General features: G+C 35.3%; 47 protein-coding genes, 5 tRNA genes and 2 pseudogenes (1 of these 54 running past the window's edge). 51 read left to right on the top strand and 3 right to left on the bottom strand.

What is annotated here, in order from left to right; genetic code table 11:
* From HMPREF1135_RS09810 to HMPREF1135_RS14255, 30 genes and pseudogenes are all read left to right on the top strand, one after another.
* Nucleotides 1-1412: the 3' portion of a response regulator gene (locus tag HMPREF1135_RS09810; protein WP_007594752.1), read on the top strand. The gene continues 193 nt to the left of window position 1, outside the view; the window shows 1412 of its 1605 coding nt (coding positions 194-1605); the start codon falls outside the window, past its left edge; it ends in the stop codon at nucleotides 1410-1412.
* A 3-nt stretch (nucleotides 1413-1415) separates the two neighbouring features.
* Nucleotides 1416-3206: a cache domain-containing sensor histidine kinase gene (locus HMPREF1135_RS09805; RefSeq protein ID WP_007594749.1), complete on the top strand. Its 1791-nt coding sequence runs from the start codon at nucleotides 1416-1418 to the stop codon at nucleotides 3204-3206.
* Complete coding sequence (locus tag HMPREF1135_RS09800; RefSeq protein ID WP_007594748.1) at nucleotides 3193-4161, top strand: hypothetical protein; 969 nt, start codon at nucleotides 3193-3195, stop codon at nucleotides 4159-4161. The genes HMPREF1135_RS09805 and HMPREF1135_RS09800 overlap by 14 nt, the downstream gene beginning before the upstream one ends.
* A gap of 15 nt (nucleotides 4162-4176) precedes the next feature.
* Nucleotides 4177-5196, top strand: a complete 1020-nt coding sequence (locus HMPREF1135_RS09795; protein ID WP_007594745.1) for a galactose ABC transporter substrate-binding protein — start codon at nucleotides 4177-4179, stop codon at nucleotides 5194-5196.
* A 167-nt stretch (nucleotides 5197-5363) separates the two neighbouring features.
* Nucleotides 5364-6371 (top strand): hypothetical protein, encoded by a 1008-nt coding sequence (locus tag HMPREF1135_RS09790; protein ID WP_007594743.1) that lies wholly within the window; start codon nucleotides 5364-5366, stop codon nucleotides 6369-6371.
* Nucleotides 6368-6847: a prepilin peptidase gene (locus tag HMPREF1135_RS09785; RefSeq protein WP_007594741.1), complete on the top strand. Its 480-nt coding sequence runs from the start codon at nucleotides 6368-6370 to the stop codon at nucleotides 6845-6847. The genes HMPREF1135_RS09790 and HMPREF1135_RS09785 overlap by 4 nt, the downstream gene beginning before the upstream one ends.
* Nucleotides 6829-8105: pseudogene (locus HMPREF1135_RS09780) on the top strand (CpaF family protein). Before HMPREF1135_RS09785 ends, HMPREF1135_RS09780 begins: the two are co-directional and overlap by 19 nt.
* Before the next feature lie 154 nt (nucleotides 8106-8259).
* Nucleotides 8260-8832, top strand: a complete 573-nt coding sequence (locus HMPREF1135_RS09775; RefSeq protein WP_242824852.1) for a type II secretion system F family protein — start codon at nucleotides 8260-8262, stop codon at nucleotides 8830-8832.
* A gap of 3 nt (nucleotides 8833-8835) precedes the next feature.
* A complete protein-coding gene (locus HMPREF1135_RS09770) occupies nucleotides 8836-10065 on the top strand; it encodes a hypothetical protein (RefSeq protein WP_007594733.1) in 1230 nt (409 codons plus the stop codon).
* Between the two features lie 49 nt (nucleotides 10066-10114).
* The gene (locus HMPREF1135_RS13790) at nucleotides 10115-10291 is read left to right on the top strand and encodes a Flp1 family type IVb pilin (RefSeq protein WP_007594732.1); all 177 of its coding nucleotides are present in this window, start codon (nucleotides 10115-10117) and stop codon (nucleotides 10289-10291) included.
* Nucleotides 10288-12192, top strand: coding sequence for a DUF5702 domain-containing protein (locus tag HMPREF1135_RS09765; RefSeq protein ID WP_007594731.1), 1905 nt, complete (start codon nucleotides 10288-10290; stop codon nucleotides 12190-12192). The genes HMPREF1135_RS13790 and HMPREF1135_RS09765 overlap by 4 nt, the downstream gene beginning before the upstream one ends.
* Nucleotides 12193-12205: 13 nt before the next feature.
* Nucleotides 12206-13075, top strand: a complete 870-nt coding sequence (locus tag HMPREF1135_RS09760; protein WP_007594730.1) for a hypothetical protein — start codon at nucleotides 12206-12208, stop codon at nucleotides 13073-13075.
* On the top strand, nucleotides 13072-13521 hold the full coding sequence (locus HMPREF1135_RS09755; RefSeq protein WP_007594729.1) for a prepilin peptidase: 450 nt from the start codon (nucleotides 13072-13074) through the stop codon (nucleotides 13519-13521). Before HMPREF1135_RS09760 ends, HMPREF1135_RS09755 begins: the two co-directional genes overlap by 4 nt.
* Complete coding sequence (locus HMPREF1135_RS09750; protein ID WP_007594727.1) at nucleotides 13518-13907, top strand: hypothetical protein; 390 nt, start codon at nucleotides 13518-13520, stop codon at nucleotides 13905-13907. The genes HMPREF1135_RS09755 and HMPREF1135_RS09750 overlap by 4 nt, the downstream gene beginning before the upstream one ends.
* Nucleotides 13864-14997, top strand: coding sequence for a DUF6382 domain-containing protein (locus HMPREF1135_RS09745; protein ID WP_007594725.1), 1134 nt, complete (start codon nucleotides 13864-13866; stop codon nucleotides 14995-14997). The genes HMPREF1135_RS09750 and HMPREF1135_RS09745 overlap by 44 nt, the downstream gene beginning before the upstream one ends.
* A 125-nt stretch (nucleotides 14998-15122) precedes the next feature.
* On the top strand, nucleotides 15123-15893 hold the full coding sequence (gene srtB, locus HMPREF1135_RS09740) for a class B sortase (RefSeq protein ID WP_007594723.1): 771 nt from the start codon (nucleotides 15123-15125) through the stop codon (nucleotides 15891-15893).
* 126 nt (nucleotides 15894-16019) lie between these two features.
* Nucleotides 16020-17270: a M20 metallopeptidase family protein gene (locus HMPREF1135_RS09735; RefSeq protein WP_007594721.1), complete on the top strand. Its 1251-nt coding sequence runs from the start codon at nucleotides 16020-16022 to the stop codon at nucleotides 17268-17270.
* A 170-nt stretch (nucleotides 17271-17440) separates the two neighbouring features.
* A complete protein-coding gene (locus HMPREF1135_RS09730) occupies nucleotides 17441-18196 on the top strand; it encodes a cell wall hydrolase (protein ID WP_007594718.1) in 756 nt (251 codons plus the stop codon).
* Between the two features lie 219 nt (nucleotides 18197-18415).
* Nucleotides 18416-18490, top strand: a tRNA-Pro gene (locus tag HMPREF1135_RS09725).
* 25 nt (nucleotides 18491-18515) lie between these two features.
* Nucleotides 18516-18589 (top strand) — tRNA-Arg (locus HMPREF1135_RS09720).
* A gap of 7 nt (nucleotides 18590-18596) precedes the next feature.
* Nucleotides 18597-18667: transfer RNA gene (locus tag HMPREF1135_RS09715), tRNA-Gly, on the top strand.
* A 27-nt stretch (nucleotides 18668-18694) separates the two neighbouring features.
* Nucleotides 18695-18768, top strand: a tRNA-His gene (locus HMPREF1135_RS09710).
* Between the two features lie 6 nt (nucleotides 18769-18774).
* Nucleotides 18775-18846 (top strand) — tRNA-Gln (locus tag HMPREF1135_RS09705).
* A 73-nt stretch (nucleotides 18847-18919) separates the two neighbouring features.
* On the top strand, nucleotides 18920-19048 hold the full coding sequence (locus HMPREF1135_RS14260; RefSeq protein ID WP_007594717.1) for a hypothetical protein: 129 nt from the start codon (nucleotides 18920-18922) through the stop codon (nucleotides 19046-19048).
* Nucleotides 19049-19223: 175 nt separating this feature from the next.
* Complete coding sequence (leuB, locus tag HMPREF1135_RS09700) at nucleotides 19224-20309, top strand: 3-isopropylmalate dehydrogenase (protein WP_007594715.1); 1086 nt, start codon at nucleotides 19224-19226, stop codon at nucleotides 20307-20309.
* A 35-nt stretch (nucleotides 20310-20344) separates the two neighbouring features.
* Nucleotides 20345-22021 carry a dihydroxy-acid dehydratase gene (gene ilvD / locus HMPREF1135_RS09695; protein WP_034243489.1) on the top strand — a complete coding sequence of 559 codons (1677 nt, stop codon included), beginning with the start codon at nucleotides 20345-20347 and terminating at the stop codon, nucleotides 22019-22021.
* Between the two features lie 8 nt (nucleotides 22022-22029).
* Nucleotides 22030-23718: a biosynthetic-type acetolactate synthase large subunit gene (gene ilvB / locus HMPREF1135_RS09690; protein ID WP_007594710.1), complete on the top strand. Its 1689-nt coding sequence runs from the start codon at nucleotides 22030-22032 to the stop codon at nucleotides 23716-23718.
* Between the two features lie 57 nt (nucleotides 23719-23775).
* A complete protein-coding gene (gene serC, locus HMPREF1135_RS09685) occupies nucleotides 23776-24858 on the top strand; it encodes a 3-phosphoserine/phosphohydroxythreonine transaminase (RefSeq protein WP_007594708.1) in 1083 nt (360 codons plus the stop codon).
* 9 nt (nucleotides 24859-24867) lie between these two features.
* Nucleotides 24868-26031: a phosphoglycerate dehydrogenase gene (locus HMPREF1135_RS09680; protein WP_007594707.1), complete on the top strand. Its 1164-nt coding sequence runs from the start codon at nucleotides 24868-24870 to the stop codon at nucleotides 26029-26031.
* Nucleotides 26032-26057: 26 nt separating this feature from the next.
* Nucleotides 26058-26192: a hypothetical protein gene (locus HMPREF1135_RS14255; RefSeq protein ID WP_007594706.1), complete on the top strand. Its 135-nt coding sequence runs from the start codon at nucleotides 26058-26060 to the stop codon at nucleotides 26190-26192.
* Between the two features lie 308 nt (nucleotides 26193-26500).
* Here the strand turns inward: HMPREF1135_RS14255 and HMPREF1135_RS09670 are convergent, their stop codons facing one another.
* Nucleotides 26501-26869, bottom strand: coding sequence for an EXLDI protein (locus HMPREF1135_RS09670; RefSeq protein ID WP_007594701.1), 369 nt, complete (start codon nucleotides 26867-26869; stop codon nucleotides 26501-26503).
* Nucleotides 26870-27288: 419 nt separating this feature from the next.
* Between HMPREF1135_RS09670 and HMPREF1135_RS13935 the strand changes: the two genes are divergently transcribed.
* The 10 genes and pseudogenes from HMPREF1135_RS13935 (at nucleotide 27289) to HMPREF1135_RS09615 (ending at nucleotide 36195) form a co-directional block, all read left to right on the top strand.
* Nucleotides 27289-28404, top strand: a complete 1116-nt coding sequence (locus HMPREF1135_RS13935) for an MFS transporter (RefSeq protein WP_007594700.1) — start codon at nucleotides 27289-27291, stop codon at nucleotides 28402-28404.
* Between the two features lie 131 nt (nucleotides 28405-28535).
* A pseudogene (locus HMPREF1135_RS14550) lies at nucleotides 28536-28844 on the top strand (3-hydroxyacyl-ACP dehydratase FabZ family protein); the annotation flags it as partial.
* Between the two features lie 2 nt (nucleotides 28845-28846).
* Nucleotides 28847-29368, top strand: coding sequence for a PadR family transcriptional regulator (locus tag HMPREF1135_RS09650; protein WP_034211375.1), 522 nt, complete (start codon nucleotides 28847-28849; stop codon nucleotides 29366-29368).
* Nucleotides 29369-29701: 333 nt separating this feature from the next.
* Entirely contained in the window at nucleotides 29702-30937 is a 1236-nt protein-coding gene (locus HMPREF1135_RS09645) for a DUF1015 domain-containing protein (protein ID WP_007594698.1), read from the top strand.
* The gene (locus tag HMPREF1135_RS09640) at nucleotides 30927-31301 is read left to right on the top strand and encodes a M48 metallopeptidase family protein (RefSeq protein WP_007594696.1); all 375 of its coding nucleotides are present in this window, start codon (nucleotides 30927-30929) and stop codon (nucleotides 31299-31301) included. The genes HMPREF1135_RS09645 and HMPREF1135_RS09640 overlap by 11 nt, the downstream gene beginning before the upstream one ends.
* A gap of 13 nt (nucleotides 31302-31314) precedes the next feature.
* Nucleotides 31315-31815: a DUF1700 domain-containing protein gene (locus HMPREF1135_RS09635; protein ID WP_007594694.1), complete on the top strand. Its 501-nt coding sequence runs from the start codon at nucleotides 31315-31317 to the stop codon at nucleotides 31813-31815.
* A 442-nt stretch (nucleotides 31816-32257) separates the two neighbouring features.
* Nucleotides 32258-33031, top strand: coding sequence for a C40 family peptidase (locus tag HMPREF1135_RS09630; RefSeq protein WP_007594693.1), 774 nt, complete (start codon nucleotides 32258-32260; stop codon nucleotides 33029-33031).
* A gap of 172 nt (nucleotides 33032-33203) precedes the next feature.
* Complete coding sequence (locus HMPREF1135_RS09625) at nucleotides 33204-33986, top strand: GNAT family N-acetyltransferase (RefSeq protein WP_007594692.1); 783 nt, start codon at nucleotides 33204-33206, stop codon at nucleotides 33984-33986.
* A gap of 66 nt (nucleotides 33987-34052) precedes the next feature.
* Nucleotides 34053-35159: a phosphoribosyltransferase domain-containing protein gene (locus HMPREF1135_RS09620; protein ID WP_007594690.1), complete on the top strand. Its 1107-nt coding sequence runs from the start codon at nucleotides 34053-34055 to the stop codon at nucleotides 35157-35159.
* Nucleotides 35149-36195: a cysteine protease StiP family protein gene (locus HMPREF1135_RS09615; protein ID WP_007594689.1), complete on the top strand. Its 1047-nt coding sequence runs from the start codon at nucleotides 35149-35151 to the stop codon at nucleotides 36193-36195. Before HMPREF1135_RS09620 ends, HMPREF1135_RS09615 begins: the two co-directional genes overlap by 11 nt.
* Nucleotides 36196-36228: 33 nt before the next feature.
* Here the strand turns inward: HMPREF1135_RS09615 and HMPREF1135_RS09610 are convergent, their stop codons facing one another.
* A complete protein-coding gene (locus HMPREF1135_RS09610; RefSeq protein ID WP_007594688.1) occupies nucleotides 36229-37188 on the bottom strand; it encodes an HpcH/HpaI aldolase/citrate lyase family protein in 960 nt (319 codons plus the stop codon).
* 112 nt (nucleotides 37189-37300) lie between these two features.
* On the opposite strand from HMPREF1135_RS09610, the gene HMPREF1135_RS09605 reads away from it, so the two are divergent.
* From HMPREF1135_RS09605 to HMPREF1135_RS09575, 7 genes are all read left to right on the top strand, one after another.
* Entirely contained in the window at nucleotides 37301-38782 is a 1482-nt protein-coding gene (locus tag HMPREF1135_RS09605; protein ID WP_007594687.1) for a S1C family serine protease, read from the top strand.
* A 31-nt stretch (nucleotides 38783-38813) separates the two neighbouring features.
* Nucleotides 38814-41066: a YceG family protein gene (locus tag HMPREF1135_RS09600; protein ID WP_007594686.1), complete on the top strand. Its 2253-nt coding sequence runs from the start codon at nucleotides 38814-38816 to the stop codon at nucleotides 41064-41066.
* A 54-nt stretch (nucleotides 41067-41120) separates the two neighbouring features.
* Complete coding sequence (locus tag HMPREF1135_RS09595; RefSeq protein WP_007594685.1) at nucleotides 41121-42260, top strand: toxic anion resistance protein; 1140 nt, start codon at nucleotides 41121-41123, stop codon at nucleotides 42258-42260.
* A 14-nt stretch (nucleotides 42261-42274) separates the two neighbouring features.
* Nucleotides 42275-42856: a TerD family protein gene (locus HMPREF1135_RS09590; RefSeq protein WP_007594684.1), complete on the top strand. Its 582-nt coding sequence runs from the start codon at nucleotides 42275-42277 to the stop codon at nucleotides 42854-42856.
* 30 nt (nucleotides 42857-42886) lie between these two features.
* Nucleotides 42887-43504, top strand: coding sequence for a TerD family protein (locus HMPREF1135_RS09585; protein ID WP_007594683.1), 618 nt, complete (start codon nucleotides 42887-42889; stop codon nucleotides 43502-43504).
* A 128-nt stretch (nucleotides 43505-43632) separates the two neighbouring features.
* Complete coding sequence (locus HMPREF1135_RS09580) at nucleotides 43633-46302, top strand: calcium-translocating P-type ATPase, PMCA-type (RefSeq protein WP_007594682.1); 2670 nt, start codon at nucleotides 43633-43635, stop codon at nucleotides 46300-46302.
* A gap of 192 nt (nucleotides 46303-46494) precedes the next feature.
* Nucleotides 46495-47418 carry an Rpn family recombination-promoting nuclease/putative transposase gene (locus HMPREF1135_RS09575; RefSeq protein ID WP_007594680.1) on the top strand — a complete coding sequence of 308 codons (924 nt, stop codon included), beginning with the start codon at nucleotides 46495-46497 and terminating at the stop codon, nucleotides 47416-47418.
* A gap of 450 nt (nucleotides 47419-47868) precedes the next feature.
* Here HMPREF1135_RS09575 and HMPREF1135_RS09570 read toward each other — a convergent pair whose 3' ends face one another.
* Nucleotides 47869-49152 (bottom strand): hypothetical protein, encoded by a 1284-nt coding sequence (locus HMPREF1135_RS09570; protein ID WP_007594678.1) that lies wholly within the window; start codon nucleotides 49150-49152, stop codon nucleotides 47869-47871.
* Nucleotides 49153-49421: 269 nt separating this feature from the next.
* Between HMPREF1135_RS09570 and HMPREF1135_RS09565 the strand changes: the two genes are divergently transcribed.
* The 4 genes from HMPREF1135_RS09565 to HMPREF1135_RS09550 all read left to right on the top strand — a co-directional run bounded on the left by HMPREF1135_RS09565 (nucleotide 49422) and on the right by HMPREF1135_RS09550 (nucleotide 56936).
* On the top strand, nucleotides 49422-53690 hold the full coding sequence (locus tag HMPREF1135_RS09565) for a protein kinase domain-containing protein (protein WP_007594676.1): 4269 nt from the start codon (nucleotides 49422-49424) through the stop codon (nucleotides 53688-53690).
* Between the two features lie 128 nt (nucleotides 53691-53818).
* Nucleotides 53819-54799 (top strand): nuclease-related domain-containing protein, encoded by a 981-nt coding sequence (locus tag HMPREF1135_RS09560; RefSeq protein WP_007594671.1) that lies wholly within the window; start codon nucleotides 53819-53821, stop codon nucleotides 54797-54799.
* Complete coding sequence (locus HMPREF1135_RS09555; RefSeq protein WP_007594669.1) at nucleotides 54787-55263, top strand: 4Fe-4S single cluster domain-containing protein; 477 nt, start codon at nucleotides 54787-54789, stop codon at nucleotides 55261-55263. Before HMPREF1135_RS09560 ends, HMPREF1135_RS09555 begins: the two co-directional genes overlap by 13 nt.
* 20 nt (nucleotides 55264-55283) lie before the next feature.
* Complete coding sequence (locus HMPREF1135_RS09550; protein WP_007594667.1) at nucleotides 55284-56936, top strand: anaerobic ribonucleoside-triphosphate reductase; 1653 nt, start codon at nucleotides 55284-55286, stop codon at nucleotides 56934-56936.
* Nucleotides 56937-57671: the final 735 nt, after the last annotated feature.

Raw genomic sequence — 57671 nt, 5'->3', positions numbered from 1 at the left:
ACGGACTTGAGCTGATAAATGAAATAAATATAAGATATCCTCTTATAAAGTCCATCATTTTTTCGGGATTTGATGATTTTGACTATGCAAAAGAAGCCATTAAGATGGGCGTAATAGAGTATGTGCTTAAGCCTGTTTCTGCCGTTGAGCTTACGGAGATCCTCAGAAAAGTACATAAAAGTATGGATGAGGAACTTGATAAAAAAAGAGATATTGAAAGACTCAGAAGAGGATACCAAGCCAGTATTCCTATACTCAGGGAGCAGTTTTTAAACGGTATTATACATGGAAGTATAAGTGCTTCGGAGATAGATTATGCTATGTCCGAATATGATATAAATTTAAACAATGCAGACAGATATATAGTTGCCGCTGTTCACATAGATGATATGGACAGCAGTATAGTTGATAAAGAACTTATACCTATATCTGTAAAGGTCAACCTCCTTGAAAACCTGAAATATAAATTACAGGCGGAGGTCTTTTCCATGTATTCGGAAACCAGTATAGTTATATTGACAGGACTTCCTGAGAAGATGTCAAAAAACTATATAATGTCCATACTTACAGAGGCGATACGAGATGTAAACAGAGCCATAGGTGTAAACCTTACCATAGGTCTGGGTATCAGTGTAAAGGATATTACAGATCTTCACAGGTCATATACTCTTGCAAAGGAGGCTCTCGGATACAGAGGTATCGTAGGAAGCGGCGAAGTTATTTATATAAAAGATATGGAGCCTGTAAAGTCTGATAAGCTGAAGTTTGAAGATATTGAAGCAAAGGAATATATCAATATATTAAAGTTCGGAAGTGATGAAAGTATAGCCGAATATGTGGAAAAGATAGCATCAAAGCTTAAGGAATCAAAGGTACACTCAAGTCAGTATCAGTCCTATATGATAAATGTTATAAATATTATTATAAGTCTGGTACAGGACTACGGACTTGAGCTTTCAGTACTTACAAAGACGGCTACAGATTATATAGATCTTTTGGATAAGATAAAGGATACAGGCGGTTTCAGAGAGTGGCTGCTTGAGGCAAGCATAAATATCGCTCATAAGATAAGAGAAGATCGAGCCTTCACATCAAAAAAGGTACTTGAAGAGGCTAAGGCCTATATAGAAGAGAACTTTGCGGATATGGAATTGTCGCTTGAAAAACTTTGTAAACATTTACATGTCTCCGTTGCCAGGTTTTCCACAAACTTTAAAAAGGATATGGGGATATCCTATGTAAATTTCCTGACCAATGTCAGATTGCAAAAGGCTGTGGAGCTTTTAAAGACTACAGATGAAAAGACATATATTATAGCGGAAATGGTGGGTTATGCGGATCAGAATTATTTCAGCTATGTGTTTAAGAAAAAGTATGGGGTTTCACCTTCAAAGTACAGACAGCAAGGTTAGTATATGGAAAAAGGGAAATTCAGTTTAAAAAACTTGAGTATAAAAAATTTGAGCATACAAAGCTCTATTTTCATGTACTTTACAGTTACAGCGATTATAGCCATAGCACTTATAAGCCTTATAATATTTCAAAGATTTACAAACAGCTTAAATGCCACCATTATTGAGGAAAACTCAGGCATTGTAGGGCAGCTTGGTGAGTCTGTGGATTCATATCTTAGAAATGCCATGAAGGTATCCGATTCCATTTATTATAATGTTATCAAAAATACGGATATATCAAATGATGATATAAAAAGGGGTATGAACCTTATCTATGTCAACAATGACAATATGATAGATGATATAGCTTTGATATCCGGAAAGGGCGAGCTTATAGAGTCCATGCCTGCATTACGACTTAAAGATAACAGCAATGTTTTGGAAAAGGATTTTTTTAAAAAAAGTATGGCGGAAAGTGAATATATCAACTTTTCCATGCCGCATATCAGAGATCTCTTTGACAGGAATGAAAGCAGCTATTCATGGGTGATTTCTCTTTCAAGAGCGGTGGAGGTGACTGATGAGGGTAAGGCCACACAGGCTCTTCTTCTTATTAACTTAAACTATATGTATTTTGAGGAGATATTTTCAAATGTAAATTTGGGAAACGGAGGCTATGTGTATCTGACCAATGATAGTGGTGATATCATATGGCATCCGAAACAAAATGAGATATATTCGGGACGATTTAAGGAAGACAATAAATATGCCGCCACTTTAAAAGACGGAATAACAGTTGAGAATCTTGGCGGAAAAAATATTACACTCAATGTAAGGACGATAGGATATACAGGTTGGAAGCTTGTGGGAGTGACACCAAGTGCGGCACTTGGAGTAGACGGAATAAAATTCAGATTCTTTGTACTCTTCGTTGCCGATCTTTTCTTATTTTTACTGGCTATGATAAATGCCTTTATTTCCGATAAGATATCAAATCCTATAAAGAGGCTTGACGGCAGTGTAAGAGAGATTGAGAGCGGAAATCTGGATGTGGAGATAGTACCTAGCGGTTCTTATGAGGTGGAACATCTCGGCAAGTCAATTAAAAACATGCTTGGCAGGATAAAGGTATTGATGTCGGATCTTGTGGCTGAGCATAATGCCAAGAGAAAGAGCGAGTTTGATACATTGCAGTCTCAGATAAATCCGCATTTTTTATACAATACTTTGGATATTATCGTTTGGATGATTGAAAACGAGAATTCCGACAAGGCTGTAAATATTGTGACGGCACTTGCAAAGTTTTTCAGGATTTCATTAAGCAAGGGAAAGAATATAATCACTGTAAAAGATGAGGTGGAGCATGTAAGAAACTATCTGATGATACAGAATATGCGTTTCAAAAACAGGTTTGAATACAGCATAGATGTGGATGAGGAAGTGCTTTCTTATTCATCTTTAAAGCTTATGCTTCAGCCCTTGGTGGAAAATGCGATATATCACGGAATGGAGTTTATGGACGGTGACGGTGAGATAGACGTAAAAGTATTTAAAGAGGATGACAGTCTTTATTTTACGATAACGGACAACGGACTTGGAATGAGTGAAGATATGGTTGAAACTTTACTGAGTAAAGACTTTGTTCCAAGTAAAAAAGGATCCGGTATCGGTGTAAAAAATGTAAATGAAAGAATAAAGCTGTATTTTGGAAGTGAATACGGGTTGAAAGTTGAATCGGAACCTGATGAAGGTACAAAGATTACAATTCATTTGCCTGCTGTAGTATATGGAGAGAATGATGAAGACAGATAAAATATATATATGGATAATATGGTTTGTATCAATTATCTTACTCTTTGTAATTTCGCAGACAAATTTGATATTAAAAGAAGAAACACCGAGAGTTTATCAGGTATCTTTGATACTTGACGGTGAGGATGAAAGTAAATACGCCAATCTTAAAAAGGGTGTGGATGATGCCGCAAAGAAATACAATATAGATATAAACCTGATTACATTAAATAATATAAATCAGAAGACGCTTATAGAGTCCGAGGAGGAAAACGGTGCCGACGGTATTATTGTGTTGGCAAAAAATGATTTAAAAATCAATCTTATAAAGTCACCGGTGGTTGTACTAAAGTCAAAGGATACGGATGTATTTGATACGGCTAAGATAGGAAGTGCAAATCCAAGTATAAATATCTCAAAGAGGACTATAAATATTGACTATACAGATATGATTGAAAGGCTTTATACGGCATTTGAAGAAAAGTATGACGGAAGTTCACCGGTTTATGTATTTGTAAATGATTTGAATCTTGCAGGTGTGTCAAAGGAAACAGATTTCTTGAAATCAAAACAATCTTCTAATATAATTCTTGTAGAGGGAGATGAAAAGGAGTTTCGGACGGCAATAGAAGATTTGGTGCACAGTAAGAAAAGCGCTTTTATATTCTCACTTGATAAGAAAAGCACTGAGAATATATGTAAGATACTTGGAGGCAGCAGCGTTTATAAGGAACATATACACGGGTTTTATTGCATAGGAGCAACTACATTCTTTTTAAATAAATTAAGTGAGGGCAGTATAGATGCGATAGCTACTCTAAATGAGTATGACGAGGGATATTCGGCAGTGGAAATGCTTATGGCGGACTTAAAAAAGACGAACTATATGACAAATATCGATATGGAAAATATGCTGGTGGATAAGGAAAGTCTGGAAAATGAGGATATAATAAAACAGCTGTTCCCAATTGACTAGCACTGTGGGAGGAAGATGAAAAAACATGGTTTTATAATAAGCATGGCGATTTTGGTAATTGTTCTTGTCGTCGGCTGTATATCTATGATGAGCAGGGTTGCATCGCCTAAGAAAAATGTCATCAAGATAGGTCTTTGTCTGTATAGATTTGACGATACATTTATTTCAAATGTCAGACAGGAAATTGAAGAGTATGTAAAGGAATATGAAAAAGAACATGATATCAAGATAAATCTTGAGGTGGTGGATGCCAGAGACAATCAAAATACTCAAAATCATCAGGTGGATAGATTTGTATCTCTTGACTATGATGTACTTCTTATAAATGTCGTTGACAGATTTGCCGCTTCAAATATGATTGAAACGGCGGTCGGCGCAAAAATACCGATAGTATTTTTTAACAGAAAACCGGTGGATGATGACTTAAACAGAGCGGACAATATTTATTATGTAGGTGCAGGACCGAAGTCCGCAGGAATCGAGCAGGCCAAGATAATAATAAATGCCTACAATGAAAATCCTCACAGCATAGATATAGACGGTGACGGTGTGATAAATTATGTGCTTTTAGAGGGTGAACCGAGTCATCAGGATTCTCTTGTAAGGACAGAATGGGTTATAAAAACTTTGCAGGAGAACAATATTCCGATAAATAAGCTAAACGGTGCTATCGGAAACTGGGAGAGAGCACAGGGTTCCGCGCTTATGGAAGAGTGGCTTAATAATTACGACAATATAGACCTTGTCATATCAAATAATGATGATATGGGACTTGGTGCCATAGATGCGATTGAAAGAAACAATAATATAAAAGGTATAAAGGTTGTCGGTATAGACGGAACAAAGGAGGCCCTTGAAGCAATCAATGAAGGTAAGCTTTTGGGTACTATCGAAAGTGATAAAAAGGAATATGCCAAGGCGGTAGTGGAAATAGCGATGCACAGCATAGGGAAATCAGATTTGCCTGATGATGTAAATGCCAAATTAATGGAGAACAGAACCTATGATGTTAGGCAGATTCCCAGGGTAAAATAAATTTTTGTATAAAATTCACATTTATTCAATATATAAATTGTATATGAAATATTGAAAAGAGCATTGACTTTTATGCTCTTTTTTATTATTATAAAAGTCTAAAGATTAGAACACCTTTCTAACAGGTGTTTTGGGGACCTTTCTTTAAATAATTCTATAGGAGTTTTATGAGGCATATTATAGCGGTGATTGATACGGATATACGCTTTGCCTTAAAATTATCTGATTTTCTTTCTAAGGAGGATAGGATTCCTTTCAAAGCGGTCGCTTATACTTCATTCCAAATGTACAGTAATGAAAGCTCTTCTATGGAGACAGTGGCATTTATCACGGATATTGACAATGTGGATGAATGTATAGATACGGGACTTCCGGTCGTTCTCCTGTCAGATGATGCGATGGTAGAGTCTAAATATACCGGTTCTTCAGAACTTTTCTGTTCAATATTCAAATTTTGCGGTGTACATATAATAGTTGATGAACTGCTGGGATTTTTTTCGGGTAATAATTCTTTCGGACTTACAGCAGTTAATAAAAATACAAAAGTCTACGGTGTTTATTCTCCGATAAACAGATGTGGCAGAACAAGTCTTTCGGTGGCATTTCATTCTTACTTCTGTTCACAGGAAAACAGTTCTTTGCTTATTTCCTTTGATGAATATGATTCATTGTTTTCTGTTTTGAGAAAAGAAAACAGTAGAGACCTGTCTGATGTTTTCTATGGTTATAAAACCGGAGATTTAAACTTTGCTAAACTGGGAGAATGTATCAGCAGAGTTGAGGATTTGAATATTGTTCTACCTGCAAGGTACAATGAAGACTTGTTTTATTTATCCGACAATGAACTTACAAAATTTATGAATGATATTCTTTTGGCAAATCTGTTTGAAGTTATTGTAATCGACTTTGGAAGTATAGGCCGCAGATCCATGCAGATTTTGGATATGTGTGAAAAGATATTCTGCCCGGTGATTGGAGAGAACAACAGTGTGGAGATGACAAAGATAAGTGAATTTAAATCACTTCTGGGGCGAAACGGATATGCTGAGATCATTCACAAAATATATGAGATGAGATTGCCGAAGGAGGATATTTCCGCAGATATATTTAATTTTACAAGATTAAAGCGGCGTGAATATTTTTCACAGGTTTCAAAGACAGCTGAGGGCCTATGATTTATTATATAGTGGGCAGTATGTTATTTGCTGCGGCAATGACGGATATACTTTGGAAGAAGGTTCCGAATATTATTATTTTCGGATATTTTCTTATAGGAGTATATATATTACATGTAGAGTTTGTATTCAGAGTTTTTGCTTCAATTATATTATTTTCAATTCTTTACAGGCTTAGATTTTTTGGAGCCGGAGATATAAAGTTGTTTTCTTTGGTTATAGGATTTTTAGGTATATATGACGGGGTGAATGTGACTGTTATAGCATTGGTGCTGGCAGGAGCGGGCGCATTACTTTATATGATTTTCACTAATCAGTTTACAATCAGGATTACAATGCTTATAAACTATTGTATGAGAGTGCTTGCTGCCGGAAGAATTGAAAAATATTATGAATACAGAAAAAGTGACAAGCATTTGATACCTGTTTCTCCATATTTTTTGGCAGGCTTTATATTATGGAGGTGCTTTTGTTAAACAGAAAAATAACAGATGATGAGATTTTTAGAATACAGGTGGTTAAACGTGAAGATGAGAGCGCAAATCAGGGTGAAAGTATTTATGAGCAGCTGAAAAGAGAAATAAGAGATGAGCTCTCGGATCTTAGAAATATAGAAGATGAAGAATTATATGAAATAATAGATCGTGAAATAGTACATAAGGAACATTCTTTTTATATTCCTCTTGAAGAAAAAATAAATATAAGAAATTCTCTTTTTGATTCGTTCAGAAGGCTGGATATACTGCAGGAGTTATTGGATTCCAAAGACATACAGAGATAATGGTAAATGGGAAAGATGATATATTTGTGGAAAAATGTGGAAAAGTCATGAAATGGGATAAGAGCTTTGTGAGTAATGAGGTTTTGGAAGATATGATTCAGCAGATCGTAAGTAAGGTGAACAGAGTTGTAAATGTGTCTTCACCTATTGCAGATGCCAGACTCTCAGACGGTTCAAGAGTACATATTGTATTGCCGCCAATATCTCTTGACGGTCCGATTATTACAATAAGAAAGTTTCCTGAAGTTATCAGTATGGAGAGAATGATATCATACGGAACAATATCTGAAGAATGTGCAAATTTTTTGGAGATGCTGGTTTGTTCAGGATATAATATTTTTATTTCAGGAGGCACAAACTCGGGAAAAACCACTTTTTTAAATGCACTCTCAAGCTATATACCTAAGGGGGAAAGAGTTATTACAATAGAGGATTCGGCGGAATTACAGCTGATGCATATAAAAAATATAGTAAGGCTTGAGACAAAAAATGCGACTTTAAGCGGTGACGGAAGTATCGGCATAGGAGATCTTATAAGGGCATCACTTAGAATGAATCCCGACAGGATAATAGTCGGAGAAGTCAGGGGAAGAGAAGCGCTTGATATGTTGCAGGCTATGAATACCGGACATGACGGTTCGCTCAGTACAGGACATGGTAACAGTGCAAAGGATATGCTCTCAAGACTTGAAACAATGGTGCTAAGCGGTGCGGATCTGCCGCTGGCCGCTATCAGATCGCAGATAGCAAGTGCATTGGATATTTTGATACATCTTGGAAGACTCAGAGAGGGAGAAAGAAGAATGCTTGAGATTTTGGAGGTTTTGCCCTATGAAAATGGGGAGATTGGGCTTAATAAGCTCTATGAGTTCGATATGGAAGAAAAGGTACATAAAAAAGTCGGAGAACTTAAAAACAAACAAAAATTGTTCGCAGCAGGCTATAGACTATAACAGCTACAGATTTAGCGTTTCGGAGTGGCTAAAATACAGCTTTTTAGCCGTATCGGCAGCAGCCATAGGTTCTTATATATTCTATAAAAGCATAATCATATTTTCTTGTTTATTTCCATTCTGTTTTTTATACCCCATTTTAAAAAGAAAAGAATTGATCGCAGCAAAAAAGCGCAGACTTGTTGTGGAGTTTAAGGAAGCGATAATGATACTTTCATCACTTTTAAATGCAGGATATTCACTGGAAAACTCTGTAAAGGAAGCTTTGGTGGAGCTAAGACTTTTATATGCTAAAGATAATCTGATAATAAAAGAATTTGAATATATAAATCAGCTTATTTACATGAATATCAGTGTTGAAAGGGCGTTTGACGATTTGGCTTACAGGAGCCACAGCGAAGATATAAGAAGCTTTGCAAAGGTTTTAAGGATTGCCAAAAGAAGCGGAGGTGAACTTGAAAGTATTATCGCACATACGGTCGGTGTTATAGGTGATAAGGTGAGAATAAAAGAAGAGATAATAACCATGACAACTTCAAAGAGGTTTGAACAAAACGTTATGAATATATTCCCGCTTTTTATAGTTTTATATATTGATATAAGCTCACCGGGGTTTTTCAATATTATGTATACAACCTTTATAGGAAGAGCCTGCATGAGTATAGGACTTATAGTCTATCTGTTTGCAATTTATATCTCAAAGAGACTTTTAAATATAGAGGTATAGCCTATGAAAAAGTATTTGAGGATAATCTTTTTAAAAAATTTAAAGTGTTGGCTGATTATAATCGCAAGCTTTGTGATTTTTGGTATCTGCAATTCTTTTTTAAAGGTAAATACGGTAGAAGATAATTATATAAACAGACCGGGTGTGGATGAATATGATACCGAGATTGAAATAGAGGTTGAAGGTTTACTTGATAAGCCGCAAAGAATAGAGATACCTATAACAAAGAGAACTTATTCAAAAGATGAGGCAAAGGAGGCTATAAAAAAAGGTCTGGAAGAGATACTTTTAACACTTCCGGGTGAGAATTCTTCACTGCAAAATATCACCACAGATTTGAATTTGACAAATGAAATAAGCGATTTAGGCCTTAGTGTAAAGTGGGATTTCGGCGAGAGTGAACTTATAGACATTTTGGGAAATGTACATAATGAAAATCTCAAAGAAAACATAAATCTTGATATAGAGGTAGACTTAAGTTATGAAACTTATGAGGAAAGCTATATTATTCCAATAACAGTATGTCCGAAAATATTATCAAATGATGAAAGGCTTTTAAAGGGGCTGATTGATAAGATAGCAATTGTCGATAAGGAATCAATCCAAAAAGACGGTTATACTCTGCCGGATACGTATGACGGTAAAAGTCTTATATACCACTATGGTGAAGCGTTTAACTTTAATATTATTCCGATTATGGGAACAGTTATAGCGATACTTTTATATTTACAGGAAAAGGAAAAAGAAAGGCGGAGCACAGAAAAGAGAAAAAGGGAGCTTATGAAGGATTATCCGGATATAGTTTCAAAACTGATAGTATTTATAGGTGCCGGACTTTCTGTCAGACAGTCATGGGAGAGTATAGTTATAGATTATGAGAATGAATGTAAAGAGAACAATGAAAGAAGATATGCCTATGAGGAAATGGTAAAGGCTCTGGCAAAACTTAAAACCGGAATATATGAGAATACTGTATATAAGGATTTCGGCAGGAGCTGTGCCCTTAGGCAATATATGAAATTGGCATCACTTTTAGAACAAAACAGAAGGAACGGACTTGCAAATCTGCACAGTCTCCTAAGCATGGAGTCACAAAGTGCATGGGATGAGAGGATAAATTTGGCAAGAAGAGAAGGCGAGGAGTTAAATACAAAGCTGCTTTTACCGCTTTTTATGATGTTACTTATAGTGATGATGATAATAATTGTACCTGCATTGTTGATATTTTATTGATTTTATAAAAGCAATGTGGATTTTAGAAAATTAGAAAGGGGTAGTAAATATGTTGGAGTTTTGGAAAGATTTTATGGAAAATGAGGACGGTGTCGGAGTAGTGGAGATTGTTTTGGTTTTAGTGGTTTTGATAGGTCTGGTACTTATATTTAAAGGAAATATCAGTAAGCTTATGAACAATATCTTTAAGGAAATCAATAAGAAATCAAAAGAGGTATATAATTGAGAAAAAGCGGTTCCGTTACCGTCTTTATATGTCTGATATTTGTCTGTATCAGTGCTTTAATATGTGGACTTTTGGAGTCTGCAAGGACATCGGGAGCAAGATTTTATTTACAGGTGGCAGGAGACTCTGCAATTGATTCACTTTTTAGCAGATATCATAGAAAGCTTTGGGAGAATTACAGAATATTCGGTCTGGAAAGTTACAGTGATGAGAATATAAAAGATATGATGCTTTTGTATATGGACCCTTATATAAAAAACAGCGGAATGTACAGGATTCAAAATCCGCATGTGAATTTAAATAAGAAAATATATTTAAATGACAATGGCGGCATGTATCTTGAGCAGGAGATTATTGATTATATGGGCCTTGGAACTTTTGAATCAATATTTGACAGTTCTCCCGATAAGCTTTGGAAAGATATAGAAGATGCTAAGAGTATGGAAAAGGTTACTTCCGACTATGGCCTCAGTTCAAGAGAAGCGATTGAAGTTGAGAAGGTTTTAAAAAGACTTTCTGAAAATATTTCAGAACAGGAGAAAATAAGATCTGAAATGAAATCTTCACTTGGTGCAAGAAATCTGACAGAGATAAAAAAGCTTTGTAAAAATCTGAAAAAGGTATTAAAAAAAGTTCCGGATCTTATAAAAAAGTATGAAAAAAAAGCCGATAAATTATCGAGGAAAATCGGAGAAATAAAAGATAAAAATGCCGAAAGTATTTCCAAACTCTCAGAAAACAATAAGGCGTATATCGAAGGAGAGACGGCAAGGTTTAAAGACTACGCAGATAAGGACGGAGAAAGAAGACTTGAGGTGGCAGCACTTGGCGGACTTTCTGAAAGTATGGTAAGGGAGATCGAGCATCTGGAAGCCGATATTGAAATCCTGCAGGAAAGAATAGCGGAAGCTGAAGATGATGAAGAAGATGAACATGGAAATGAGATAAGCGAAGGTTGGGATAATGTGAGTGATGATATAAATTCACTTACAGAAATGAGAATGAACTTTAGACATGGAATATCTGATGAAGTTAAAGAAGATCAGCTAAAACAACTAAAAGAACTGATTTCCGACGGTATATTCTCTCTCGTGATTCCTGAAAACAGAGAGGTTTCAAATAAAAGTATAAACAGACTCGCTCTTCCTTCAAATGCCGTCACAGGAGGATATACAGGCAGAAATCTTGCAGAAAGACTTCTTATAAATGAGTATATCGGAACATATTTTGCCGACTTTACAGATGATATAAAGACTCCGCTTTCATATGAGCTTGAGTATATACTAAACGGAAAAGACTCGGACAGGGAAAATCTTGAAAACACGGTGGCGGCTCTTCTTGCAATAAGAGAGGGATTAAACTATATGCATATCGTATCCGATGCCGATAAGATGCAAAGAGCCGGAGAGCTTGCAGAGGTAATCAGCGGTGTGATATGTCTGCCTGAAATAACATTTCTTGTCAAGTTTTTGATAATAGCGGTATGGGCTTTGGTGGAATCGGCTATAGATATCAAATGCCTTTTATCAGGGGGCAAGGTGCCTATAATAAAGACGAAGGACGATTGGAAGGCGGATCTTGACACGATATTTGAAGTTTTGGAAAACAGGTCTTTGGGCAATAAGGATTCCGAACGCGGTATCAACTATGAGGGATACTTGAAAATGCTTTTATATATAGAAGATCCTGTAAAAAGAAATTTCAGAATGATGGATATAATGCAGCTTGATATAGGTGTGAGCCAAAACGACTTTTTAATGAAGGATATGATATACGGTATTGATGCAAATATAAGCTGTGGAGCAAGAAGAGTATTTAGTGAGATATCGTATTTTTCCAAAGAGTTTGCAGGTCTTATATCAGGCTATGAGATGCAGGTTAAAGTGGAGAAAATATATTGAAGGGAGGTTTTGTATGTCCTCTTATAATGAAAATTTTAAAAATAAAAAAATGAAAGCTCTCCAAGCATGCAGGTATAAGAGGACGCACAAAGCCTCTCTCAGTGTAGAGGCGGCCATGTGCTTTAGCCTGTTTATTATAGCTATGGCGGTACTTATAATGCCTTTTGATATGATGAACACCAATAGAAAAATCAGAGGAATTGCAGAAGCCGTATGTAAGGATTCATGCCAGTATGCATATACATATTACCGATTTACAGGTAATACAAGAGAAGAAAATGAAAATTATGATCATGAAGCTATGGAAAATGTAAAGGGAGTATTTGCAGGTGGAGCAATAGGAAGCTTTGTCGTTGCAAAAATAAATTCCGAGGTGAAAGATAAGAATATAAGTAATATTCACGGACTTTTATCAACCTGTATGTCCGACGGTGAGACTATATGTATAAGAATAGATTATAAGTATTCACTGCCGATAGGGATATTTAAAAATACAATCAATCAGACTGTTGTAGCTTCCAGAAGAGCGTGGATAGGGGCAGATGGTGGGAAAGGCTCCGGAAGTTCGGATGATGAAGAATATGTTTATATAGGCAGGAACTCGACCAGGTATCATTTAGATCCAAGATGCCACTATCTTTATAATGATTTGCGCTGTGTATCTTTATCTGAAATAGCAGGCATAAGAAATGATAACGGAGCGAGGTATCAGCCATGTGAAAGATGTGGAAACAGAGCAGGAACAAGCGTTTATATAATGCCTTCAGGCACGAGATATCACAGTGATCCTGATTGCAGTGCAATCATAGCTTATGTACAAAGAGTAAAGCTCTCGGATGTGGAGCATTTGGGAGTATGTTCTTACTGTGGAGGTAGACATTGAGTATTGAACTTGTGGAAAAGATGATTTTAATAATATTTTTGCTGATTTTTACATTTCAGGATATCAGAAAAAAAGAGATATACACCTTCGGTGTGGTTTTATTTTATATAATGATTATAGATATTCAGATATATAAGTTTATTATCGGTAACAGCATAGATATTAAGAATACAGTACTTGGAATACTCAGCGGTTTTTTATTGTTGCCGCTTTCAAAGTTTAATATCTTGGGAGAGGGAGATGCACTTGTATTTATAGGTTGTGGAGCGATACTGGGGCTTAAGGGAAATATACTTTTATTTTTTGTATCGGTTTTTATAGTTTCAATATATGCTCTTTTTATGAGCCTATATTACATGATAAAAAAGCGTAGAATAAAAGGAGTCAGAGTGGCAATGCTTCCTTTTATAACTATGGCAAATTGCATTATATGGTTATGTGTATGAAGAAGAGTTTGAGAGCAAGTTTTACAGTGGAGATAACTTATATTATATTTTTTATATTTATGGGTATCGCTTTTATAATAGGATACAGCATAGATAAACATACTGAAACGGTTGACAGTGTCGAGATGCATTTACTGCTTGAGAGATTGGCACATGATGAGAAAAATATGGGATATGATACGGAAAGGTTAAAGTCTTTAGTTGAGTTAAAGGGCAATAAAGCTGTAAAAATAAAGGAACATAAATTTTCCATCGAAGGGGAGCAGGGAAATCAGAGTATCAGAGTGGCTGTCTATGATCCCGAGGGCTATATAAGAGCGACTACAGCATTGGAGGGGATATATGAAAGACTTAAAGGTCAGTTATCAGAGGAATCTGAAGAGTAACCAGCTTATATTTGAGCCGGAGGAAAAATATTTGCTTGAATTAAAAAGCAAATATGCCTTTGAACTGGGTATGATAGAGCATAACAATATCAAAAATTTCTTGAAGCCTTTTATAAAAAGGATGAACTCTAAAATGGAGATTTGTTATGATATAAGCTCACTACAGCCGGTATCAAGAATTTTTGAAGTAAAAACATTGAATGTGGAAGAAATAAAATCGTTTATTATCGAAATAATAGCTGCAACAAAATCATTGGAAGAATTTTTGCTTGAAGCATCATCAATAGTACTGGATCCCGAATATATTTTTTCCGATTTGGATCTTAAAAGATTCTCATTTTTATATATTCCAAGAAATGAAGACAATAAGGAAGAGATGAGATTATTATTGGAAAATATTTTAAATAATATCAACAAAGAAGATAAAGAATGTTTGATAACGGTATACGGGATACTGAAGGAATGCCAAAAAAGAGATTTCACTATAAATGATTTAGAAGGAATTTTGGACTGTAATTTAAAGAAGGCGGATAAGGAGCAGGTTGTTTGCGAAGAGATAATTACTGAGAATGTTGACGAAAAAGAGAGGAACAAAACTAAATTCAATATCTTCGGTGGTGTTTTTAAAAATAAAAAAGTGAAGGCTCAGGATGAGGAATCGGAGTTTCTTGAAAAGGTATTTGAAGGTTATGAGTCAAATGTGAATGCCGCATATATAAACGAGGATAAGACTTTATTTACAGTACCTGATGAAGAAATAGGAAGTACCGTACTGCTCACGGATATAAAGATAAAAAGTTCGGGAAGATTTTTAAGAACGGTAAACGGGAAGGAAGACATTGAACTCTCATACTTACCCTTTATTATAGGAAAACAGGAAAGAGTGTGTGATTATGTTCTTAATATTGACGGAGTCAGCAGAATGCATTTAAAATTCTTTGAGAAAGATAATGAAATTTATGCAAGAGATTTAAACTCAAGAAACGGAACTTATATAAACGGCAGAAAGCTTGAAAACGAGGAGAATATAAGGCTGTATAACGGTGATTCCGTCAATATCTGCGGTATAAGTTATATATTGGAGATATAATTATTATTGATAGTTTTCGTATCTATGTTATACTTTATAAAATCATTAAGAAAGTTTTTATGGCTTTTTATTTGTAAAGGGAATAATATTGTAAAAGGCCGTATAGTGATGATTAGGAGAAGAAAGTGAAGGACAAGATACGAATAGTGCTATGCTGTATATTTTTAACAATAGCGGTATATGCAGGATATAATATTATAAAGATACAAAGTGAATATAAAAAAGGTGTGGATACCTATAAGGAAATAGATAAGTATACCATAGAGCAAACGGTGGCACAGTCAAGTGATAATACGGAAGAGACTGTAGAGGAAACCGAAGAAGAAAAGCCATATCCGAAGGTTGATTTTGCAGGATTAAAGGCTGTAAACGGTGATGTTATAGGGTGGATTTATGTACCTGATACGGAAATAAATTATCCGATAGTACATACAACAGATAATGAATATTATCTGGATCATATGGTGGACAGAACCGAGAATCCGGCAGGTGCTATATTTTTAGATACAAGAAACCCAAGTGATTTGAGTGATCTGCACAGCATAATATACGGACATCATATGAAAAACGGAAGTATGTTTGCGGCACTCAAAGGTTATAAAAAGCAGGATTTCTTTGATGAACATAAGAACGGATATTTGATAACCGAAGATGCGGTATATAGAATCGATTTCTTTGCCGGACATGTGGCAAATGTGGAAGAGAACGCATGGCAGCTTGATTTTAGTGACGGTACGGAATTTGATAACTGGATAAAGTCATTAAAAGAAGTATCTGCATTTAAATCAGATGTGAATCCGGAATATGGTGATAAGGTCTTTACTCTGTCAACCTGTAGTTATGAGTTTGATGATGCAAGATTTGTGCTTAGCGGTAAGCTTACAAAAATTGAATAGCTTAAAAATCAATATAAAGGGTTAAGAGCATAAACTGTTCTTGACCCTTTTTTTAAAAGGTGGTAGTATAAATTAAATTCCTACTAATAAAGTAGGGATAAAGGGATAGAATGAAAAGAGGACTTTATGGATATATTAAATGAAGTAAAAAAGATACATGAAACTTTGGTGGAGCTTAGAAGAGATTTCCATCTGCATCCGGAACTCAGTATGAAGGAGTATCGTACAGCTACGAGAATAGAAGAAGAGCTTGATAAGCTGGGTATAGAGCATTACAGAAGTGCCGAAACAGGGGTAATAGGACTTATTAAAGGAACAGGAAAGTCGGAGCCTGCAAAGAATACGGGAGCAGATGAGTCTGAGAGCAATATAGGACATCAGGGAAGTACCAGAGAAGGCAAGGACAGAGTTGTGGCACTCAGAGCCGATATAGATGCACTTCCTATACTTGAAAGAGATGACAGAGCTTATTGCTCAAAAACAGAAGGTGTTATGCATGCCTGCGGTCATGACGTTCACAATGCATCTTTACTGGGTGCGGCTATAATACTTGCAAATAACAGAGAAAAGTTTGCAGGAACGGTAAAACTTATCTTCCAGCCGGGTGAAGAAATAGGTGCAGGTGCACAGGCTATTATTGCAAACGGTGAAGTAAAGGGAGTGGAAAGAATTTTCGGACTACATGTGGCACCTGATTTAAGATGTGGAGAGGTCGGAGTGACTACAGGTATAAACAATGCATCTGTGGACCATTTCAGAATAGAAATAGAGGGAAAGGCTACTCATGTATCAACTCCTCAGATGGGTATAGATGCACTTTACATAGCCGCACAGACTGTTGTGGCATTACAGGCTTTGGTTACAAGGACTACATCACCGATAGATCCTGTGGTTATAGGTGTGGGAATATTAAACTCCGGAACATCTTACAATATAGTGTCCGGCAGCGGAGTTATAGAAGGTACAACAAGAACCACCTCTGCAAAGACCAGGCAGGAAGTGAGAGATAAGGTGCAGGAGACTGCTGAAAATATTGCAAAGATTTACGGTGGAAGCGCAAAGGTTATCTGGACAGATTATACGTCGGCACTTATAAATGATGAGAGGGTTTCAGAAGAGGTCAGAGGCATTGTAAAGAATATTTTCGGAGAAAAGGCGGCAAAGGTAAGACCTATATCTTTAGGCGGTGATAATTTTGCGGAATTTATTATGGAAATTCCGGGGGCATATGCTTATCTTGGAACTTCAAATGAGAGCATTCCAAACAGTTTGATTCAGATTCATAATGAAGGTTTTGATGTAGATGAGAACGCTTTGGACATAGGAGCAACACTTTATGCGGAGTATGCACTAAGGTGGTTAAATGATAAATTTTAAACGAAGATGTGCTTATTTAGGGCATTTTTAAACTTTTTTTAACAGCGATATTATATTATTATTAAAGATTACTTACAAATAGATAACTTCTGTAATAAATCGTTGACATTTAGTTACTCACTTACTATAATTCAAAAAATTAACTTTTGTATTAAAAAAGGAGAGACTTTATGCCAAGAATAACATCGCTTTTAAAGTCCATTTGTGGGAAGATTATGGCAATACCTATGAGACTCACAAAGAAGATGTACAGACAGATGGCTTTGCTCACAATAGGTGGTGCGGTGATCAGTGTCGTTGCATTTTCAAGCAATGGATTTGCGGGAAGCGGAAAAAATGCTGTCAGTGCTAATGTCATAAATTCCGGAGAAGGTGAAACCTTTGAGGATGATATGGAAGACGAGGCAGACGATATTTTGGATAACGCCGGATTAGATAATACAACTGTTGATGAGGATATTGCAAATTTGCCCCGAATAGAGCAAAAGGAGACCGGAAATGAAAAAATGGAGAGACTTCTTGAGGAACGTAGGGTAGCACTTGGATTATCTTCACTTACAGTAGAGGATTATAATAATCTGCTAAGGATTGTTGAAGCTGAGGTAGGTGACAATGATGTCTATGGTAGAACGATAGTAGCCAATGTGGTTTTAAACAGGGTTCGTTCAAGCCATTTTGAAAACACTATAACAGAAGTTATATTCAGTAAAGGACAGTTTTCACCTATAAGGGATAAGAGATTTTTTAAAGTTAAGGTGAGCGAAGCCACTATCAAAGGTGTAAATAATGCACTGATGGGAGAGGACTATTCAAGAGGCGCACTTTACTTTATGGACAGAGCTTATTCTTCAAGCCATGCGGTAGGATGGTTTGATTCATCTTTAACTTATTTGTTTTCTTATGGAGGTCACGAATATTTTAAATAAATTATAGTTGAGTAGGTATGTTTATGGGATTTGAGTTTTACAGTCCCCGGTGGCAATAAAAGAGTTGTACGGGGATTGTAAAATTAAGCCTATATGCTGCTGTTTGAGCTTTAGATGTTAAACAATTTTTTCTTCTAAAAAATCAAAAAAATGCTTGACATTGCAATGCCGCTCATATATAATGCTGTATGTGTCTGAGAGAGACATGTAAATAATCATCGGGGTGTGGCTCAGTTTGGCTAGAGTACCTGGTTTGGGACCAGGGGGTCGCAGGTTCGAATCCTGTCACCCCGATTTGTTTTCTAAAAACATAATATATGAGTCTGTAGCTCAGCTGGATAGAGCATCGGCCTTCTAAGCCGAGGGTCAGGGGTTCGAATCCCTTCAGGCTCACTGATATGCAGGTGTGGTTCAATGGTAGAACATCAGCCTTCCAAGCTGAATACGTGGGTTCGATTCCCATCACCTGCTTTTTATCATAATATATGATATATTATGGTGGGTATAGCGCAGTTGGTTAGCGCGCCAGATTGTGGCTCTGGAGGCCGTGGGTTCGAATCCCATTACCCACCCTTTAATGGGTCATCGCCAAGCGGTAAGGCACAGGACTTTGACTCCTGCATTCGCTGGTTCAAATCCAGCTGGCCCAGTTATATGGAATTGTTACGTAACACCTGAGGGGTGTTATTTTTAGAATAAGCGGTTATGCTTTGGGAGGTGCTTATGGACATTATGCCGATTTTTGCAGGTATTGTAGGACTTGTTATAGTAGTGGCGGTTGCGGTATCGGCCGGTACGATGGGGGCTGTATTCGGTGCTATAGCGGATGACGATGATGATGAAGAGTTTTAAAAAGTGGGGCAGAGATAAAAATCTCTGCTCTTTTTGATTTCCCTTAACTAAATGTTATGGCAAGTATAGAAAATATATATGCATAAAATAAAGAATAGTTGACAGTAAAGTTGAAAAAAGTTTTATTTTAAAGTATTATGATAAGAAAATCTTTTAAAATAAGGAAAGATGGAATATGAAAGCAAATATAACATTGATAAACGGTGACGGTATCGGACCTGAGATAGTAAGAGAAGCAAAAAAGGTTTTGGAGGCTGTCTCACAAAAATATAATCATGAATTTATATATACAGATATAGATATGGGAGGATGTTCCATAGATAAATACGGAGTGCCTTTGACAGACGAAGCAATAGAGATTGCAAAGAGCGGTGATGCGGTACTTTTGGGAGCAGTCGGCGGCAATGTGGGAAATTCAAAATGGTATGATGTTGAACCTAATCTAAGACCTGAGGCCGGACTTTTAAAAATAAGAAAAGAGCTTGGACTTTTTGCAAACTTAAGACCTGCACTTTTATATAAGGAACTTGCAGATGCCTGTCCTTTAAAGACAGAGATAAGCAAAGCAGGTTTTGATATGGTAATAGTCAGAGAGCTTACAGGAGGACTTTATTTCGGAGAGAGATATACCAAAGAGACAGACGGTGTAAGAACTGCGGTGGATACTCTTGTTTACAATGAAAATGAAATCAGAAGAGTGGCTAAGGTTGCCTTTGATATCGCTTCAAAAAGAAGAAAGAAAGTAATCAGTGTAGACAAGGCAAATGTACTTGACAGCTCAAGGCTTTGGAGAAATGTGGTCGAAGAGGTGGCTAAGGACTATCCTGATATTACCTTGGAGCATATGCTTGTAGATAATGCGGCTATGCAGCTTGTAATGAATCCGGGGCAGTTTGATGTAGTGCTTACAGAAAATATGTTTGGTGATATTTTATCGGATGAAGCAAGTATGATCACAGGCTCTATAGGAATGCTTCCAAGTGCAAGCTTAAATGAGAGTAAGCTTGGACTTTATGAGCCGAGTCACGGTTCGGCACCTGATATTGCCGGAAAGAATATTGCAAATCCTATAGCTACAATACTTTCGGCAGCAATGCTTTTAAGTTATTCACTTGGTCTTGATAAAGAAGCGGGTGATATCGAAAATGCAGTGGAGAAAGTTTTAAAGGATGGATTCAGAACCGTAGATATTTATACTGAAGGAATGAATAAGCTTAGCACCTCTCAGATGGGTGACAAGATAGTTGAATATATAAAATGATTTCACAAAAGCAGATTGTGATAGAAAGAGGAAATATGGAAAATTTACGCTCAAATAATATGAAGTCGGGTATGCAGCAGGCACCGAGCAGATCGCTTTTAAATGCTGTAGGTATGACTCCTGAGGAAATGAGAAAACCTATAATAGGTATTGTAAGTTCATTTAATGAGATAGTACCGGGACATATAAACTTAGATAAAATATCGGATGCCGTAAAGCTCGGTGTAGCGGAAGCGGGAGGTACACCTGTTGTATTCCCTGCTATTGCGGTATGTGACGGTATAGCAATGGGACATATAGGAATGAAGTACTCACTTTGTTCAAGAGATTTGATAGCCGACTCTACAGAGACTGTAGCTATGGCACATCAGTTTGATGCACTTGTAATGATTCCGAACTGTGACAAGACAGTACCGGGAATGCTGATGGCGGCGGCCAGACTCAATATACCGACAGTATTTGTATCGGGCGGTCCTATGCTTTCAGGAAGAGTTAAGGGAAAGAACACATCACTTTCAAGTATGTTTGAAGCGGTTGGAGCATATGTGGCAGGTAAAATAAGTGAAGACGATGTAATGGAATTTGAGAATAAGACCTGTCCTACATGCGGTTCATGTTCAGGTATGTACACGGCAAATTCAATGAACTGCCTTACAGAGGTCCTGGGAATGGGACTTAGAGGAAACGGTACAATACCTGCGGTATATTCGGAGAGAATCCGTCTTGCAAAAAGAGCGGGATATGCCGTAATGGAAATGTTAAAGAGAGATATCCGCCCAAGAGATATTATGACAAAAGAAGCATTTATAAATGCGCTTACAATGGATATGGCACTTGGATGTTCCACAAACTCCATGCTTCACCTTCCTGCAATTGCTTATGAGGCGGGAGTTGAGCTGAATGTGGATATTGCAAATGAGATAAGTGCAAAGACACCGAACCTTTGTCATCTTGCACCTGCAGGACACACTTATATAGAAGAGTTAAATGAGGCCGGCGGTATCTATGCGGTTATGAAGGAGATATCAAAGCTTGGACTTTTAAACCTTGACTGTATGACGGTCACAGGTAAGACAGTCGGTGAGAATATAAAGAATGCAATAAATCTGGATACGGATGTTATAAGACCTGCCGAGAATCCATATTCAAAGGTTGGAGGAATTGCAGTACTTAAAGGTAATATAGCACCTGATTCATGTGTGGTAAAAAGAAGTGCGGTACTTCCTGAAATGCTTAAGCACTCAGGACCTGCAAGAGTATTTGACTGTGAGGAAGATGCAATTACAGCAATAAAGGGTGGAAAGATAGTACCGGGAGATGTTGTAGTTATCAGATACGAGGGACCTAAGGGAGGTCCGGGTATGAGAGAGATGTTAAATCCTACATCGGCAATTGCAGGAATGGGACTTGATACTACGGTAGCGCTTATCACTGACGGCAGATTCTCAGGTGCATCCAGAGGTGCATCAATCGGACATGCTTCACCGGAGGCGGCTGTTGGCGGACCGATAGGACTTTTACAAGACGGTGATATTATTGATATTGATATCAATGCAAATACAATAAATGCCAGAGTAAGTGAAGAAGAGTTTGCAAAGAGAAGAGAAAACTGGAAGCCAAGAATTAATGAGGTAACAGGTTACCTTGCAAGATACAGAAAGCTTGTTTCAGGTGCTCCAAGGGGTGCGGTTTTAACAGTGGATGAGTTATAGGAGGATAGATGGCAAAATTAAGCGGATCACAAATAATAGTTGAATGTCTTTTAGAGCAGGGTGTTGATACCGTATTCGGATATCCGGGCGGCGCAATACTTAATCTATATGACGAATTATATAAAAATCAGGACAGAATAAGACATATACTTACCAGTCATGAGCAGGGAGCTTCACATGCCGCGGACGGATATGCAAGAGCAAGCGGTAAAGTAGGTGTTTGTCTGGCAACAAGCGGACCGGGAGCTACAAATCTGGTAACAGGTATTGCAAGTGCATATATGGATTCAATACCGGTAGTTGCCATTACCTGTAATGTAGGAAATAATCTTCTTGGAAAGGACTCTTTCCAGGAGGTGGATATATCAGGTATTGTAATGCCTGTAACCAAGTACAGCTTTATTGTAAGAGACGGAAACAAGCTTGCGGAGACTATAAGAAGAGCCTTTAAAATAGCTGTAAGCGGCAGACCCGGACCTGTACTTATAGATATTACAAAGGATGTTACCGGAGACAGCTTTGAATACGAGTATCAAAAGCCTGAAAAGGTAATGCCGACGACAAATGTAAGCGAAGAAGAAATATTAAATGCCGTTTCACTTATAAGAGCTGCAAAAAAGCCATATGTTTTGGTAGGCGGCGGAGCAATCCTTTCAGGAGCAAGCGAAGAACTTAGAACCTTCGTTTCAAAGATAGATGCACCTGTAGCCGATACACTTATGGGTAAGGGAGCATTTGACGGCTCAGACCCGAAATATACCGGAATGGTGGGAATGCACGGAACAAAAACAAGTAATCTCGGAATAACCGAGTGCGACCTGCTTATTGTAATCGGTGCGAGATTCTCAGACCGAGTAATAGGTAATGCCAAGAAATTTGCTAAAAATGCAAAGATTTTGCATATAGATGTGGATGCTGCCGAGATAAGCAAAAATATCAAGGCGCATTACAGTCTCATTGGTGATGCAAGATTGATTTTAAGAAAGCTTAATTCAAGACTTGATCCTATGCACCATGATGAATGGGTGGCACATATTGAAAGATTAAATGATATGTATCCTGTAAGGACTAACAAGACCGGGCTTACAGGTGAGTACATAATAGAGACCATAGATGCAAAGACTGCCGATGATACAATAATCAGTACTGAAGTAGGACAGCATCAGATGTGGGCGGCACAGTTTTATAAGTTTAAGAATCCGAGAACATTCCTTACATCAGGCGGACTTGGAACTATGGGATACGGACTTGGTGCGGCTATCGGTGCAAAGATGGCAGAGCCTGATAAGACTGTAATAAATATAGCCGGTGACGGATGTTTCAGAATGAATATGAATGAAATAGCTACAGCCACAAGATATGATATTCCGCTTATTCAGGTTATTATAAATAACCATGTACTTGGAATGGTTAGACAGTGGCAGAATCTGTTCTATGGAAAGAGATATTCACAGACTGTATTAAGAGACAAAGTGGACTTTGTAAAGCTTGCAGAGGCTATGGGTGCAAAGGCCAAAAGAGTTACTACAAAAGAAGAGTTTGATGCTGTTTTTGAAGAGGCATTAAAATCGAATACAACTTTTGTAATTGAGTGTGAAATTGATTCTGATGAGAAGGTATTTCCGATGGTATCGCCGGGAGCGGCTATATCGGATGCGTTTGATGAGAAGGATTTGAAATTAAATCCGATTAAGTAAACAAGACGGTATTTTGCGAAAAGCAGATTGAAAATATTGTATTATAAGGAGATTATCATGGGTAGAGTATATAATTTTAGTGCGGGTCCCGCAGTACTTCCTGAAGAGGTTTTAAGAGATGCAGCTGCAGAAATGCTTGATTACAACGGTAGCGGAATGTCCGTTATGGAAATGAGCCATCGTTCCAAGGTATATGAAGAGATAATAGAGGAAGCCGAGAAGGATATAAGAGACCTTTTAAATATCCCTGATAATTATAAAGTGCTTTTCTTACAGGGTGGCGGACATACACAGTTTGCAATGGTTCCTATGAACCTTATGAAGAATAAAAAAGCGGATTACATAATCACAGGACAGTGGGCTAAAAAAGCCTTCCAGGAAGCAAAGATGTACGGAGATGTTGTTGCTGTGGCATCAAGCGAGGATGAGACTTACTCATATATTCCGGATTGCTCGGATTTACCTATAAGAGAAGATGCGGATTATGTATATATCTGCGAGAACAATACAATCTACGGAACAAAGTTTAAAACATTGCCGAACACCAAAGGCAAGGATTTGGTTGCAGATGTATCATCATGCTTTTTATCAGAGCCTATGGATATCAGCAAATATGCTTTGGTTTGGGGAGGAGTACAAAAGAATATCGGACCTGCAGGAGTGGTTATTGCAATTATAAGAGATGACCTTGTAACGGATGATGTACTTGAAGGCACACCTTCAATGCTCAGATATAAGATTCATGCGGATAACAAGTCACTTTACAATACACCTCCGACATACAATATTTATATTTGCGGCAAGGTATTTAAATGGATTAAATCTCTTGGTGGACTTGCCGCAATGAAGGAAAGAAATGAAGAGAAAGCAAAGATATTATATGATTTCCTTGATTCATCAAAGCTCTTTAAAGGAACTGTAAGAAAAGAGGACCGTTCACTTATGAATGTACCTTTTATTACAGGAGACAAAGAACTTGATGTGAAGTTTATCAAAGAGGCCGAGGCAAACGGATTTGTAAACTTAAAAGGTCACAGAAGTGTGGGCGGAATGAGAGCCAGCATCTACAACGCCATGCCGAAGGAAGGCGTAGAAAAACTGGTTGAGTTTATGAGAAATTTTGAGAAAGAGAATGCATAAGGAGTTATCATGAGAAAAATACATTGCTTAAATGCTATCGCAAATGTCGGAACGGATATATTTGACAAAAATTATAAGCTTACAGACAATATTGAAGAAGCGGATGCTATTATGGTAAGATCTGCCGCAATGGGAGATATGGAGTTCTCTGAAAATCTCCTTGCTATAGCCAGAGCAGGTGCAGGTGTAAACAATATACCGCTTGAGCGATGTGCAGATGCCGGAATAGTGGTATTTAATACACCGGGAGCAAATGCAAACGGTGTAAAGGAACTTGTAATCTGCGGTATGCTTTTGGCTGCAAGAGATGTTGTCGGAGGTATCGAGTGGACAAGAAGCATCAAAGATTCTGATACTATTGCAAAGGATGTTGAAAAGGGAAAGAAAAACTTTGCAGGCGGTGAGATAAAAGGAAAGAAACTCGGAGTAATAGGACTTGGTGCTATAGGTGCCGAAGTTGCCAATGCCGCAGCTTCACTGGGGCTTGAAGTTTTGGGATACGACCCGTTTATTTCAGTAAATGCCGCATGGAGACTTTCAAGAAAGATAAAGCATATAACAGATATAAATGAAATATTCAGAGAATGTGATTATATTACATTACATGTTCCGCTCACAGATGATAACAAGGGCATGATCGGAAAAAATTCAATTCCTCAGATGAAGGACGGAGTTGTGATTTTAAACTTTGCAAGAGACCTGCTTGTAGATGATGATGAGATGGAAAAAGCGCTTGAGAGCGGTAAGGTTGCAAGATATGTTACAGACTTCCCGAACACAAAGTCTGCAAAGATGGAAAAGGCGATAGTTATACCTCATCTGGGTGCTTCAACACAGGAGAGCGAGGACAATTGTGCGGTTATGGCTGCAAATGAACTTGTAGACTACCTCGAGAACGGTAATATAAAGAATTCCGTTAACTTTCCAAGCTGTGATATGGGAGTATGTCAGGTAGAGGGAAGAGTCGCTCTCCTTCATAAAAATATCCCGAATATGATAGGTCAGATTACTTCAGCATTTGCAAAGAACGGATATAATATTTCTGATCTTACAAATAAATCAAAGGGATCAAAGGCATATACACTTATAGATGTAGAAAACAAGGCAAGCGAAAGCCTTATAAATGAGTTAAATGCTATTGAAGGTATTTTAAAGGTGAGGATTATAAAGTAGTATTTTACCCAAAAAGGGAGTTATATATGGAATTTAGAAAAAAGGAATATGCTCCTTTTGATATTTTTGATAGCGAATGGGCGGTAATAACAGTAGGCAACAAGGAAAAGTTTAATTCCTGCCCGGTTTCATGGGGAAGCCTTGGGAATATTTTACTGTAAGTTTTTTTGATTCTGAGTATAAAAAGGCAATTGCATACCTTGGAAGTCATTCAGGAAGAAATGAAAACAAAATAGAAAATGCCGGACTTACTGCTGTCGCTATAGGTAAGACTACTATGAACAGTATCCTGATGTCTATACTGACGGTCACGGCGGCTGAGAGTCTCATTTTATTCTGCCGGGCTAGATAGAAGAAATTATAGAGTAATATGTGCCTTTAGGCATCAAAGGGGATAAGCTCTTTATGTGAAGATCTTATCCCCTTTTTGTGTGCAATAAAATATTAAAATTTGAAGCTTAGAATCTATTTATATATCCAATTTTTCAATAATCTCTCCATTTTCCTCTTTTTTCATAATCTTTTTAATAATTTCTTCTCCAAGATACCGTGAAAATAAAGTCAAGTCTTTTGATACTTCAAATACAATATTATGTTTTATACTGTCTGTATCAAAACTTAAGTCATACTTATCTTTACTATTCCAATAATTCCAATTTACATCAGTTCTTTCATAGTAAACATAATTTTTATTTTTTGTAATATAAATTCTTTTATTGATGAGTGTTTTTTTATCATCAGATATAAATGTATCTGAATATATCTTTATTCCTTCAAAAAGCTTATATTCCCTAATCCTGTCATTTGAAATATTTAATTTAATCTCGCTATATTCCATATTACCACCTTTCTTTTATAACACTGTTTTGCAGATATTATACTATTTGCAATTTGCCTTTTCAATATAAATCCAATTGAGAATAAAAGAATATGGGGATAGAAGATATAGCTATTGTACACAGGCAAGTTTGACTTCGAGTGTATTGTTTGTGGTTGGCTTCGTCCATTTTTTCGTAATTGCATATGCACTTACTGTGCTTGCTCAATATGTTGAGTAATACAGAAGTATGACTTGAAGTAGATATATTAATGAAATGAATATTATTTTTAAATATATTATTTACAATAATATAAAATCGTGCTATAAATTGACTAAGGAGGTAGAGTTGTGTTAATAACAAGAAGAGTTATAAATAAGAAAGAATTGGAAGAAATAGATGTTTCTAATTTGTACAATCTTACATTAGGAGGAAACCTATGAATGAAAAAAAGTTGTTTAGTGTTTCTTTTTTCATGAATTTTGTGTTTTCTATGCTCACTACATTACTGCCATTGATTGTGTTTAATATTAATGAATCGACAAAAGACATCAATATTGTAATGATTACATTCATCAGCTCATTATTAGTCACACGATTGTTTTCGATTTGGAATTTATTGAAGGCAAAAACAGAAATTGTATTAGGATGTATACTTTTTACTGTTAGTTGCCTTATTTTAGTAATCGAAAGCAATAGTATGGAATGGATGTTTGTGGGATCGCTTTTATTTGGATTATCTATTGGTTTTGTTCCTCCTGCGATTTTGGTGTTACTTAGTGAAAATAAAGATAAGAGAACTTTTAATTTAGGTATATATAATTCTATAGTAGCTATAGCTTCGATATTTTCTCCCATCATTGGTGAAAATATATATTATAAGAATCCATATTTCCTTTTTTTTTGCTGGGTTATATTTGCAAGCATAATGACTATAGTGGCATTATCGTTAAAGAGGGAACAGAACAATGATGAGAGTGCAACAAATTATAAAGCAATTTACAATCTAAAAAAAGTCGTGTTAAATACAATGTTTCAAATTTCATTTGTTATCCTTTTATTTTCGTCGATATCATATGGATCAATAGTTGCTTATTTACCTGTGTATTTTGAGACGTTGAACCGGTCTATTGGAATATACTATTTGTTTTTTTGGGCAGGATATATTTTGATGCAGTTTGTTAGGGAAATTAGGTATAGTTTTTACACAGTGTTATTTACATTGCTTTTTATTTCATTGGGACAACTTTCACTTGTATTATTTGAGGAAGCTTTTATAGTATATTTTTTTGCATGGATATATGGGATAGGCTATGGTAGCTTATTTAAAATATTTTATGTAGAGGTTGGGAACTTTAATACCGAGGAAGAACGAAGCATAGGTTTTTCTGTTTTAAGTTTAATTTCGTATATTGGGGTCGGAATAGCTCCGGTTTTCTTGATACCTTTTAATATTGACTGGAAAATGCTTTTTACCGGGAATCTTTTTTATAGTATAATAGCAATAATTATATTTTTGTTTTTGAGGAAAATATCTATGAAAGATAATGGATAAAATGAGAGCTGTTTCTCAACATTAGGATATGTAAGAAACGAATTTAAATAAAAGTAATGGGATTATAGGAAACCCTTAAATAACATAAAAAAATTATAAGGAGATAATATAACACTTTTAAGAGTGATAACCCTATTTTTTTAGGGCATTTTCCCCAAGAGTCTATTGTTCCTGGCGTTTTACTCATAGAAGCGATGGCTCAGTCAGCAATCCTATTAATGTTATGCATAGGAAATGAGATTAGATTGGATGGGGATAAGTATTTACTAAGTAAAGTTGAAGAAGTAAGATTTAATAAACCTTTATTTCCGGATCAAGAAGCAATTATTGTTTCCAAAATAGAGAGAAGCATACCACCTTTTTACTTTTTCTCATCGAAAGTATATAATGGTTTCGACGATAAAATTTTAGAAGGGAAGTTTATAGTTTTTAAAAAATGAATATGACAGGTAAAGATATTATACTAGGTTTGCTCATTGAGAAGAGTCGAAGTGGATATGAGATAAATGAAGTATTTGAAACAGTATTTAGGTATTTTTATAAAACCAGTTATGGAATGATTTATCCAACTTTGAGGAGGTTGGAGAAAGAACTGTTAGTGGAGAAAAATGTAGTGATTCAAGAAGGAAAACCCAATAAAAATATTTACAACATTACAAAAAAAGGTATTGAAGAATTTCACTGTTATTTGAAATCTCCTATTGATCCAGAAAAAAGAGAATCGGAGTTTCTTGTTAGAATGTATTTCGGTGGAGAGGAGGAAAAAACTATAATAGCCAATTGGCTTAGAAGCCGATTATCTTTATTAGAAAATGATATTAATCAGTTAATGTCAAACCATAAAGAATGGAGGGATAAAATGTCATATACACAAATTATTGCATATGAAATAGGTCTGGCGCAATTTTTGGCGGAAAAACAAGTAATAGAAAATAAGTTGAAAGAATTAACCGAAAAGGTCTAATAGATATTAATTTTATTGAAGACATAAGGTTGTCAAAAAATAAGGATAGCATCCAATTTTATATGTGAATAAAAAAACTAATAAAAATCACTTGAATATTTATATCAGAGAGAATTGGTTTTGGTGGTTCTTATGCTCATACATGCTATGAGAAACCCGATAATAAAATCCAAGGTGAGGATTATAAAGTAAATACATCGGCTCTTCTTATAGAAGAAAACAGGCGAGGTCTTATGGCTTTGCCTGTTTTTATATCCTTAAGTATTTAATAAAAGCTATATGAAATATGGTATTTATGATAGAATTATAGAATCAAATAAAATGGAGGGTAAGATGGCGATAGTAAAATCTTTCAAATGTGTAAGACCGGACAGGGAATTGGTAGAGCAGGTGGCATCCCTGCCATATGATGTATATGACAGAAAAGAGGCAAAAGAAGCGGTGGAAGGTAAGCCCTATGCCTTTTTAAATATCGACAGACCTGAGACTGCGTTTGATGAAAACTTTGATATGTATTCAAGAGAAGCTTATATAAAGGCAAGGGATTTATATGCCGAATTTAAAGATAAGGGTATATATAAAAAAGATGATGTAGAAAGCTATTATCTGTATGAGCTTACTATGAATGGAAGAAGCCAAATAGGCATAGTGGGGCTTGCAAGTGTGGATGATTATCTGAATGATATTATAAAAAAACACGAAAATACCAGAGAAGAAAAAGAAATTGACAGGATAAAACATGTGGACACTGTAAATGCGCAGACAGGACCGATATTTTTGGCATATAAGAAAAATGACGATTTAAAAAAGATAATCTCGGAGAATATATCGGATGCCCCTTTATATGATTTTGTATCGGATGACGGAATAGGCCATAGAGTATGGAAGGTGGATAAAGCTTATAATGAGCAGATAAGAGAATGCTTTGAAAATATAGAGTCTCTGTATATAGCTGACGGACATCACAGAGCCGCTTCCGCAGTAAAGGTTGCTTTAAAGAGAAGGCAAAATGAAAACAATCCGAATGCGGAGTACAATTATTTCCTGTCTGTAATATTTGATGAAAGGCAGCTGCATATTTTGCCTTATAACAGAATAGTGCTTGATCTTAACAAAAAAAGCGTGAAAGAAGTTATGAGCCTTATAACTGAAAATTTTGATGTAACAGAGAGTCCTGTACTTGAAGAGATAGGTGACAGAGGCGAGTTCGGAATGCTTGTTAAGGATAAATTCTATATTTTAAGTGCAAAGAAAAAAGTACTTGATTCGGTATCGGGTGACGTTATAAAGAGTCTTGACGTGTCAATATTGCAGGATTTGGTACTTGAACCCATATTCGGAATAAAAGACCCGAGAACGGACGAAAGAATAAAATTTGCAGGTGGAATAAGAGGGGTAGGATATTTAAAGTCAGAGATAGACAATGACAGAGGCAAGGTTGCATTTTTGATGTATCCTACATCAATGGAGGAGTTATTTGCTGTAGCTGATGAAAATAAGCTTATGCCTCCGAAATCCACATGGTTTGAGCCTAAGCTCAGAAGCGGAATTTTTATACATGAAATTTGATGAAAATTATCATATCATTTTGCCGACAGATAAATATGAGGATATGGTAAGGCTTTGGATGCATTCTGACGGCGGTAGGATATTTAGACAGAAGCTTAATGATTTTGCGGGGCAGATGAATGTTCACTTTAATATGGTCAGGATAAAAAATGTAAAGACTATATGGGGGAGTTGTTCTTCAAAGAAGAATTTGAACTTTAACTTTAAGCTGTTCTTCTTACCTGAGGCATTAATTGACTATGTATTCGTACATGAACTTGCACATCTAAAACATATGAATCATTCCAAAGCTTTTTGGAGTGAGGTGGAAAAGCAGATACCTGATTACAAGAAAAGAAGAGAAGAACTGAAAAGATATATTTGATATGGAGTAAGATATGACAAAAGAGGAATTTTTGGACGGACTGATGAAAGCTCTGGCTTCCACAGGTTCACAATCTCTTATAGCGGAAAATATAAGATTTTATTCGTCATATATTGATGATGAGCTGTCAAAGGGAAGAAGTATAGATGAAATCATGGAAGAACTGGGTGAACCGAGGCTTATTGCCAATTCTATAAAGGTTGCCGCAGGATATGACGATGTATTTGTAGGCATTGACAATGAGACATATGAAAATACAGCCTCAAAAACCGGAAATTATGAAGAGAATGAAAACTATAGTGACAGAAAAGATAACAGTTTTAAAACGTATAATTTTTCAGGCAACAGCCTGATAATACCTATAATTATTGCGATAGCGGTTTTAGTAGTGATTGTGGCTGTGGTTGCTGCGGTATTTTCATTTTTGGCACCTGTATTACTTCCTGTGATAGGAGTGCTGCTTTTGGTGGCTTTAATAAAGGGGATTTTAGGAAAAGGAAATTATAAATTCTGAGTTGTTACAAAAGTGTTACAAAAATTAACTTTTGAAATAAAATCGAAATATAAAATTCGGTTGCCAAAATCTGAAATATCTTTGTTATAGTTGATAAAAACAAAAAATATAAATATTTATTTCAAACGAATAATGACTTCTTAACAACTTTGATAGATTTTAAAAACTTCAAAATGGACTTTTATAGGATAAAACTTGTAAGAGATTAACAAATAAAGGTTATAAATACGATGTTTACATGGTATTTATAACCTTTTTGCCATTATAAAAAGGTATAGGAAAAAGATATTAAAGCTTGAATAAAAAGCTTGACATATTCTCTTAGTGAGTTTATACTAAGTTTCGTAACATTTACTTAACAAACATAAATCGTTTGTAATTATTAAAGATTTAAATTCCGGACGGACCGGGTTTAGCATAGAATAGATTTAAGGAGCCGAAAATGAAGAACACAAAGAGAATTATAATTGGAATATTATCAGCATTGACTATCAGCACAATTTCACCTGTTACATCCTTTGCAACAACATCAATTAGAAAAGTTGCAAACTTTCATGAGGAAGTGTTGAGGGGACCGGCTCTTAAAAGCGGTACATATATAGTTACAGTACAGGCAAATACACTTGATATATATAAGAGCATGACATCAAACGATACAATCGGTAAGGCAAACAAGGGTGACGTATTCCAGATACTTGAAGATATGGGTGGCGGATACGCAAAAGTTTCATATAATGATGTAGAAGGATATATTTCTATAAAGGATGGAGACACTTCTATAGATGAGATGGATTCAGCGGAAGAGGCTGCCGCTTCAGCAACAAAGAGCATAGTTCAGGCTATAGCTTCAAATAAGAGAGAAGAGATTGCAAACTTTGCAAAGACTTTTGTAGGCGGCAGATATATCTACGGAGGAACAAATCCTTATATAGGCGCAGATTGCTCAGGATTTGTAAAATATATTCTTGCAAATGCTGCAGGTGTTTCACTTCCAAGAACATCTTCAGAGCAGTCAACCAGAGGTACTACAGTTGCAAGTGCAGACCAGCTTCAGCCGGGCGACCTTCTTTTCTACGGTTCAGGCAGATCTGTAAGCCATGTTGCTATGTATATCGGAGACGGTAAGGTGGTACATGCTTCATCTTCAAGAACAGGAATAATTATTTCAAACTATAACTATAGACCTGTAATTCGTATGGCTAATGTTATAGGATAATGTTTGTATAATAAGAACCGGCTACCCATTGTAAAAGGCTTTGGGTAGCTTTTTTCGTCTAAATTTAAGAAAGAGATTCATATTTTTACTAATGTTATTGTAGTATTAACCAATTCTTTGTGTTAAACTATGCTTATGAAAGATAAAAAGAAAGAGTAGGCGAGGAAAGGTTATGATTGAACTTGGTTTAAATGAGAGGGAAGGTCTGTCTGAATTGGCAACAGATGATATATTGGTCAGGCTTGCACTTGCCGGCAAATGCGGAAAAGTATGGATACCGGCCACAGGCACAGCTTCATACTGTGTTATAAAGGTATATCACTATATGTATATAGTAGGAGTTACTCCAAAGAAGGACAGAGCTGTTTCCTTGTGGGGAACTATTGCAAGACATGGAGAAGGAGCCTATATAATTCCAACTTCAGAGTCATGGATAGACTGGCTTGTAGAAAATATAGATTGCAGATATAGAAATTTCTCAAGATATCTTTTAGCTTTTAAAGGTGTTGAGAACAGAGCACTGTTGGAAGAGTTAAACGGGGCGCTTGAGGAAGGTTTGAATATTGATAATGTCAGACCGGATGATTATGATGCCTTGTTAAAGGATATGTGGAGCGAAGATTTCGCCGCATGTTTTGATAACAGAGATGAATTTGCCAAAGATGCGACAGGATATATGGTATATAAAGACGGAGTCGCATTAAGCGGTTGTGCGGGTAGAGCATATGGCGACGAATTTATGGAGCTTGTTTTTGCTACAAATCCTGACTACAGGAGAAGAAACCTTGCGCTCACGGCAGCATCAAATGTGTCACTTTATCTGGAAGATAAAAAAATAAATCCTTATATAGATGTTAGAAATCAGCACTCTGTAGAGTTGGCCTCAAGACTTGGGTTTGAATTTATAAAAGAATATCAGGTATACCAAATTTATAATACAGAGGATGAAATCTAAGTAAAAATAATTTAGAATATAGGGGTGGCGAAAGTCACCCCTATATTTATGTCAAAAGGTGGTAGTATGGATAAGATAAGCCCTGCAAAACGTCTTAATAATAATAAGAGAGGCTATTTGATAATCAATGCAAATCAGGGAAAGCATAAGATTGCATTGATTAGGGATGTGAAAAATGAGTATGACACTCTTGCGAATTTATCAAGTGAAATTTTAAAGAATTCACTTGTAATAGGATTTGCGGAGACTGCAATATCGATAGGAGCTACTCTTGCAAGCAGTGCGGGAGCTTTTTTCATGCAGACAACCAGAGAAAATATATGTGCACAAAATGAGTATATACATTTTACAGAGGCACATAGTCATGCTATGGAGCAAAGACTGGTACTTGAAGATATGGAAAAGATATATAATCAAGTAGACAGAATAGTATTTGTTGAAGATGAGATCACAACAGGAAATACTATATGGCATTGTATAGAGGAGATTGAGAGCATATTTAAAGGTGGAAAAAAATATGCCATAGCACCTCTTACAAATACATTGTCGGAAGAAAGAAGAAAATTCTTTAAAGAAAAGAATGTGGATATAGTCTATATAAGAGATATAGATAAAGAAGGTTTTGAAGACGATGTGGTCGATACTTTGACCAATGGCGATGTGTACAGAATCAACGCTACATTAAGCAGCGATGATGTAAAAACAATTAATTTTAAGACGGATATCAGAACAAGAAGGCTTTTAAATATAAAGGATCTGGATGCGGAGACAGACAGGCTTGGAGAGTTCTTGGAAGAAAGAATTAATCTAAAGACTCTGTTGAAGGATAAAAAGACTGTAACGGTACTTGGAACTGAAGAATTTATCTATGTCCCGATAAAACTGGCAGAGTATATAGATACCGTTTCAGATGCAGATGTATATGTGCACTCATCTACAAGAAGTCCTATTGAGGTATCAAAGTTAGAGGATTATCCCCTTCATACCAGATATGAGGTAAGAAGTATATATGATAAAAACAGACAGACCTATATATATGATTTGAAGGAGTCTGATATATTCTTCCTTGTTACGGACGGAAAAGAAATTGAAGGAGAAGCCGATATCCTGGAGGCAATCAGACTTTCAGGAAATAAAAATATATATTTGATCAGGTGGGATAATGAAGAGTAGTTACAAAGAAAGCGATGTCATTTTCCTCTTAAAGGATGTTACGGGACTGGTAGAACCTCTGCCAAGTGTGGAAAGGGAAAAGCTTATACAATCAGGAATGCATTACAGTGAAATGCTGCCGATAGAGTATATACCCACAGAAGAATATATGAAAATATATTTTGATTCATTCAAGGTTTTCGGACAGAAAATGGCGGATTCTCTTGCATCTTTGGCAGATAAAGTGATAGAAAAAAGAGGGAAAAATGTGGTTTTGGTCTCTCTGGCAAGAGCAGGTACTCCGATAGGAGTGCTGCTTAAAAGATATATAAAGTGGAAGTATGAAACCGATGTGGCACATTATTCCGTTTCTATAATAAGAGACAGGGGCATTGATGATAATGCTATGAAGTATATACTTGCACGTCACAAGGCCAAAGATATTCTTTTTGTAGACGGTTGGATAGGTAAGGGTGCAATACTTAAGGAATTAAAATCGGCCTGTGAAAATTATGAAGGGGTATCTGAGGAACTGGCAGTGGTATCTGATCCTGCAGGTGAGACGGAGCTGGCAGGCACTTATGACGATATCTTTATTCCAAGCTCCGCCCTTAATGCTACGGTATGCGGACTGGTAAGCAGGACTTTTCTTAGATACGATATAATAGGTAAAGACGATTTTCACGGTGCGGTCTACTATAAGGAATATGAAGAAAATGATTTGAGTTATCACTTCATTGAAAATATAGAAAAGCTTTTTAAAAAATATGTAAAGGATGATAGTATCAGAGGAGCAAGGGGAATTATTGAAGTAAAAAAGCTGGCGGATAAATACGGTATAAAGGATATAAATCTTATAAAGCCCGGCATAGGAGAGACTACAAGAGTACTGCTTAGGAGAGTTCCTTGGAAGATACTTATAGATGAAAGATATAAGGATGATAAAGAACTTAGGCATATCATAAAGCTTGCCGGTGAAAGAGAAAGTGAAATAGAATATACATGCTTAAATAATTATAAATGCATGGGAATAATAAAGAAAATGAAGGACATTTAAAAAATGTGTGAGTGGGAAAGACTCACACATTTTTTAATATTTTTTAACGCCGAAGTACTGTGCAAGTAATATAACTTCCATTGCCCAACTGTAATGAATCTTCGGTTCATTTATTCTGGTATTGTTAACATTGGGACAGGAACGATACATCTTCTTGTCATCAAGTACACTTAGAGCATCATCATAGTCAATACTTGGAACTTTATAGGCATCGTTTACCACAAGTATCTGTTTCGGATGCACAACCGTTTTACCTACAAAACCGTTTAATTTATCAAGCTCAATTTCCTTTCCCAGACCTTCCTGCCAGCCGATACCTGCATAGTATTCATAGGCAGGTGCCGATATTATATAATCACTTGAAAGAGTTGCGATAATGTCGGACAACAGTCCGGCAACCGGACCGCTTTGATATATAGTTTCATCAACTCTGTGCCTGACGCAGAGCATATTGAGTATACTGCCTGCCGCAACCAAAATATTTAAAACATAGTCCTCATATGCGGTAAGTTTTTCCTTAATTGCATACAGATAATTATGTCTGTTTCGAAGGTCAAGAAGTGATACACAATCAAGTTCAGGTAATATATACACAGGAGTGGAAAGTACCGAATTTATTCTTTGCATTTCATAAATATATATATCGGCATTTGATACGGAAAAGTCGGGTAATATAAAGCCGGTAATCATATCCAGTAAGCTGCCGAATTTTTTATACAAGTGGGCTATATGTGAGGTGGAAAGCACTTTTATAAACAGTTTAGGTATATAGAACTCTCTCTCTTTTTTTGAAACAAACAGTTTATCCAAGGTCTTTATAAGTATATTCTCAGCTTTATCCGCTTCGGCATCATTACTTGCCATGTCAAATGAAAAAGCTAAAGAAAATGGAATATTAAATCTTTCAAGCATTATATCGTCTATAATACCCGTGTTATTTGCATCGGTATAAAGCAGTGCACCCACGCTATAGTAAATACTGGAATCTTTCATGACCAACCCCTGTCAAAAAATATTGAATATAGGCTTATATTTTTCGCTAATATTGATATAATTATACCATATAATATATAATAAAAGAAAGACAGATTTTAATGGAGCAAGTATGCCGAAATATAGATTGAATCCTATAAATATAAACAGTATTACAGAGTTTGGAAGAGTAAGGGGTAACAGAACAGGTGAAATAAGAAACACCTACATGGTAAAGTTTACAGGTGCAAACGCAAATACAAATAAGGAAATAAATGAACTTAGAAAATATCTGAAATCTGAGATGAAGCAGGGAAGGATATACTATAAATATCTTGACTCATTGGATATAAAGAGCGATTGTATGGAGCAAAAGCGGGCTTATGAAGCTTTTATATCCACATGTCATTTTGATACGGCTTTAGTGAGACAAAATAATATAAGTGAAAATGAGCTTATAGAAGCGGTAAAGGAAATGCAAAAACTCCTGCAAAAGTACAAGAAGAATATTTCGGATACAATAGAAAAAAATATAATGGTAAAGCTCTTATATTGGCTTGAAGATAATTTTTCGGATATCAAAATAAACGGAGATAAGAATATAAAGGTTGTAGCGGAGAATATACAAAAGGAATCGGAAATCTATTTTTTTGTTTTTCTTAATTTACTCGGTATGGATGTATGCCTGCTGCAGTACTCAAAAGATATCTCCGTACCGGATGAATATTTTTACACAAAAAAGCTCGGTGATTTTTATGACGGCAAGATGATATATGAGCAGGATGAGCCTACAGAAAATTATCAGATACAACAGCCTACCGATACCGGAGCGAACGGAATGAATGCCGCACCGGTAAATACGGGGGGTGAGAGAAAAACGGTTACCATAAGTCTGGCATCCACCAGAAGAAAAGACAGAGACTCTAAAACTAAGGCGGTTAGTGTTTCACCCGCAGTCGCACCGGTTAACAATCATCCGAATACAGGTGGAAGTACTTCCGCCAGCACTCAGATACCTGCTGTAAATGTGAGCAGAGATAGAGAATTAAGCTATGTGGAACTTGCAAGACTGTCAACATCAATTGTAATGATAGCGGTATTTGACAACCGTAAGAAGCTTCTTGGAACAGGTTCGGGTATAATGATCGGTAGAGACGGTTTTATACTCACCAATAATCATGTTATAAGAGGCGGATATTATTTTGAGGTAAGAATAGAAGATGATGAGAGAATATATGAGACAAATGAGGTTATAAAATATCATCATCATCTGGACTTGGCAATAATAAGAATTTCAAGAGTGTTAAATCCGTTGAGGCTGTATAGCGGAAAAGAAAGTCTTGTAAGAGGGCAAAAGGTAGTGGCAATAGGAAGCCCTCTGGGGCTTTTTAATTCGGTTTCAGACGGTATTATATCAGGCTTTAGAAATATAGATAATGTGGATATGATACAGTTCAGTGCACCTACATCGCCGGGGTCATCAGGAGGAGCGGTACTGAACATGTACGGAGAGGTAATCGGCATAAGCACTTCAGGTTTCAGTGAGGGGCAGAATATAAATCTGGCTGTACCGTATGATGCAGTATATAATTTTACGAAGAGCTTTATAAGATAAGAAAAGTTTTGACTTGAAAGGGGATGAATGCATGTTATTGCATCAGAAGATAAAAGGGCTTGAAGACTTTTTTAAAAGGCAAAGTGAAAGAAAGCCGAAGGGAGTATATTTTTACAGAGTAAATTCCTATGATGAAACAATACTTGAATTTATCAGAAAATACTATGAATTGGCCAAGAGAGAAGGGGCAATCATAGATAAAAGTATAGAAAATCCTACTGCGGACAATATAGCATATTTTAATGAAATAATCGGAGATAAATATGTTCACGGACCGGGATTTATGGCTGAGGCTTTAAAAAAATGGCTGCCGAGAATTAAAGATTATCAGAGGGCATCCATAGCCGACGGAATTTATGATACCTTGGAAGTTTTAAGGCGTCAGGGTAAGAATATAGATATCTTGAAGAATAATTTTATAAGGATAATGTGCTGGCTCTATTATAATTTTTACAATATTATGGAAAAACTCGGAAACGACGATGTACCTAAGATTATATTCTGGGGGAATGTAAATTTTTCAGAGCTGTCAACTTTAAAAATACTTTCAAATGCCGGTGCGGATATTATTCTGGTTCAACCGGGCGGTGATTCAAAGTATATGGCAATAGATCCGAAGTCCGAATACTCTATAGATTTGGGAATGGGAAGTGAGAGCTTTCCGGCAGGATTTGATCTGCAGTGGCTGTTAAAGCAGTATGATGAAGATAAAAGTAAAAAGCTTTTGTACAGCAATAAATCAAATGCCGTTGCCAATACAAATGCATGGCTTAGCGGAGATCTCTTTGAGGATTTAAAGAATACAAGAAGAGGTGAGAATACAAGGTTTTTCTACAATATGTTTGCAAGAATAAACGGTTGTGACAATAGAAACACCTATGTGAACAATCTGTATTTGCTGTATCAGGATTTGAAAAAAGCAAACAGAAGCATAAAGGTGATAAACAATAAAATCACAAATCCGAGTGTGGACGAGATTTCAAAAATAAAAAGAGGCAATTATGCCAATGAAAATCAGCTTATAACGGACCTGAAGAAAAATATCAATCTAAAGAGCAATACCTTTGTGGATGTGGCAAGGGATGCCTTTGTGGATACCATGATAGAGACAGGTAAACTGATGAATATGGATCTCAATAAAATGATGAATAAGGGAATATATATTTTATGCTGGTTCCAAAGATATATACCGGATCTGCTTGGAAATACCGATATTCATTCACCTGCTCCCATACTTATATACTTCGGAAATGTGGAAACCGATACGGAGAGTCTGTTCTTAAATATGGCGGCAAAGCTGCCGATAGATGTGATTATCTTTAATCCGGAAAAGAAAGAGGATAAACTTACCGGAGAAAGATTATATGAGGTACATTTTGAAGAGACTTTGAAAGTAAATGAATATCCTACAGACGGAAACAATCTTTCAATGGGTACAATGGCATATAATGCCGAAAGAGATCTGGATACTATGATGTATTCTGATACCGGAATGTACAGAGATATGCAATTTTCCAAGGCCAATATTATAAAACTTTCAACTACTTATGAAGAAATAGGTATTTATTGGAAGCAGGAGGCGAGGTTTAGACCGAATTTTTCCACAGTCGATGATGTTGTAAATATTCCTGTAATGTTTGCCAAGATATCAGGTGTGGCAAACTCGGATACAGATACATATTTTCAAAATATCAAAGACCTTATAACAGATACAACATTGATATATAAGAATGAGAGTATATACGGAAGAAACTGCACCGTGGCAGCAGGGGTACCGTCTTTTTTCAAGAACGGAAGACTTGACAGAGAGGGAATAAAGCAGTCACAGATTTATAAATATGACTATTTAAGAGCTGAGACTCAGGATTATATTCTTGATAAATTGTCGGAGCTTTTAAGGAGAAAGACTATAGCGGGAACAAGACAAAACGGTACGGAATACAAGATAATTACAATTGTTTTAGATTTACCTAAGGAAATTTTAAGATTTATACAAAGCTTTGATTTTACAAAATGTCCGCCAAAGCTTATAATAGTAAATACAACGGAATCTGTTATTTCGTTGGAAGACAGCATAATTGTTGCTTTTTTGAATCTGATAGGATTTGATATAGTATTTTTTATACCTACAGGTTATGATAATGTAAGCAAATACTACAACTCTCAGATAATGGAAGAGCATATAATCGGCAATTATCTTTATGATATAGCCATACCGGATTTCAATAGACTGAGGTCTGTGAAGGAAAAGAAAAAATCATTTTTTTCAAGACTTTTTGGTTAATGAAAACTAATATTGAGCCTTTGTGACATTTTGGAACGAGGCATAGGAGGAAAGATGGGACTTGATTTTTCAAAAGCAAAAACCGTAGAAGCTGAAGCGGTAACAAGCGACGTTGCAGAGAATGAAGCATTACCTACCGTTCAAACCTTTGATATTGCAGTAGAGTCTGCAAAAATCAAGAATGAACTGGCGGATTCGGCAGAGGTTGATGCACTTGTAAGCAAGATAGAACTTGACAATCTTGACAGTATTGTTACATTTGGTGGCGAGGTTGCTACAGAGATATCAAAATCTTCAGATTTGGTACTCAACAGTATGAACATCGCTCAGATTGAGGAAACCTCAAAGATGTTGGGTGTTCTTACCAATATCATGAGCAAATTTGATATTGAAGAGATCAGACAGGAACCGGGTCTTTTTGACAAGCTCTTCGGCGGTATAAAAAAGCAGCTGGATAAGATAATGACAAAGTATCAGACCATGGGCGGTGAAATAGACAAAGTGTATGTAGAGCTTAAGGGCTATGAAGGTGAGATCAAAGAGACCAATAAAAAGCTCAATACCATGTTTGAATCAAATGTAAATTATTATCATGATTTGTTAAAATATATCATGGCAGGTGAGCAGGGATGTAAGGAACTGGAAGGTGCTATAGCAGAGAGAACTGCAGAGATGGAGCGCACAGGTGATAAGTCAATGCAATTTGAGCTTACAACTCTAAACAATGCACTTATGATGCTTGAGCAAAGAACTCAGGATTTAAGAGTTGCAGAGAATGTTGCCATGCAGACTATTCCAATGTTAAAGACTATGGAATTCAGTAATATAAATCTTATAAGAAAGATAAATTCGGCTTTCATTATTACATTGCCTATTTTCAAGCAGAGTCTTGCACAGGCTATTATGCTCAAACGTCAGAGATTACAGGCTGAGGCATTATCTGAGCTTGATAAAAAGACCAATGAAATGATTTTAAAGAATGCCACAAATACTGTTGAGCAGGCAAAGCTTACAGCTCAGATGGCTTCAGGAAGTTCTATAAAGGTGGATACTTTGGAGAAGTCTTGGAGAACTATTGTAAACGGTATCGAAGAAACAAAGAGAATTCAGGACGATGCCAGAAGACAAAGAGTTGAAGATAAAGCTAAACTTGAAAATATTAAAAACGAATTTTATAAGAAATTCGGTGTATAATAAAGGAGGATTTTATGCCAATAAATTTATCTAAAGGACAAAAAGTAGATCTTACAAAGACAAATCCGGGACTTAAGAAAGTTATCGTAGGTCTTGGATGGGATGTAAATGCATTCGATTCAGGTGCAGACTTTGACCTTGATGCAGCTGCGTTTATGGTAGGGGCAAGTGGAAAATGCCCTACAGAAAAGGACTTTGTTTTCTATGGAAACTTAGTACATCCTTCAGAGAGTGTTACACATATGGGTGATAACTTGACTGGAGAGGGTGACGGTGATGATGAGCAGATCAAGATTGATCTTTCAAAGGTTCCTGCAAATATTGAGAAGATTGCATTTACAGTTACTATATATGATGCGGATTCCAGAAGACAGAACTTCGGTCAGGTTTCAAATGCTTATATCAGAATTTTAGATGAAGTGACAGGCGCTGAAATCATCAGATATGACCTTGGTGAGGACTTCTCTATTGAAACAGCGGTAGTTGTAGGTGAACTTTACAAGCATGCGGGCGAGTGGAAGTTCAACGCTATAGGAAGTGGCTTTGGTGGTGGACTTGCTGCACTTTGCAATCATTATGGTATAGATGTAGCTTAAGTTACATATTAGATGTATTTAGGAGGACGTATGTCTATTAGTTTACAAAAAGGACAAAAGGTAAGTCTGTCAAAGGAGAATGCAGGCTTAAAGAAAATAATAGTTGGTCTTGGATGGGATGAGGCACCAAAAGCAGGTGGAGGTGGTGGATTTTTGTCATCACTCTTTGGCAGCAGTCAAAGCCAGGATGGAAATATAGATTGTGACGCTTCAGCTTTTCTATTGCAGGGCGGAAGATTGGTTAATAAGGGAGACGTTGTTTATTATGGAAATCTTCGCCATTCATCAGGTACAGTCATTCATATGGGTGATAACTTGACAGGAGCAGGAGAGGGAGATGATGAACAGATCACTATAGACCTTGCAAGTATACCGGAAGTTTATGATAAAATTGTTATTGTCGTAAACATTTATCAGGCAGTGCAAAGACATCAAGAGTTTGGAATGATAAGAAATGCGTTTATAAGACTTGTAGACGCTTCAAACAATAAAGAGATTCTTAAGTACAATCTTACAGAAAATTATTCGGGAATGACTGCAATGATTTTTGGTGAGGTATACAGACATAATGGTGAGTGGAAGTTCTCAGCTGTGGGACAGGGAACTACAGATCCGGGGATTGGAGAATTAGCAAATAGATATATCTAATAAATTTTTATAATATAGAAAATTTTATACTTTTAATTATCATATATTTGCTATAAAATAGCATTTGTAATTAATATTACGGGAGATGGCGTTCGCTGTCTCCCCAAAATTTTGAAAGAGGAAATTATATGAAATTTACCGGTTTGACTGAAAAGGAAGTTGAAAAGTCAAGGCAGGATCATGGCTCAAATGTAATACCTGATTCGGAACCTACCACCTTTTGGCAGGAGTTTAAGGAGACATTCAATGATCCTATGATCAGGATACTTCTTGCTATCGCAGTACTGATGATAGTAATGTTTTTCTTCGGCTATGCTGAAATTTATGAACCGCTTGGTACTATTATTGCGGTAATAATAGTAGCCTTTGTATCTGCAAAGACAGGTGTTGCAAGTGATACCAAGTATCGTGAGTTAAAGGACAACACAAAGAAGGACACATGTAAGGTCTACAGAAACGGTCTTGTAACCGTTATAGATGTGGATGATGTAGTAGTAGGAGACTTTGTACTTTTACAATCGGGAGATAAGATACCGGCAGACGGTATTTTAATAAACGGAGATTTAAGAGTTGACAACTCAGCCCTAAACGGAGAGGCTGAGGAGTGCAAGAAAACTGCAGCAAAAGAGGGATTTGAGTTAAAAGAGGATATCACAGGTGATACATTTGTAGATGCTCATTCACTCTTTAGAGGTGCTGTAGTATTTGACGGAGAAGGTGTTTTAGAGGTTAAGAGAGTCGGACTTAAGTCCATGATGGGTAAGATGGCTCTTGAAATGAATGAAGACGATCCTGATTCACCACTTAAGGTGAAGCTTGGAAAGCTGGCGCATCAGATATCAATTTTCGGATATGTGGGTGCTACGGTAATAGCAATACTTTATTTCGCTTACTTTATAGTAAGAGCAGGCGGACTTGGCAACTATTTTGCTATGGGACCACAGACAATAGTGCAGGACCTGATAAAGGCTGTTACTCTTGCAATAGTTATTATCGTATGTGCCGTTCCTGAAGGATTGCCTTTAATGATATCCTTGGTACTTATGCAAAACACCAGCAGAATGCTTGATCATAACGTACTTGTAAGAAAGGCGGAAGGTATCGAGACTGCAGGTTCACTGAATATACTGTTCAGTGATAAGACAGGAACTATTACAAAGGGAAGCCTTGAAGTAGTGGATTTCTTCCTTGCAAACGGAAACTCAATTGCTATACCGGATCTTAGCGATCACAGCAAGGTAAAAGGTCTTATAGATATTGCAATAGGTAAGAATACTCAGTCATTGTTTGATGACAGAGGCGTGGTAATAGGCGGTAATGCAACAGACCAGGCATTGATGAAGTTTATTGGACATGCCACTTTTGATGCATTACAAAATGAGAAGAGCCTTGTAGTGGGAGCACATCAGGGATTTAACTCAACAAATAAATTCAGTCAGGCAAGAATAGATTCTCTTGATAAGACATTCTATAAGGGTGCACCTGAGAGACTGCTTGCAAAGGCGAAGAAGTTCTTGGATGAGAACGGTGAAGTAAAGACAATTGATAAGGCTGTGCTTGACAGAAAGATTGATGAGCTTGCAGCAAGAGCTATGAGAGTTTTGGCATTCGGATATTCAGAGAAGGCTCTTGTAGAAAACAGTATAAATGATGATATAGTTATCATAGGCTTGGTAGGTATCAGAGATGATGTAAGACCTGAGGCTAAGGATGCTATAGCTGAGGTTATGGGAGCAGGTATTCAGGTAGTAATGATTACAGGTGACAGACTTGAAACAGCTATCGCTATCGCAAAAGATGCAGGCCTTATACAGTCTGCTTCGGACAGAGCGCTTTCATCAGCGGAACTCAATGAAATGAGTGATGAAGAAGTAAAGAAACTTATACCTCATATCAGAGTTATCGCAAGAGCTCTTCCTACAGATAAATCAAGAATGGTAAGACTTTGCCAGGAGATGAATCTTGTTGTAGGTATGACGGGAGACGGTGTAAACGACTCACCTGCACTTAAGAGAGCAGATGTGGGATTTGCTATGGGTAACGGTACAGAGGCTGCCAAGGAAGCCGGTGAGATAGTAATTCTTGATGATAATTTCAGATCTATAAAGGATGCTATACTTTATGGTAGAACTATCTATCACAATATCCTTAAGTTCTGTAAATTCCAGTTGGTTATAAATGTTACTGCGGTTATAGTAAGTGCCATCGCTCCTTTCTTCGGAGTGGAAGAGCCGCTTAAGGTAACTCACCTTCTGTTTGTAAACCTTGTAATGGACGGTCTCGGAGCTATAATGCTTGGAAATGAGCCGGCTAAAGAAAGCTACATGATGGAAAAGCCAAGAAGAAGAGATGAGAATATCATCAGCAAAAACATGGCCATTCAAATTTTAAGCATGGGACTCTGGCTTACAGTACTCAGCTTTATATATCTTAAGGTTCCGTTCTTTGCAAATCTGTTTGACGGCAATGAGGAAGAGCTTCTTACAGGATATTTTGTACTGTTTATAGCAAGTGCACTCTTTAACGGATTTAATGTAAGAGATGAAGGATTCGGAATATTTAAGGGCTTTAATGAAAATACAGGATTCCTTAAAGTGTTCTTTGCAATAATCATAGTACAGGCGCTTATAGTAAATGCAGGTGCTATACCTTTTGCACCTTTCCAATTTATCGGAAAAATGTTTAGCTGTGTACCGTTTAGTGTACAGGGATGGATAGTAATATTCATACTTGCATTCACAATGATACCTGTAGATATACTCAGAAAAGTTGTAATGAAAACATATAAGAATGCTTAATAAGTAATACTGGGCTGTCGCTTGCGACAGTCCTTTTTTATTGGAATATAAATATATACGTTATTGTATTTTGGACATATATACGGTAAAATGAGATTATTATATACAATCTAAATTCTAAAAGTTCTAAATTTCAAAAATGATCAAAGAATAATCCAACAGTAAAAATTTTTGGTATAATAAGGAGGAGATATGCAAGATAAGGATGTAACAGAGAAGATGCTTGAAAAGTACAATGACGTTTTTGCGGATATTCTAAATGTACTTTTATTTGGCGGTAGAAACGTGGTAGATGAAGCCACGCTTAAGGATGCATTGCCGATGAGTATGCTGAAGATAGACGGCAGGGTAAGATCACAGGAAAGAGATATAGCAAAGTATTGGCGTAAAAACAAAATAAACGTAGCATTATTCGGACTTGAAAATCAGACAACAGCGAATAAAATTATGCCGCTTAGAGTATTTGGATATGATGGGGCAGAATATGTAAAGCAAAGCAGAAAAGAAAACATTGACAAGGCAAAGTATCCGGTGATAACTTTGGTGTTGTATTTGGGATATGAAAAGAGGTGGAACTATCCAAAAACACTTTTTGAAATACTGGATGTAGATGAAGAAATAAAGCCATATGTAAATGATTTTAAGATAAACTTATTTGAGATAGCTTATTTGGATAGAGAAAAGATAGACTTATTTAAGAGTGATTTTAGGATACTGGCTGATTACCTGTATCAGATGAGAAAAAACAGAGATTATATAGCTGATGAAACTGCCATCGCCCATGTGGAAGAACTTCTGACATTAATGTCTGCAATGACCGATGATAACAGATTTGAAGAAACTATAAACGAATTGAAAGGGAAGGAGAAAGTTAATATGTGTGAAGTGCTGGATAGAGTAGAGGCCAGAGGAATAGAAAAAGGTATGGAAAAAGGAATAGAAAAAGGCATGGAAAAAGGCATGGAAAAAGGCATGGAAAAAGGTAGGGCGGTAGGAAGACAGGAAGGTGTTATAAGCATACTTGCATCTTTGGTCAATGACGGAATACTAAGTATTGATGAGGCTGCTGTCAGAGCAAATATGAGCGCCGAAGATTTTGAGAAATTTATAAAGTGATATATTAGGGTGTGTGAGAAGAGGTATATATCTTTAACACATCCTTTTTATTGTTTTGCCTATAAATGAGAATGATTTCTAATTCCTCCTATGATGATTTTCTTGAGAAAGTAATTATTATTAAATATTGAAAAAAGCTTTCTACTTGTATATTACTATTCATTTTAAGGATTGATCCATATATTTTTCTTATTGCCATTAATTTCTTTAAGTATAGACGTTTAGTTCCTTGGTAATCTATAGAGTACAAATTCAATTTATCTGTTTTTACATTTTTGTGAGCAGTGATTATAGAATGGACATACAATATAAATTTTACATTGCTATACTTCTTTCAGTATTCCATACAAGTTTCATCGTATTAGTTACCTGTACTATAGGTAAAAAAGAATGACCTAGAACTTATTTTAATTCAAGGCCATTCTAAATTTTAAACTAGTCTTTAATATACTACTCTTCGTCGTCTAAACTAATCTCTTCTATGAAATATCTAAAATATTTTAGAGGCTGTTGTTTAAGAGAAACAAACATAAAGAGCCAATCATAAGGATTACCTGGATATAGCGGTTCATACCCACATCTATAAAGAGTATAATTCAGCTCTTCAACAAAAGTATCATAAAGTTCTTCGTTTGAAAATTCTTTAATTTCTTCAACGTACCCAAGATCAATTCTGACCCAGAAAACATAGAAATTTAAAAGTATAATTAGTTTTCTGATGGCATCATAGGATTTCGAATTTCTGATTTTTTCAAAGTCAAGTATATCAGACAGTGTCTTTATACTTGGGAAATTATTTTTAACAATATATGGGATACTTATAGTATCTATTTTTGTAGCAGTTGAGTTAAAACTTAGAATACGCCTAATTATGAATTTCTGTGCTTTAACAGGTAGGCCTGAAATATACTGTAAATCGTCAACACTTGAAATGTTTGAAAAGAATTCCTGCATTAACAGTCCCCATTCTTTTTTAGAAGAAAGATTTTTGGGAACAGAGTCAATATTATTATTCCTTTTTATTGTACGCTTTATATTATCAATTTCTTTCTTACCTTCATCTGATGGGAGGAGTTCATTAACCTTGTTTTTAATCTCATCATATGCGGTATGGTTCCATGAATTGAAGTTGTCTTTATTATATGTAAGAAAGTCGATTAACTCATCTTTTGATTTAAAACTGTCAATTCTTTCTCTTACGAATTGTGTGTAGTTATCAAACTCTTTCAAACTATTTTCATCAACAGAGTTATTTTGTGAATTATTGATTGTACTAATAATTTCCTGAGATTCCTGATATGAAAGTCCGTTGATAAAAGCATAGTAATATATGGACTCATCAATAGTATGACAGTTAAATGCACGATCATAATATACATGATGAAAAAACCATTTTGTATCATTATAGCTAAGTTTAAGTGCAAAGCAAATTTCATAAATTTGTTGTCTATATCCGGATTCTACTTTAGGTCTGTGCTCTTTATTAAACCAAGATGTAACGGTAGCAGGTTTGATTGTTGAGACTATTAACTTAAGATTTTGGTATAAGATATCAGATAATTCCAGATAGTTAAGATTTATGTCATAACCTTTTTTGTACATCAATTCCTTTAAACCTTCATCAAAATCACGAAAATTATTAGGATTTTTCAGATAGTCGGCAGCACCATATATATCGTAATCGTCGTCATCAAAATCTGTAAGGCCGGCTATATTAAATTCAGTGTATCCCATAAAGCGTCCTCCATAAAAACATTATATGTAGATATTATATATTAGTAGATATAATTATTCCATATATAACTTATATAAGAGATATTAATTAAAATCACAATTACAAACTTAAACAATGAACGTCATATAGTAAATTTAAGATATTAAATTTATAAAATAAAATTTTGGAGGGTAGTATACGGAGCAATTTTTGGTTGTATGTATAGAGATTTTGTAAAGGAAAATATATAATATTATACAGGTATGTTTAATAGAAAGGGCGAATAGAAATGATTGACAGAAGGGTTGCACTTCAAAAAGGATATTTATTTAATCATAGCGATAATGAGAGAATAGAAGTAGTATCTGAGATTGGTAGGGGAGCTAATTGCATTGTTTATGATGCAAATTTATATGATAAATCCGGGGTCAAACATAGTATCAGAATAAAAGAATTATATCCGGTGTACTTATTTGCGGAAAGAGAAGAGGATTATTCGCTTATATATAAGGATTCTGTACTTGATAAGATTGAAAAGACTAAAGATCAATTTAAAGAAACATATAAGAAAGCTGTAAATTTTAAAAATAAAGTAGGATTTATAAATTCAACAATAGACTCATCCGGTATATTTGAATTTAATAATACAGTATATATTATAATGACTCTTAATGAAGGTATGGATTATGAAAGGTATAAGGATGAGTCACTTAAAGAGGTATTAAAATATATTAAGAGTTTAGCAATTCTAATTAAAAAATATCATGATAAAGGTTTTCTACATTTGGATATAAAGCCGGAGAATATATTTGTTATTCCGGAGACTACAGAACATATATATTTATTTGATTTTGATTCAGTTATTAATGTTGATCAATTGGAAAATAAACGAATAATGGAATTGTCATATTCCGAAGGCTATTCTGCGCCGGAACAGATTCGAGGACAAATAAGAAATATAGGGTATCATACGGATATATATGCAATTGGAGCAGTATTATTTTATAAAATTTTTGGCAGAAAGCCGCAACAGGAAGATTGTCGAATATCAAGTATATATTGTTTTGAATGTATGAATTTTGCTAATGAAAAGTATAGGCCTAAATTATTTAAAAGGTTATCGTATTTTTTTCACAAAGCTTTAGCTATATCAATAAAAAGCAGATGGTCCGATTTAAATGATGTGATAGAGGTATTAGATGAGTTAATAGTATTATCAGATGTAGATGCACACTATTTAGTTGATAATTTCGTGTATAATCCGGCTTGTTTTGTAGGAAGAAGTGATGAACTTGTAGACATACAAGAAGCTCTAAGTGAGAATCAGGTTGTTTTTATATCCGGAATAGGTGGAATCGGAAAGACGGAATTAGCTAAACGCTATGCGTATGAATATAGAGATTACTATGAAACGATAGCTTTTGCCTTTTTTAACGGATCAATAGAACATACAGTGTGTCAGGAATTAGTTATCAATAATATGAGTATGGATGAGAATGTGGTCCTATGTCAAGAAAGTGAAGACAGTTATTTTAAGAGAATAGTTGCAGTATTAAAGGAAACTACAACAGAGAAAGATTTGATTATTATTGATAACTTTGATGTAGATTCGGATGACAGATTGGAGGAACTATTACAATGTCCATGTAAGTTTATATTTACTACCAGAAAAGATTTTAGAGACTATAATTTTAGACAGATAAATATAGGTAGAATGAAAAAATCGGAAGAGCTAAAATCATTGTTTTGTTATTATAACAATACTTTATATGATATGGAGGAGACAAGTTATATTGATAAGCTGATAGAGTATGTTGAAGGACATACTATGACGGTTGAACTTATATCGAAATACTTAAGAGACAGTGATATATTACCGAGAAAATTATACGAACTGTTCCTTAGCAAAGAGGGTGTTACAAATACAGATGAGACAGTTGTAAAACAACGAAAAGACAGAAGGATGAATGCTGAGAGTGTTAACAGGCACTTAATGATTTTGTTTGATATTTCAAATTTCGACAGCAAAACAAATGAAATAATAAGTTCGCTATCACTATTTGCAGGTATTAAAGTAAGAAAAGATATATTTATAGGTATATGCAATATAGATGGATGCGAAGACAAAATTCATAAACTCATACTGAACGGATGGGTTGAATATGATGAGTTTTATAATAAGATATCCTTACATCAAGTTATACAAGATTTGATTTTTAAGGAGTACAAACCGTCTACCACTAGCTGCCCAAATGTGGCAAATGGAATAATATTATATTTAAATCAAGAGTATAGCGGGTATATAGAGCGCAATATAAGAAGAAGGGTATTTGATACAGTATGTGAGCGAATTACAGGCACTGATATTCTTTATGCAAATATATGTTTGGAGTATGGGAAGAAGAATAAAGTTAATGAAGCTATTGCTATATGTGAGAGAATAGAGTGTTGTAATTCTCACCATCTTTTAGTTAAACTTTTGTTAAAAAGGATTAAGTATATTTGTGATTTTGACATACTATGGGAAAGTGTCGATGACAGTAATGTTGAAGAATATTATGAGAATATTCTTGGAAAGGTTGAAGAAATATTTTGTTATGCGATTGATATTTGTTATAAGGAGAAGAATCTAAGAGATAGATGTACTTTACTTGTTGAACTTTGTGATGAGATCGACTCGTTCCTTGCAGATTCAGGCTCGGATGAAAACGTATCTACGTTTATGTCACTATACTTCGATACAATAAATAAACAGGATGATATATATAGAAAAATTATAGAAGTTTATGATTATGTTACAGAAGTTCTTTTAGGGGTAAATATGCCTGTAAAAGAAAAAATTAAGCTATATGGAAAAGTGATAAAATTCTATTCTGATGATGAAGATATTATATCAGATTATAGATTTAAACATTTTGGAGATTTAGATAAGGCATATGGATATCAAGAGGTTATTAGGCTGTTAAGAGAAGGTGATACAGACGGTAAGCATTCAAAATATTTAGAAAAAACTTTGTTGGAGAAATTAGCTTTATCATACACAAATAAAAAGAATTATGATAAAGCTATAGATATGTATTGTAAATTATATGACCGAGGTATATATTCATATAACTCTAAAGTGAAAAACATAGTGGATATATACTTAAAAAAAGGTGACGTTGACAGTGCTATATCAAATATTATGGATTTAATTAGAAAAAGTTCTAAGCTTGATTTTGACATGTGCTTAAAACTGGTTGAGTTGCTGGTAAGAGAGAAGAAGATTGATAAAGTAAAATCATATGCAAGCATACTGATTTATCACCAAAGGAGAAAATCTCACTTAGAGGATGCTAATTTACAAGAGACTCAATATGTATTGATGGCATATTATTATTTATATTGTGTGGAAATTGATATAGAGATAAAGAAAAGGTACTGGGAAAAAGCTAATAGAATCTTTGAATTATCAATATTTAAATCACGGTCTGGTGGAAAATGGATAAATGAAATTATTATTTATCCGTATGTTTTAGAATATTTGAAAAAAGAGAAAATGGATAATTATTCTATTATTGGTATGGTAAACAGTTGTGACAGATCTAATTGGTATTTGAAAGAGAAATTAGAATTTATTAGTACATTAAAACAGGAAAATATTGGTGATAATCCAATGGAGCTGAGAGTATTGTTAGACTTAAAAGCGGCTGAATTATTAAATGAATGTCCAGATGACAGGCTAGAGGAAGCATTAAACTTATGTGAAGATGCTTTAAATACTATCAAGATATATGGACTGGATAATGAATATATAAATAATAAAGTTAATTCTATAAGATCTGAACTGATTTATAAGTGTTCTGGGAGTAAATACGAAGACGTGGATAAAATTAGGAAAAGATGTGACTACTATTTAATTGCTGAGGTTGAGAGCGAGAATAGTGATTTGAATAATTGTATTAAAATATGGGAAGAGGCAGCAGATAGGTATAACAATGTTGGCAAAGATGTAGAACAATTAAGATGCTTATATCACTTGGAACTGATTTTTTTTATGAATCTAAACAAATATGATTTTATTAGATTTTATGGAGATATTGATTTTTTGATTACAAAGGAATTTTATACTTATAAAAACATGAGCAATTATAATCAGGCAAGTTCACTTTTGCGTGATTGGCATAAGTTTACAGTGCAATATTATAGGTATAGGAAAGATATAGAGTTTTATGAATTAGGCTTTAAGGATATTGCAAATAATTTTAATGGTATTGAACATTACGTTGAAGCATATAATGAATATATATATTCATTATATATGCTTTTGTACTATAAGGATGAGAAGTGCAAGTGGGAAGAAGAACTGACCACAAATTTTGTAATATCTTTGTACAAAGATATTATTAAAGGGCTTGATTTAATATCGGAGGATATAGTAGACAAAATTATAGAATTGAAAGACGACATTATAAAATACATGCCGGATGATTTAAAGGATAATGAATACATAAAGACAATAATTCAAATTATATCAAGTAATTATCAAAATAATGAGATAGAGTTTAAGGATAAATAATATGGGTAAAAGCAAGTGTATCTTTGTGCTTGCTTTTTTTTGTTTATCACAATTACAAAGTTCAACAATCAAAAAGCTATCATAGTATTATCAAATAACAAATAACAAGTATTTGAAAGGAGAAATATATGATAAATACAAATGAAAAAATAGAAGAGAGAGCAGTAGAAATTCTAAGTAAGATAACGGCTTTTGACAAGGATAAATATGATAGAAAGTCATTACTTGAGGAGCTGCTAAAATTTCAGGAAGAATTGAGAAATATTTTATTCAATAATGAGCATGCCGACAATGCAGATTTGAGGATATGGAATGTTATTGATCATCTGGAGAAATTAAATAAAGACAAAGGAAATATTGCAGAGGATGAGTTAAAAAATGTTGTGAAACAATGTAAATGTATAGGAAATATGATTAGCGTTTTGATTGCCGGAGTAGCCGGAGAAAATAAAGCGTATTTCAATTTGCAGAACATAAGCCATTATAGAAAGATCTTAAAAAATATAGAGTTGTCTTACGAGGATATAACTTCAGAGTTAGATAATATTGTTGTGACAAAGAAAGGTATATTTTTGATAGAAGTAAAAAATATTCGTCAGGATATTTTGATTGATGAAGACGGTAATATGTATAAGAAAGAGAAGAATGACTTTGTTTATGACTGCAATATAGGGGAAAAGATGAATTACAAAGAGCAATTATTAAAGATTGCAGTAGGTAAATATCTTAAAGATAAGAAGATACATTCAATACTGGTATTTACTAACAGCAATATAAGTGTTGAGAATAAATACAGGTACATTAAACAAAGTTTTTTGGGACAATTGCCACATATTATTGATGAATATGAGGGCAATAAAATTTACACAGAAGTAGATGTGGAAAATATAATAGAATCTTTAAAACTTAATCAGTCCAATAAGGTGTATTCTCCGGAAGTGGATATTAAGAGGTTTAAAGAGGATTTTGCTGTATTATTGGCAACATTGGAAATTAGTGAAGTAAGAATACCAACATCAGTAGAAAAACCAAAGTTTAATATATTGATTGCAATAAATAATGTTTTAAGGAGGTATGGTGAAAGGGGGAAAAATATATGCCGAAATTAGAAGTTGCAGGATGGAAAAAAATGAGTTGTGATGACGGACCGGGAATTAGAAGTGTATTGTTTTTACAAGGATGTAGCATGAAATGCGAAGGGTGTCATAATGTCAGTGCAAAAAATAAAGGTGAAGGAGTAATGTTAGATATTGATTATATTGCAGAATATATTATAGGTAATTGCAATAATAAGAAGCTGACATTATCAGGTGGAGAACCGTTAGAGCAATGGGAAAGCCTGAAAGAGTTAGTAATAGCACTAAAAAAGAACAACTTCAATATTTGCTTATATACAGGATGGGATGAAGAGAAGATACCTGAGAGAGTATTTGAACTTATGGACTATATAAAGTGTGGAGCTTTTGTGAGTGATCTGTCTTGTAAAGAAGTGAATTATGTAGGGTCAAGCAATCAAAAATTATATAAAAAAGATATGAATAATTGTTGGAATAAGATGGACATTGGAATATAGAAAGAACGAGGGATGTTAGTATGAAAAAGGAGCTTTATTTTAGAAATTTGGCAAATTCTGGTAAGAATGCATCAAATAGTATAGTAAAGGCAGGCGAAGAGTCTGAAAAGAGGCGAGTACTTGAGATGATTCCCAAAAGGTGTCGTAATGCACATGACTGTAGATTGATCCACATACACGATTTGGAATTCTACGATATTACATACAATTGCATAGGATTAAATGTAGCAGATCTTATAGGCTTTGGTTTAATGAGTTTTAAAGGAGCAGTTAGAAAAATCAGTAGAAAAATTACAGAGTTGACTAATATGCAGTCAGGAGGGATAGGGTTTTTAGATTTTGATACAGATATGGCATTTTATGTAAAAGATGAAACAATTGAAGAATTAAGTCTGGAGTTTAGAGATTTATTTTTGGATTTAAATACATTTAGTAGAAAAGGATGTGAGAAACCATATGTTACCTTTAATTTTGGTATAGGGGATTTTGATAATGCGAGAAAGGTTTCATATGCAATTCTACGAGCATATGAAATGGGAGATGAAGATGGAAAACCGTTTGTATTTCCTAATTTGGTTTTTAAGCTTAAACAGTCAGTCAACGTAAAAACAGGTTCACCTAATTATGATTTATATCTACATTCTCTGGAATCTACGTCTAAAAGGATGGTACCAACATATTTTAATTGTGATTCACAAATTAATATTGATGCAAATCCAAAAAAGATTGGGATTATGGGGTGTAGGACAAGAGTCGTAGATAACTTATATGGTGATAAGAGTGGAATAAAACGAGGAAATATAGCTTGTGTAACAATTAATTTGGTGCAAATAGCATATAAGACAAAAGGAAATTTAGATGAGTTTAGAAAACAAATTATATCTACACTTGAGGATGCAAGGGATAGCCTTATACACAGATATAATACATTGATTGAGAACGGAAGGTGTGAAGATATTATTAAGCTTAATATATATAAAGACTCTGAAAGCAAAGACATTAAACTTACTTTAAGAAATGGAACTTTGTCAATTGGATTTATTGGATTGTGGGATGCCTTAGCAGTGGTATATAAAAAGGAGTGGGGGTCAATTTTAGAAATGAAACCATATTTGGAGAATGCTGTCGATATAGTAAAAATGATGAAAAAGCAAGTAGATGATTATAAAAATAACACAAAACTAAATTTTTCGTTATTAGCATCAGCAGCAGAAGGTGTAACCGGGAGATTTGCAGAATATGATTTAAATAATATAGGGCATGGAGCTTTAGCTGCGAAAAAAGGATACTATACTAATTCATTTCATTTACCTGTTAATATAAATGCCGACTATATTGAGAAGATACAGTTTGAAGGAATATTTCATTGCTTATGTAATGGTGGGTCAATAACATATATTGAACTTGAGGAGTCCCCCGCTGGCAACACTGAGGCAATTAAGGAAATAGTAGAGTATGCCTATAACAATGACTGCAATTATATAGGAGTTAATTTTCCGCTGGATGATTGTCAAGATTGTGGGTATATAGGGAAAATATCGAAAAAATGCCCTTGCTGCAAAAATGATAATATACGTAGACTACGTAGAGTATCAGGGTATTTGGCAGAGGTAGATAGATTTGTAGATGGAAAGAGGTTTGAACTGATAGATAGAGTAGCACATATTAAATAAATTTATAAACACAATTACAAACAATGACAATGAATTAAATATAATAGAGATATAAGATAAAGACATATGAACGTAAGCTATACAAAAATCTTCTCATATGTGCAGTATCTTATAAAAGTCAACAATGGGAGTGCAATTGATAAGAGAAGTTACTCAATCAGAATTATAAACTGTTATTATTAAAGAACATTGGAGGTAAAGAAATGAAAAGAATAGATAATGTTTTGTCAGGTGATATTGAATGTGTGGAGGGAATAATATGAGCAAATTGAAAGAGAATTTATTAGAACATATTTTGGTTGTAGTTTTGTAGTATCTTACTGATAAAATAAAGAATAAATAGGCCGAGTAACACAAGGAGGAAAGATAAGATGTCAAATTGGAAAAAGGATTTATTAAAGCAGATAGCGGTAGTTATTTTGGAGTATATTACAGAAGGAATAAAGAATAAATAGAGCACGTAGCATAAGGAGGAAAGACAAGATGTCAGATTGGAAAAAGTATTTGCTAAAGCAGGTGGTAGTAGCGGTTTTAGAATATATTACAGACGGAATAAAGAATAAATAGGTCAAGTAGCAAAAGGAGGAAAGATAAGATGTCAGATTGGAAAAAGGATTTATTAAAACAGATAGTGGTAGTGGTTTTGGAGTACATTACAGACGGAATAAAGGATAAATAGATAGAGTAGTATAAGGAGGAAAGATAAGAAGTCAGATTGGAAAAAGGATTTATTAA

The organism is Lachnoanaerobaculum sp. OBRC5-5 (genome assembly GCF_000296385.1).
Lineage (GTDB): Bacteria > Bacillota > Clostridia > Lachnospirales > Lachnospiraceae > Lachnoanaerobaculum.
This window is presented reverse-complemented; position numbering and strand designations above follow the sequence as displayed.

Excerpts from the sequence above, each read along its gene's own strand:
- HMPREF1135_RS09805 (WP_007594749.1), top strand. The coding sequence starts at position 1,416 with ATGGAAAAAGGGAAATTCAGTTTAAAAAACTTGAGTATAAAAAATTTG.
- HMPREF1135_RS09800 (WP_007594748.1), top strand. The coding sequence starts at position 3,193 with ATGAAGACAGATAAAATATATATATGGATAATATGGTTTGTATCAATT.
- HMPREF1135_RS09795 (WP_007594745.1), top strand. The coding sequence starts at position 4,177 with ATGAAAAAACATGGTTTTATAATAAGCATGGCGATTTTGGTAATTGTT.
- HMPREF1135_RS09790 (WP_007594743.1), top strand. The coding sequence starts at position 5,364 with ATGAGGCATATTATAGCGGTGATTGATACGGATATACGCTTTGCCTTA.
- HMPREF1135_RS09785 (WP_007594741.1), top strand. The coding sequence starts at position 6,368 with ATGATTTATTATATAGTGGGCAGTATGTTATTTGCTGCGGCAATGACG.
- HMPREF1135_RS09770 (WP_007594733.1), top strand. The coding sequence starts at position 8,836 with ATGAAAAAGTATTTGAGGATAATCTTTTTAAAAAATTTAAAGTGTTGG.
- HMPREF1135_RS13790 (WP_007594732.1), top strand. The coding sequence starts at position 10,115 with ATGTTGGAGTTTTGGAAAGATTTTATGGAAAATGAGGACGGTGTCGGA.
- HMPREF1135_RS09760 (WP_007594730.1), top strand. The coding sequence starts at position 12,206 with ATGTCCTCTTATAATGAAAATTTTAAAAATAAAAAAATGAAAGCTCTC.
- HMPREF1135_RS09750 (WP_007594727.1), top strand. The coding sequence starts at position 13,518 with ATGAAGAAGAGTTTGAGAGCAAGTTTTACAGTGGAGATAACTTATATT.
- HMPREF1135_RS09745 (WP_007594725.1), top strand. The coding sequence starts at position 13,864 with ATGAAAGACTTAAAGGTCAGTTATCAGAGGAATCTGAAGAGTAACCAG.
- HMPREF1135_RS09735 (WP_007594721.1), top strand. The coding sequence starts at position 16,020 with ATGGATATATTAAATGAAGTAAAAAAGATACATGAAACTTTGGTGGAG.
- HMPREF1135_RS09730 (WP_007594718.1), top strand. The coding sequence starts at position 17,441 with ATGCCAAGAATAACATCGCTTTTAAAGTCCATTTGTGGGAAGATTATG.
- HMPREF1135_RS14260 (WP_007594717.1), top strand. The coding sequence starts at position 18,920 with ATGGACATTATGCCGATTTTTGCAGGTATTGTAGGACTTGTTATAGTA.
- leuB (WP_007594715.1), top strand. The coding sequence starts at position 19,224 with ATGAAAGCAAATATAACATTGATAAACGGTGACGGTATCGGACCTGAG.
- ilvD (WP_034243489.1), top strand. The coding sequence starts at position 20,345 with ATGGAAAATTTACGCTCAAATAATATGAAGTCGGGTATGCAGCAGGCA.
- ilvB (WP_007594710.1), top strand. The coding sequence starts at position 22,030 with ATGGCAAAATTAAGCGGATCACAAATAATAGTTGAATGTCTTTTAGAG.
- serC (WP_007594708.1), top strand. The coding sequence starts at position 23,776 with ATGGGTAGAGTATATAATTTTAGTGCGGGTCCCGCAGTACTTCCTGAA.
- HMPREF1135_RS09680 (WP_007594707.1), top strand. The coding sequence starts at position 24,868 with ATGAGAAAAATACATTGCTTAAATGCTATCGCAAATGTCGGAACGGAT.
- HMPREF1135_RS14255 (WP_007594706.1), top strand. The coding sequence starts at position 26,058 with ATGGAATTTAGAAAAAAGGAATATGCTCCTTTTGATATTTTTGATAGC.
- HMPREF1135_RS09670 (WP_007594701.1), bottom strand. The coding sequence starts at position 26,869 with ATGGAATATAGCGAGATTAAATTAAATATTTCAAATGACAGGATTAGG.
- HMPREF1135_RS13935 (WP_007594700.1), top strand. The coding sequence starts at position 27,289 with ATGAATGAAAAAAAGTTGTTTAGTGTTTCTTTTTTCATGAATTTTGTG.
- HMPREF1135_RS09650 (WP_034211375.1), top strand. The coding sequence starts at position 28,847 with ATGACAGGTAAAGATATTATACTAGGTTTGCTCATTGAGAAGAGTCGA.
- HMPREF1135_RS09645 (WP_007594698.1), top strand. The coding sequence starts at position 29,702 with ATGGCGATAGTAAAATCTTTCAAATGTGTAAGACCGGACAGGGAATTG.
- HMPREF1135_RS09640 (WP_007594696.1), top strand. The coding sequence starts at position 30,927 with ATGAAATTTGATGAAAATTATCATATCATTTTGCCGACAGATAAATAT.
- HMPREF1135_RS09635 (WP_007594694.1), top strand. The coding sequence starts at position 31,315 with ATGACAAAAGAGGAATTTTTGGACGGACTGATGAAAGCTCTGGCTTCC.
- HMPREF1135_RS09630 (WP_007594693.1), top strand. The coding sequence starts at position 32,258 with ATGAAGAACACAAAGAGAATTATAATTGGAATATTATCAGCATTGACT.
- HMPREF1135_RS09625 (WP_007594692.1), top strand. The coding sequence starts at position 33,204 with ATGATTGAACTTGGTTTAAATGAGAGGGAAGGTCTGTCTGAATTGGCA.
- HMPREF1135_RS09620 (WP_007594690.1), top strand. The coding sequence starts at position 34,053 with ATGGATAAGATAAGCCCTGCAAAACGTCTTAATAATAATAAGAGAGGC.
- HMPREF1135_RS09615 (WP_007594689.1), top strand. The coding sequence starts at position 35,149 with ATGAAGAGTAGTTACAAAGAAAGCGATGTCATTTTCCTCTTAAAGGAT.
- HMPREF1135_RS09610 (WP_007594688.1), bottom strand. The coding sequence starts at position 37,188 with ATGAAAGATTCCAGTATTTACTATAGCGTGGGTGCACTGCTTTATACC.
- HMPREF1135_RS09605 (WP_007594687.1), top strand. The coding sequence starts at position 37,301 with ATGCCGAAATATAGATTGAATCCTATAAATATAAACAGTATTACAGAG.
- HMPREF1135_RS09600 (WP_007594686.1), top strand. The coding sequence starts at position 38,814 with ATGTTATTGCATCAGAAGATAAAAGGGCTTGAAGACTTTTTTAAAAGG.
- HMPREF1135_RS09595 (WP_007594685.1), top strand. The coding sequence starts at position 41,121 with ATGGGACTTGATTTTTCAAAAGCAAAAACCGTAGAAGCTGAAGCGGTA.
- HMPREF1135_RS09590 (WP_007594684.1), top strand. The coding sequence starts at position 42,275 with ATGCCAATAAATTTATCTAAAGGACAAAAAGTAGATCTTACAAAGACA.
- HMPREF1135_RS09585 (WP_007594683.1), top strand. The coding sequence starts at position 42,887 with ATGTCTATTAGTTTACAAAAAGGACAAAAGGTAAGTCTGTCAAAGGAG.
- HMPREF1135_RS09580 (WP_007594682.1), top strand. The coding sequence starts at position 43,633 with ATGAAATTTACCGGTTTGACTGAAAAGGAAGTTGAAAAGTCAAGGCAG.
- HMPREF1135_RS09575 (WP_007594680.1), top strand. The coding sequence starts at position 46,495 with ATGCAAGATAAGGATGTAACAGAGAAGATGCTTGAAAAGTACAATGAC.
- HMPREF1135_RS09570 (WP_007594678.1), bottom strand. The coding sequence starts at position 49,152 with ATGGGATACACTGAATTTAATATAGCCGGCCTTACAGATTTTGATGAC.
- HMPREF1135_RS09565 (WP_007594676.1), top strand. The coding sequence starts at position 49,422 with ATGATTGACAGAAGGGTTGCACTTCAAAAAGGATATTTATTTAATCAT.
- HMPREF1135_RS09560 (WP_007594671.1), top strand. The coding sequence starts at position 53,819 with ATGATAAATACAAATGAAAAAATAGAAGAGAGAGCAGTAGAAATTCTA.
- HMPREF1135_RS09555 (WP_007594669.1), top strand. The coding sequence starts at position 54,787 with ATGCCGAAATTAGAAGTTGCAGGATGGAAAAAAATGAGTTGTGATGAC.
- HMPREF1135_RS09550 (WP_007594667.1), top strand. The coding sequence starts at position 55,284 with ATGAAAAAGGAGCTTTATTTTAGAAATTTGGCAAATTCTGGTAAGAAT.